Origin of the sequence: Paraburkholderia translucens (assembly GCF_020881035.1) — a bacterium.
Classification (GTDB): Bacteria; Pseudomonadota; Gammaproteobacteria; order Burkholderiales; family Burkholderiaceae; genus Paraburkholderia; species Paraburkholderia translucens.
In genome coordinates this window covers 57,672-112,882 of sequence record NZ_JAJITC010000007.1, presented here as the reverse complement: position 1 = coordinate 112,882, position 55,211 = coordinate 57,672, and the positions used below count along the sequence as shown (strand labels likewise).

The 55,211-nt window shown below is 63.3% G+C and carries 55 protein-coding genes and 1 pseudogene (2 of these 56 cut by a window edge); 30 read left to right on the top strand and 26 right to left on the bottom strand.

Annotated features, from left to right (window positions below):
* On the bottom strand, positions 1–1,937 hold the 5' portion of the coding sequence (locus LJ655_RS14920; protein WP_230562021.1) for a sigma-54-dependent Fis family transcriptional regulator. The gene continues 118 nt to the left of window position 1, outside the view; only the first 1,937 of its 2,055 coding nucleotides appear in the window; the start codon lies at positions 1,935–1,937; the stop codon falls past the left edge of the window.
* 376 nt (positions 1,938–2,313) lie between these two features.
* On the opposite strand from LJ655_RS14920, the gene LJ655_RS14915 reads away from it, so the two are divergent.
* Complete coding sequence (locus LJ655_RS14915; RefSeq protein WP_230562020.1) at positions 2,314–2,820, top strand: dihydroneopterin aldolase; 507 nt, start codon at positions 2,314–2,316, stop codon at positions 2,818–2,820.
* 74 nt (positions 2,821–2,894) lie between these two features.
* On the opposite strand, the gene LJ655_RS14910 is transcribed toward LJ655_RS14915, so the two are convergent.
* From LJ655_RS14910 to LJ655_RS14870, 9 genes are all read right to left on the bottom strand, one after another.
* Positions 2,895–3,272, bottom strand: a complete 378-nt coding sequence (locus LJ655_RS14910) for a hypothetical protein (protein WP_230562019.1) — start codon at positions 3,270–3,272, stop codon at positions 2,895–2,897.
* 167 nt (positions 3,273–3,439) lie between these two features.
* Positions 3,440–3,949 (bottom strand): formaldehyde-activating enzyme, encoded by a 510-nt coding sequence (gene fae, locus LJ655_RS14905; RefSeq protein WP_230562018.1) that lies wholly within the window; start codon positions 3,947–3,949, stop codon positions 3,440–3,442.
* Between the two features lie 180 nt (positions 3,950–4,129).
* Positions 4,130–5,020 carry a triphosphoribosyl-dephospho-CoA synthase gene (locus LJ655_RS14900; RefSeq protein WP_230562017.1) on the bottom strand — a complete coding sequence of 297 codons (891 nt, stop codon included), beginning with the start codon at positions 5,018–5,020 and terminating at the stop codon, positions 4,130–4,132.
* A gap of 5 nt (positions 5,021–5,025) precedes the next feature.
* Complete coding sequence (locus tag LJ655_RS14895) at positions 5,026–6,045, bottom strand: ATP-grasp domain-containing protein (RefSeq protein WP_230562016.1); 1,020 nt, start codon at positions 6,043–6,045, stop codon at positions 5,026–5,028.
* The gene (gene mch / locus LJ655_RS14890; RefSeq protein WP_230562015.1) at positions 6,042–7,082 is read right to left on the bottom strand and encodes a methenyltetrahydromethanopterin cyclohydrolase; all 1,041 of its coding nucleotides are present in this window, start codon (positions 7,080–7,082) and stop codon (positions 6,042–6,044) included. Before mch ends, LJ655_RS14895 begins: the two co-directional genes overlap by 4 nt.
* A complete protein-coding gene (locus tag LJ655_RS14885) occupies positions 7,045–8,271 on the bottom strand; it encodes an ATP-grasp domain-containing protein (RefSeq protein ID WP_230562014.1) in 1,227 nt (408 codons plus the stop codon). The genes mch and LJ655_RS14885 overlap by 38 nt, the downstream gene beginning before the upstream one ends.
* An 8-nt stretch (positions 8,272–8,279) precedes the next feature.
* Entirely contained in the window at positions 8,280–9,206 is a 927-nt protein-coding gene (locus LJ655_RS14880; protein WP_230562013.1) for an NAD(P)-dependent methylenetetrahydromethanopterin dehydrogenase, read from the bottom strand.
* Between the two features lie 81 nt (positions 9,207–9,287).
* Positions 9,288–10,313: a beta-ribofuranosylaminobenzene 5'-phosphate synthase family protein gene (locus tag LJ655_RS14875; RefSeq protein WP_230562012.1), complete on the bottom strand. Its 1,026-nt coding sequence runs from the start codon at positions 10,311–10,313 to the stop codon at positions 9,288–9,290.
* Positions 10,314–10,585: 272 nt separating this feature from the next.
* Positions 10,586–10,984, bottom strand: coding sequence for a 4a-hydroxytetrahydrobiopterin dehydratase (locus LJ655_RS14870; RefSeq protein ID WP_230562011.1), 399 nt, complete (start codon positions 10,982–10,984; stop codon positions 10,586–10,588).
* Positions 10,985–11,401: 417 nt separating this feature from the next.
* Between LJ655_RS14870 and LJ655_RS14865 the strand changes: the two genes are divergently transcribed.
* The 5 genes from LJ655_RS14865 to LJ655_RS14845 all read left to right on the top strand — a co-directional run bounded on the left by LJ655_RS14865 (position 11,402) and on the right by LJ655_RS14845 (position 16,523).
* Positions 11,402–13,219 carry a methanol/ethanol family PQQ-dependent dehydrogenase gene (locus LJ655_RS14865; RefSeq protein WP_230562010.1) on the top strand — a complete coding sequence of 606 codons (1,818 nt, stop codon included), beginning with the start codon at positions 11,402–11,404 and terminating at the stop codon, positions 13,217–13,219.
* 167 nt (positions 13,220–13,386) lie between these two features.
* Positions 13,387–13,806 carry a c-type cytochrome gene (locus tag LJ655_RS14860; protein ID WP_230562009.1) on the top strand — a complete coding sequence of 140 codons (420 nt, stop codon included), beginning with the start codon at positions 13,387–13,389 and terminating at the stop codon, positions 13,804–13,806.
* Positions 13,807–13,838: 32 nt separating this feature from the next.
* Entirely contained in the window at positions 13,839–14,747 is a 909-nt protein-coding gene (locus LJ655_RS14855; RefSeq protein ID WP_230562008.1) for a substrate-binding domain-containing protein, read from the top strand.
* 26 nt (positions 14,748–14,773) lie between these two features.
* On the top strand, positions 14,774–15,505 hold the full coding sequence (locus LJ655_RS14850) for a hypothetical protein (protein ID WP_230562007.1): 732 nt from the start codon (positions 14,774–14,776) through the stop codon (positions 15,503–15,505).
* Between the two features lie 13 nt (positions 15,506–15,518).
* Positions 15,519–16,523, top strand: a complete 1,005-nt coding sequence (locus tag LJ655_RS14845) for a LysR family transcriptional regulator (protein WP_230562006.1) — start codon at positions 15,519–15,521, stop codon at positions 16,521–16,523.
* A 71-nt stretch (positions 16,524–16,594) separates the two neighbouring features.
* Here LJ655_RS14845 and LJ655_RS14840 read toward each other — a convergent pair whose 3' ends face one another.
* A complete protein-coding gene (locus tag LJ655_RS14840) occupies positions 16,595–17,578 on the bottom strand; it encodes a hypothetical protein (protein WP_230562005.1) in 984 nt (327 codons plus the stop codon).
* Positions 17,579–18,029: 451 nt separating this feature from the next.
* Between LJ655_RS14840 and LJ655_RS14835 the strand changes: the two genes are divergently transcribed.
* The gene (locus tag LJ655_RS14835) at positions 18,030–18,296 is read left to right on the top strand and encodes a hypothetical protein (RefSeq protein ID WP_230562004.1); all 267 of its coding nucleotides are present in this window, start codon (positions 18,030–18,032) and stop codon (positions 18,294–18,296) included.
* Positions 18,297–18,470: 174 nt separating this feature from the next.
* Here LJ655_RS14835 and LJ655_RS14830 read toward each other — a convergent pair whose 3' ends face one another.
* Both LJ655_RS14830 and LJ655_RS14825 read right to left on the bottom strand, forming a co-directional pair.
* Positions 18,471–19,817 (bottom strand): hypothetical protein, encoded by a 1,347-nt coding sequence (locus tag LJ655_RS14830; RefSeq protein WP_230562003.1) that lies wholly within the window; start codon positions 19,815–19,817, stop codon positions 18,471–18,473.
* 190 nt (positions 19,818–20,007) lie between these two features.
* Positions 20,008–20,739, bottom strand: a complete 732-nt coding sequence (locus LJ655_RS14825) for an alpha/beta fold hydrolase (RefSeq protein WP_230562002.1) — start codon at positions 20,737–20,739, stop codon at positions 20,008–20,010.
* Positions 20,740–21,321: 582 nt separating this feature from the next.
* Between LJ655_RS14825 and LJ655_RS14820 the strand changes: the two genes are divergently transcribed.
* The 4 genes and pseudogenes from LJ655_RS14820 (at position 21,322) to LJ655_RS14805 (ending at position 25,768) form a co-directional block, all read left to right on the top strand.
* On the top strand, positions 21,322–21,654 hold the full coding sequence (locus LJ655_RS14820; protein ID WP_230562001.1) for an HdeA/HdeB family chaperone: 333 nt from the start codon (positions 21,322–21,324) through the stop codon (positions 21,652–21,654).
* Positions 21,655–22,292: 638 nt separating this feature from the next.
* Positions 22,293–23,636 (top strand): annotated as a pseudogene (locus LJ655_RS14815) (AfsR/SARP family transcriptional regulator); the annotation flags it as partial.
* Positions 23,637–24,419: 783 nt separating this feature from the next.
* Positions 24,420–25,478 (top strand): hypothetical protein, encoded by a 1,059-nt coding sequence (locus LJ655_RS14810; protein WP_230562248.1) that lies wholly within the window; start codon positions 24,420–24,422, stop codon positions 25,476–25,478.
* A gap of 38 nt (positions 25,479–25,516) precedes the next feature.
* Positions 25,517–25,768 carry a nickel-binding protein gene (locus LJ655_RS14805; RefSeq protein WP_230562000.1) on the top strand — a complete coding sequence of 84 codons (252 nt, stop codon included), beginning with the start codon at positions 25,517–25,519 and terminating at the stop codon, positions 25,766–25,768.
* 349 nt (positions 25,769–26,117) lie between these two features.
* On the opposite strand, the gene rpsU is transcribed toward LJ655_RS14805, so the two are convergent.
* The 6 genes from rpsU to LJ655_RS14775 form a co-directional block, all read right to left on the bottom strand.
* Positions 26,118–26,330 carry a 30S ribosomal protein S21 gene (gene rpsU, locus LJ655_RS14800; RefSeq protein WP_230561999.1) on the bottom strand — a complete coding sequence of 71 codons (213 nt, stop codon included), beginning with the start codon at positions 26,328–26,330 and terminating at the stop codon, positions 26,118–26,120.
* Between the two features lie 186 nt (positions 26,331–26,516).
* Complete coding sequence (locus tag LJ655_RS14795; RefSeq protein WP_230561998.1) at positions 26,517–26,732, bottom strand: hypothetical protein; 216 nt, start codon at positions 26,730–26,732, stop codon at positions 26,517–26,519.
* Positions 26,733–26,803: 71 nt separating this feature from the next.
* Positions 26,804–27,043: a hypothetical protein gene (locus LJ655_RS14790; protein ID WP_230561997.1), complete on the bottom strand. Its 240-nt coding sequence runs from the start codon at positions 27,041–27,043 to the stop codon at positions 26,804–26,806.
* A 76-nt stretch (positions 27,044–27,119) separates the two neighbouring features.
* Entirely contained in the window at positions 27,120–27,410 is a 291-nt protein-coding gene (locus tag LJ655_RS14785) for a hypothetical protein (protein ID WP_230561996.1), read from the bottom strand.
* Between the two features lie 511 nt (positions 27,411–27,921).
* A complete protein-coding gene (locus LJ655_RS14780; RefSeq protein WP_230561995.1) occupies positions 27,922–28,146 on the bottom strand; it encodes a hypothetical protein in 225 nt (74 codons plus the stop codon).
* A gap of 278 nt (positions 28,147–28,424) precedes the next feature.
* A complete protein-coding gene (locus LJ655_RS14775; protein WP_102649347.1) occupies positions 28,425–28,628 on the bottom strand; it encodes a cold-shock protein in 204 nt (67 codons plus the stop codon).
* A gap of 547 nt (positions 28,629–29,175) precedes the next feature.
* Here LJ655_RS14775 and LJ655_RS14770 point away from each other — a divergent pair.
* The gene (locus LJ655_RS14770; RefSeq protein ID WP_230561994.1) at positions 29,176–29,454 is read left to right on the top strand and encodes a hypothetical protein; all 279 of its coding nucleotides are present in this window, start codon (positions 29,176–29,178) and stop codon (positions 29,452–29,454) included.
* 823 nt (positions 29,455–30,277) lie between these two features.
* Positions 30,278–32,500 carry a tetratricopeptide repeat protein gene (locus tag LJ655_RS14765; RefSeq protein WP_230561993.1) on the top strand — a complete coding sequence of 741 codons (2,223 nt, stop codon included), beginning with the start codon at positions 30,278–30,280 and terminating at the stop codon, positions 32,498–32,500.
* A 945-nt stretch (positions 32,501–33,445) separates the two neighbouring features.
* Here LJ655_RS14765 and LJ655_RS14760 read toward each other — a convergent pair.
* Both LJ655_RS14760 and LJ655_RS30105 read right to left on the bottom strand, forming a co-directional pair.
* Complete coding sequence (locus LJ655_RS14760) at positions 33,446–33,727, bottom strand: amidohydrolase family protein (protein WP_230561992.1); 282 nt, start codon at positions 33,725–33,727, stop codon at positions 33,446–33,448.
* A 115-nt stretch (positions 33,728–33,842) separates the two neighbouring features.
* Positions 33,843–33,977 carry a hypothetical protein gene (locus tag LJ655_RS30105; RefSeq protein WP_268991495.1) on the bottom strand — a complete coding sequence of 45 codons (135 nt, stop codon included), beginning with the start codon at positions 33,975–33,977 and terminating at the stop codon, positions 33,843–33,845.
* A 454-nt stretch (positions 33,978–34,431) separates the two neighbouring features.
* On the opposite strand from LJ655_RS30105, the gene LJ655_RS14755 reads away from it, so the two are divergent.
* The 5 genes from LJ655_RS14755 (at position 34,432) to LJ655_RS14735 (ending at position 39,437) form a co-directional block, all read left to right on the top strand.
* Positions 34,432–35,316, top strand: coding sequence for a LysR substrate-binding domain-containing protein (locus LJ655_RS14755; RefSeq protein ID WP_230561991.1), 885 nt, complete (start codon positions 34,432–34,434; stop codon positions 35,314–35,316).
* A gap of 93 nt (positions 35,317–35,409) precedes the next feature.
* A complete protein-coding gene (locus LJ655_RS14750) occupies positions 35,410–36,159 on the top strand; it encodes an SDR family NAD(P)-dependent oxidoreductase (protein ID WP_230561990.1) in 750 nt (249 codons plus the stop codon).
* Positions 36,160–36,230: 71 nt separating this feature from the next.
* On the top strand, positions 36,231–37,559 hold the full coding sequence (locus LJ655_RS14745) for an MFS transporter (protein ID WP_230561989.1): 1,329 nt from the start codon (positions 36,231–36,233) through the stop codon (positions 37,557–37,559).
* Between the two features lie 37 nt (positions 37,560–37,596).
* Entirely contained in the window at positions 37,597–38,442 is an 846-nt protein-coding gene (locus LJ655_RS14740; protein ID WP_230561988.1) for a transketolase, read from the top strand.
* Complete coding sequence (locus LJ655_RS14735) at positions 38,439–39,437, top strand: transketolase family protein (protein WP_230561987.1); 999 nt, start codon at positions 38,439–38,441, stop codon at positions 39,435–39,437. The genes LJ655_RS14740 and LJ655_RS14735 overlap by 4 nt, the downstream gene beginning before the upstream one ends.
* Positions 39,438–39,592: 155 nt before the next feature.
* Here LJ655_RS14735 and LJ655_RS14730 read toward each other — a convergent pair whose 3' ends face one another.
* Entirely contained in the window at positions 39,593–40,369 is a 777-nt protein-coding gene (locus LJ655_RS14730; protein ID WP_230562236.1) for an SDR family NAD(P)-dependent oxidoreductase, read from the bottom strand.
* A gap of 287 nt (positions 40,370–40,656) precedes the next feature.
* Here LJ655_RS14730 and LJ655_RS14725 point away from each other — a divergent pair, with 287 nt between their 5' ends.
* Positions 40,657–41,406 carry an AraC family transcriptional regulator gene (locus LJ655_RS14725; protein WP_230561986.1) on the top strand — a complete coding sequence of 250 codons (750 nt, stop codon included), beginning with the start codon at positions 40,657–40,659 and terminating at the stop codon, positions 41,404–41,406.
* A 100-nt stretch (positions 41,407–41,506) separates the two neighbouring features.
* On the opposite strand, the gene LJ655_RS14720 is transcribed toward LJ655_RS14725, so the two are convergent.
* Positions 41,507–42,448, bottom strand: coding sequence for a LysR family transcriptional regulator (locus LJ655_RS14720; protein ID WP_230561985.1), 942 nt, complete (start codon positions 42,446–42,448; stop codon positions 41,507–41,509).
* Positions 42,449–42,564: 116 nt separating this feature from the next.
* Here LJ655_RS14720 and LJ655_RS14715 point away from each other — a divergent pair, with 116 nt between their 5' ends.
* From LJ655_RS14715 to LJ655_RS14680, 8 genes are all read left to right on the top strand, one after another.
* Complete coding sequence (locus tag LJ655_RS14715) at positions 42,565–43,362, top strand: alpha/beta fold hydrolase (protein ID WP_230561984.1); 798 nt, start codon at positions 42,565–42,567, stop codon at positions 43,360–43,362.
* Positions 43,363–43,605: 243 nt separating this feature from the next.
* Positions 43,606–44,628: an AAA family ATPase gene (locus tag LJ655_RS14710; RefSeq protein ID WP_230561983.1), complete on the top strand. Its 1,023-nt coding sequence runs from the start codon at positions 43,606–43,608 to the stop codon at positions 44,626–44,628.
* A gap of 17 nt (positions 44,629–44,645) precedes the next feature.
* On the top strand, positions 44,646–45,569 hold the full coding sequence (locus tag LJ655_RS14705; protein WP_230561982.1) for a DUF58 domain-containing protein: 924 nt from the start codon (positions 44,646–44,648) through the stop codon (positions 45,567–45,569).
* Positions 45,566–46,537, top strand: a complete 972-nt coding sequence (locus LJ655_RS14700; RefSeq protein ID WP_230561981.1) for a calcium incorporation protein MxaA — start codon at positions 45,566–45,568, stop codon at positions 46,535–46,537. The genes LJ655_RS14705 and LJ655_RS14700 overlap by 4 nt, the downstream gene beginning before the upstream one ends.
* A complete protein-coding gene (locus tag LJ655_RS14695) occupies positions 46,534–47,520 on the top strand; it encodes a vWA domain-containing protein (protein WP_230561980.1) in 987 nt (328 codons plus the stop codon). Before LJ655_RS14700 ends, LJ655_RS14695 begins: the two co-directional genes overlap by 4 nt.
* The gene (locus LJ655_RS14690; RefSeq protein WP_230561979.1) at positions 47,517–48,071 is read left to right on the top strand and encodes a tetratricopeptide repeat protein; all 555 of its coding nucleotides are present in this window, start codon (positions 47,517–47,519) and stop codon (positions 48,069–48,071) included. Before LJ655_RS14695 ends, LJ655_RS14690 begins: the two co-directional genes overlap by 4 nt.
* Entirely contained in the window at positions 48,068–49,063 is a 996-nt protein-coding gene (locus LJ655_RS14685) for a vWA domain-containing protein (protein WP_230561978.1), read from the top strand. Before LJ655_RS14690 ends, LJ655_RS14685 begins: the two co-directional genes overlap by 4 nt.
* 289 nt (positions 49,064–49,352) lie before the next feature.
* A complete protein-coding gene (locus tag LJ655_RS14680) occupies positions 49,353–49,916 on the top strand; it encodes a hypothetical protein (RefSeq protein ID WP_230561977.1) in 564 nt (187 codons plus the stop codon).
* 41 nt (positions 49,917–49,957) lie between these two features.
* Here the strand turns inward: LJ655_RS14680 and LJ655_RS14675 are convergent, their stop codons facing one another.
* Complete coding sequence (locus LJ655_RS14675; protein WP_230561976.1) at positions 49,958–50,932, bottom strand: GlxA family transcriptional regulator; 975 nt, start codon at positions 50,930–50,932, stop codon at positions 49,958–49,960.
* A 150-nt stretch (positions 50,933–51,082) separates the two neighbouring features.
* Here LJ655_RS14675 and LJ655_RS14670 point away from each other — a divergent pair, with 150 nt between their 5' ends.
* The 3 genes from LJ655_RS14670 to LJ655_RS14660 all read left to right on the top strand — a co-directional run bounded on the left by LJ655_RS14670 (position 51,083) and on the right by LJ655_RS14660 (position 53,875).
* The gene (locus tag LJ655_RS14670) at positions 51,083–51,766 is read left to right on the top strand and encodes a DJ-1/PfpI family protein (RefSeq protein WP_230561975.1); all 684 of its coding nucleotides are present in this window, start codon (positions 51,083–51,085) and stop codon (positions 51,764–51,766) included.
* Between the two features lie 114 nt (positions 51,767–51,880).
* Positions 51,881–52,321: a zinc-finger-containing protein gene (locus LJ655_RS14665; RefSeq protein WP_230561974.1), complete on the top strand. Its 441-nt coding sequence runs from the start codon at positions 51,881–51,883 to the stop codon at positions 52,319–52,321.
* Positions 52,322–52,603: 282 nt separating this feature from the next.
* Positions 52,604–53,875: a phytanoyl-CoA dioxygenase family protein gene (locus LJ655_RS14660; protein ID WP_230561973.1), complete on the top strand. Its 1,272-nt coding sequence runs from the start codon at positions 52,604–52,606 to the stop codon at positions 53,873–53,875.
* 107 nt (positions 53,876–53,982) lie between these two features.
* Here the strand turns inward: LJ655_RS14660 and LJ655_RS14655 are convergent, their stop codons facing one another.
* Positions 53,983–54,720 carry an ABC transporter ATP-binding protein gene (locus tag LJ655_RS14655; RefSeq protein ID WP_230561972.1) on the bottom strand — a complete coding sequence of 246 codons (738 nt, stop codon included), beginning with the start codon at positions 54,718–54,720 and terminating at the stop codon, positions 53,983–53,985.
* A protein-coding gene (locus LJ655_RS14650; RefSeq protein ID WP_230562235.1) for an ABC transporter permease crosses the window boundary here: on the bottom strand, positions 54,717–55,211 show its 3' portion. It continues 369 nt past the right edge of the window; 495 of the gene's 864 nt are visible here — the last part of the coding sequence; its start codon lies off the right edge, out of view — the gene reads right to left on this strand; its stop codon occupies positions 54,717–54,719. The genes LJ655_RS14655 and LJ655_RS14650 overlap by 4 nt, the downstream gene beginning before the upstream one ends.

Sequence of the window (55,211 nt, the reverse complement as noted above, 5' to 3'; positions counted from 1 at the left end):
ACGTTGCTGACGTTCCAGCGATGCTCGTCGAGCAGCGACAGCACCGTTTCGCGCTCGTTGAGCTGGATCGCGTTCAGCGAAGAAACGTCCGCCTCGTCGGCGAGATGCGCGTCCATGTCGGCGTTGGCGAGGCGCAAGGCGGCGGGCATGTCGGCCGCCGACGTGCGTTGCGTGACTTCGGGCGGCAGATGCTCGCAACGGATCGGCTCACCGTCGGACAGCGCGATCGCCATCTGCAAGACGTGCAGCAACTGACGGATGTTGCCGGGCCACGCGTAGGTCAGGAGCGCGTGTTCGGCTTCCGGCGTCAGCTCCGGCGGATCGTCGGTCTCGTTGGCGAGCAGATGATGGATCAGCGGCAGCTTGTCGACCCGCTCGCGCAGCGTCGGCAGATTCAGCTCGACACCTTTCAACCGGTAATACAGGTCCTCGCGGAACTCGCCGCTTTGCACGAGTTCGAGCAGATTGCGGTGGCTCGCGCTGATCAACTGGAAGTTGACCTTGACGGTCGTCTCGGCGCCAAGCGGCGTGACCTCGTGCTCCTCGATCACGCGCAGCAGGCGCGCCTGCAGCACGAGCGGCATGTCGCCGATCTCGTCGAGAAACAGCGTGCCGCCGTTGGCCTGCACGATCTTGCCGCGCCGTCCTTCGCGCTGCGCCCCGGTAAATGCGCCCGCGCGATAGCCGAACAGTTCGCTTTCGATCAGGTTTTCCGGCAGCGACGCGCAATTGACCGGCACGAACGGGCCGTTGGCATGCGGGCTGATGCTATGCAGCGCCTGCGCGAAGACTTCCTTGCCGGTGCCGGTCTGGCCGCGCAGCACGATCGGAATCTTGCGCTGGATCACGCGTGCGGCCAACTGGATCTGCGAGGCCATGCGCGGGTCGCCGAATTCGAGGTGCGCGATTTCGTCGAGCTTCTGCGACGGCACGTGCTTTTCGTGTTTTTCGGGTGCGCTGGTGCGCACGGCGGGGTTGCTGACGAACACGCTCGTCACCCGTCCGGTGGCGTTCGGCGGCGTCTGCGCGACGAGGAAAAAGCGGTTCGTCGCATTCGCGCTGTAGACGGTGACCGGATGGAACGAGCCGCGAATGCTGCGCGCGATCATGTCTTCGAGCGAGGCGTTGAAGGCTTCCTCGATGCGCCGGCCGCGCAGCTCGCTGAGCGAGCGGAAGCCGAGCTGGAACAGCGCGCTGCGATTCGCGGCGAGCACGGTGCTGTCGTCGCCGACGGCGAGCTTGCCGCCGTGCAGCGTGCCGACGAATTCCGGTCGGCTGTGGAAATGGATCATGTTCGCGTGCCGGTAGCGCGAATCGAGCAGACGATTTTCGATCATCTGCCGCGACATGCCGACCAGCACCAGCGAGTGCTGCTGCAGCAGCTTCGAGCGGCTCGTAACGTCGAGCACGCCGGCGATTTCGCCGCTGTCGTCGAAGATCGGCGCGGCCGAGCAGGTGAGCGATGTATAGCGCGGATAGAAATGCTCGTGCTGACAGACTGCGATGCAGTCGCGCTCCGCGAGACAGGTGCCCATGCCGTTGGTGCCGGCTTCGCGTTCGCTCCACAGCGCGCCGACGCGAAAACCGTCGCCGGCGACCGCCTCCGCGAACGGCACGGACGACACCTGATGCACGATGATGCCGCCCGAATCGACGAGCACGACCGCGAGTTCGGGGTCGGCCAGTTGCTGGTAAAGGGTCGTCATTTCGAGCTTCGAACAGGCGATCAGGTCGCCGAGCGCCTCACGGCGGGCTCTGAGTTCGTAGTCGGTCAGCACCGGTGGTGGGACGAAACGCGCGGGGTCCAGCTGGAATTCGTTGATGCAGCGCGTCCACGATTGAGCGACGGATTCGCTTGTCGGCCGCGTGGTCAACTGATGGTTGACGACGTTCAGAACTTCCCGGACGTGCGAATTGCTGTCAGCGAGCAACGACATGGGATTTGTCTCCGATGCGCCATTTCGGAAGCGTGAGCGCTTCGCACGCCGCGAATGCCGCTTTATCAAGCCTGCCTGCCCTTGGTGTGGCGCCATCTCGGTCCGCCCGCACCCTCGCGACCGGCCCTGCTACCAGGCGGGTGTTTAAAACTCTACGCCCGATGCAAGATCGGTTCAACAGAAAGTGACACTGGGTTTACCACACCGTGCCCGAAATTTGCTTTTCTGGATCGGGGCGCGCCAAACGGTTTGCATCTTGTGTGCCTGTCGCGGCTTCGGCACACAGTGTGCCGCGCGGCGTTCTACCGTTCTACTGAATGTTTCGCTCGCCATTACAGGCTGTTCAATTCTGGGCCGCGCCGCGGCGGAGGACATCATGGATCGTATCGATACTGTTCGCCTTGCCGCATTTTCCAGCCTCGGCGCGAATGCCGGCGCGCATGCCGGTGCGTTGCCCGAGCGCCTCGACATCGTCTTCATCGAGAACTTTATCAGCCAGACGGTCATCGGTATCGACAGCAGCGAGCAGCATGTGGCACAACCGGTACGCGTGAATCTCGCCATCGGCGTGCCCGCGATCCGCGCGTGCACGACGGACCGGATCGAAGATACGGTCAATTACGCAGCCGTGCGCGAAGCGCTGCTCGCGCTGTTCGCGTCGCATCACGTGCGGCTTCTGGAGGCGCTTGCCGAGACGATCGCGCAACTGCTGATCGCCGACTTCGGCGCGCACTGGGTTCGCGTGTCGCTCGCGAAACCGGCCAAATTTGCCGACCTCGCCGCCGTCGGGGTGCAGATCGAGCGGCGCCGCGGCGATGGATCCGCGGCGGGCGTGGGGGTTGCGCGTTACGCGTCGCTGGGCGAGGGTCTGGTGCCGAATTGATGGGGTGCCCATGCGCGGGGCGCTCGTGCGCGGGGCGCCCATACGCCGGGCGCCTCGGGCATTTCACCCAGCGGTCATTTCGCCGCCGTCGGTGTTTTGTCCGGGCCGAGTCCGCACGCCTGATACGCGGTGGCTTGCAGCGCGCGGAACTTCTTCGTTTGCGCCTTCGCCTGGTCCACGCGGAATTCCGCGCCGCCTTCCCCGCCGAGCGTCGCGTACTTCGAGAAGGTCGCCTGGTCGACGAATTCGTCATACGGCAACGAGGCGGCCATCTTGTCGATCACGCATGAGCACTTGTAGACGTTCGCGAAATCGTGGCCGTTATCGTCCATGCAACTGAGCACGTATTCGACGCGGCCCTCGGTCGGATAGTTGTAGCCGTCCGCCCACGCGAGCGGGGCGGCGAGCGGGAGCGAGAGAAGGGCGAGAAGCGCGCGACATCTGATAGTCATTGAATGCCTCTGCGGAGAGCATGGTGCCTGCTTCGCGAACCGCTGTGCGATGGCGGTCCCGTGCGGCCGCGAGGCAGTGGGATGGGCGAGGAGGCGGGGCCGGCAACGCCGCCGCCAACGGCGACGACACCGCTCACGGCGCCGGCCTCCCACGCTTGCCGGCGCCGTCAGTTCGGCGCGAACGGATGCGCGACGGTGCCCTTCTTCGCCACCACTTCGGACGCGCTCGGTTCGCCGCCGACCGCGCGCTTGATGGCCTCGCGCGTCGCCTGATAGTTGAACTGCTGGATCTTCTTGTCGTCCTCGGCCTGCCAGTGGATGAAGACACCGACGCAGAGGAACAGATCGTCGGCCTCGTCCTGCGGGATCGTGCCGTCTTCGACGCTGTCGGCCACCGCGAGCGCGACAGCATGCTGCGCCGGACCGAACATCTGCACGGCCTGCTTGGCGCCCTTGATCGTCACCTTGTTGAACAGGATCGTGTTGGGCTTCGTGATGAGATTGGGGGCAACGACGGCGAGCAGCGAAGTGAAGCCGTCCTTGTTGTTGGTGAGGGCGTTGCAGAACGCAGTCTCCGCAGCCGAACCTCGCGGTCCGATCAGCAAGTCGATGTGCGCGACCTCGTTGCCGTCGCCGACGAGCGACTCACCGATCATGACGCGGTTGATCTTGGCCATTCTGTTCCTCCAATGAGTAGGTATGGACCTGCTGACGAGGCGCCGCCTGCGACAGTCCAGAACAGCATCGCGAGAGCGGAGCGGGAATGCACGGCGGTACTAACTAACAGGTTCCGTGCCAGGCGGGGACGCGTTCTTGCTGGCGGAAAACGGCAAAGGTCCGGCCAGGCCGATCCAGGTCTAGCGGTGCGCTTCGATGCAACGCGCGACGAACAGCGTGGCGACCGCGAGGTCCGCGCTGGTGCCGGGATTGATCGCGTGCGCCTTCAGTTCGGCATCCCAGGCATCGAGCTGCGGATCGCTCGCCGAGCAGCGCGCGGCGGCCGGCGTTTGGCGCCAGCGCGCGTGCTGTTGGCGTGCCATCAGCGTGACACTCTGCGCCAGCGCGACGCCGTGCTTGCGCACAATGTGAGAGTCGGGCCAGCGGCCGAGGAACGCGAGAAACACGTTGAGCATCGCGATTTCGTCAGCCGTTTCGGGCGTCCGCGCGGGGGCTTCGCGGTACGCGGCGAGACCCGTGTCGAACAGGTCCGCGAAGCCGTTGGCGTATTGCCGCGCGATGCTGTCGCGCTCGCTGGCGAGCCGCATCGCGTCGCGCAGGCCGATCGTCGGCGGCGCGTGGACCGATTGCTCCGGCGCGTCGCCGAGACCGCCGGGATTGGCGAGCGCGATCGCGCGGTAAGCGAGCCGTGCGTCTTCGACGTCGAGGCGGCTCAGCACGTCGCCGACCGCCGCGCGCCACGCTTGCGCCGCTACCGGCGGTTCGCCGGTTGCTTCGAGGGCCGCGGCGAGCGGCGCGACGAGCAGCACGATCCCGAGGTTCGTATTGCAGCCGACGGCCGCGCGCGTGCGCGTCACCGCGTCCAGAATGCGCTGTCCCACCCGGGCGCTCCGGGCGAATAGCGCGTCGAGCGAGGCGTCCGCGCTGGCGAGGAACTGTGCGGCGTGCATGCCGTGGCCGGCGCTTTGTGTGCTGACATTGCCGGGTTTCGGCGTGGTGACATCGAGCGCGCAGGCTTCGAGGAAGGCCGCGCGCGCGTGCTCGAAGGGGATGGCGCGGGTGTCGGGCATGACGCTCACGCCCGGCGCTGCGGAGACCGCTCAGGCAATCCGGCATCCGCTTCCTGGGCCTGCTGGTTCACGCGCTGCTGCGCCGCGAGCTTGCGATCGAGCAGATCGTCGACGAGCGCGTCCGCGATATCGAGCGGCACGACCGACTGCAAGCCGCGCCACGCCGCCACGCCGTTGACTTCGAGGACAAGCGGCAGCGCGTCGTCGCCGGGGTCCGGGATCAGGTCCACGCCGGCGTAGTCGAGCCCGAGCGCGGCGGTTGCGCGCACGGCGGTCTGCGCGAGCGCGAGTGTCAGTTCGGCGGGCTCGCAGCGCGCGCCTTGCGCGACGTTGTGAATCCAGCCCTTGCCGCCGCTGCGCCGCATCGCCGCGACCGCCTTGCCGCCGATCACCAGCACGCGCCAGTCGAAGCCTGGCCGGCATCCGGCGACGAAGCGCTGCAGATACGCGACCTGCCGGTAACGCGCGAGCGAGGGCAACGGCGCGAGCAGCCCGCCACGCGCGCCGAGCCGTTTGAGGCCGTGGCCTTGCGAGCCGAACAGCGGCTTGAGCACGACCTGGCGGCCGGCGGCCGCTTCGCGCATCAGCACGCGCTGCGCGAACGCCGCGGATTCGCCGGCCCAGGTGGCTGGCGTCGGCACGCCCGCGCGATGCAGCAGGAAGCTCGTCATCGACTTGTCGACGCTGCGCTCGATCGCGCGCGCATCGTTATAGACCGGCACGCCCGACTCGCGCAGCGCGTGCAGGATGCCGAGCCGGAGTGTCACCTGCTCGAAGCTGCCGCCGGCGATGCCGCGCACGAACACGGCGTCCGGCAACGTGCGGCCGAAGCCCGGCACGGCGAGCCCGTGCGGCAAGGTCGTGTCGATCCGGCAATCCGCGAGATCGACGCAACGCGCTTCGGCGCCGCGCGTGCGGAACGCTTTTTTCAGCCGGCCGGTGTGCCAGCCGGTTTCGTCCGTCATGATCGCGATGCGCAGGCCCGTGTGCGTCGCGCCGGTCGGCGTGAATGGCGTGAGCATCATCGCGCGGCGGACTGGCCGCCCCACTGTTTTTGCAGCAGCCCGGCGTCGAGCCGGCCGCCATGATAGGTCGCGCCGCTTTCGAGGCTGCTGACCCACACCTCGGCGGGCGCGAACAGCGCGGGATCGATCTGGTAGAAGTCGAACTTGACGGCCGTGAAAACGTCGGCGAACGGCCGGCCGTAGTCGCGCGAATGGACGGAGGGCAGGCTGTCGGCGAGACGCTGGGCGATCGCGTCGTGCTTCACGGTCAGATGCACGCGGCCGCCGTACAGGATCGCGTCGTTGGTGCGGCCCATCGCCTGAATGCCGTCGGGCGCGGGCGGCGGCAGCGGCGCCGAGCCCGTGCCCGCAACGACCTCATCGAGCGGCACGCCGAGCACGTGCACCTTGTGCAGCGCAACTTCGACGACGCGGGCGACGACCTGTACCGTACCCGCGACAGAGTGTGTCGGCGTGACGATCAGCGTCAGGTGTTCGGGCGCGAGGCCGCAGTCGTGCAGCACCTTGTCGATGACGACCTGCGGCGGCAAACGGTCCACTTCGAGCACGAGCGCGCCGCGTTCGTGGCGGTCGCGATAGCCGAGCTCGTCGAATAGCGGCTCCTTGACCGCGAGCGCGCGCGCGGGCCCCGAGCCGAGCGAGAAGAACTTCTTGCCGCCGGTCTGCTCCTTGGTTGCCGACAGGCTCCAACCGGCGTATTGGCTGCCGAGACACGCGAGCACCGGCAACGACGTGCTGACTTCGAGCATGGTCGGCCACAGCGGCGCGGCCTCGAAGTTCGCGCGTACCGCGACGCGGCCGAGTCCACCCATGCAGATGCGCGCGATCAGCAGACCGGCGTCGAGGCTGCCGCGCGCGTCGACGCCGGCGTCGGCGATCACGGTGCCGCCGGCTGTGCGGGTGAGGGCGACACCGAGGTGCGCCGCATGCTCGACGAGCCGCGCGACGAGGTGCTCGGACAGCGCGTTCACGCTCGGCGGCGCGGCCGGCGCGCAAGGGTCAGCTATGGTCGTGGAGGCAGGCATGGTCGGATTCATCGCAGGTTTCGATTCGTTGGACGACGCGTTCGTGCTGCGCATCGAGCGCGGCGCGCACCGCGTCCACCGACGCCGCGCGCACGTGCAGCGTGCAGACCGGTTGCCCTGCCTCGATGCGAGTACCGGGCATCGGCACGTCGCGGCATTGCGGGTCGTGCAGGCAGGCGTCGGAGAAGGCTGGCGAGACGGTAAAAGGCCGCTGCGCGAACAGCACCCGCTGGCCGGCGCGCCAGCGCGGCTCACGGGACAGCGCGAGACTCGCGGCCGATGGCGGGCGGCCGTGGCGGCACGCGTCGAGATGACACGCGAGCAGGCCGGCTGGCCATGCATCGGGCGACGCGGTCTCGTAGAGCGCCATCGTCGACGACGGGCGCGCGTTGATTTCGAGCACGTCGAACGTGGTGCCGTCCGAGAGAAAGTCGCAGCTGTTGATGCCGACGAGACCGGTGCGCGCGCACAGCGCGTCGAGCGCTTCCTGGATGCGTGCGCCGAGCGCGGGCGGCAGTTCGATCGGACCGATCGAGCCCGCATGCACGAAGCCCCGATCGCCAATCGCGCAGGTGAGCTGCGCGGCGAAGCCGAGCACATGCGCACGGCCCTGCGCGCCAATGAAAAGCGCCGACAGCGAGCGGCCCTCGCCGACCCGCTGGAAGTAGCCGCATGTGGAACCGGTGCCTGCGCCGAACGCCGTGGCGGGTTGGATATGCGTGCCGCCACAGCCGTCCGCGCGTTTGAACAGCCAGCCGTCAGCCGTCTTGGGCCGCTCGAACGCCACGGCAGGATGCGCGATCCGCAACGCGTCGAGCAGCGCGAAGAAACGCCGCGGCTCACGCACGGCCGCCATCGCCTCGGCATCGTTGCCGAGATAGCGCGGCAAGCCGCGTTCGCGGCTCAACCGCGGCATCAACGGTTCGAGCCCGCTTGCGCCGACCCAGCCAAGCAAATCGGGCAGACGCGCGAGACGGGTAAGCGCGTCGACGAGCCGCCCCCGATCGATCGCGAGCGCGCTGCCCTCCGCGCCGATGTCGAACCACAGCTCGGCGGCCTCGCGCGTGTCGCGGTCGCCGAAGATATCGAGCGCGGCGACGTGCAGCCCGGCGCGCTTCGCCGACTGCGCGAGCCAACGCGCGGACAAGCCGGCAACCGCGATGAACGGCGCCTGCGTGGGCGGGCGGTGCGGCTTCGTCATGGCCGCTCTCAGCCGAGACCGGCCGCGACCGAGCGGGCCTCGTCGTACGCTTCCCGAAAGCCGAGGTAGACCGGCTTGCCGCCCGTGCGCATGCGCATGAACAGGCGATGCTCGACCTGATACTTGACGTTGCCAATCGCCAGCGCGCCGATGCCGACTGCGCCCGCGTTCGGCACGCCGTCGATCGGCTTGCCGTCGTTCATCACGTTCACGCCGGCGATGCCTTCCGGTGGCACCGCATTGACATCGGCGGCGACGAGCAGGCGTTTCGCATGCGCGAGGTCGTCGCTGCTGACCGCCTGCACGCCCGCAAGCGCGGTAGCGAGCACGATTTCCGCGTCGGCGAGCGCGCCGCGCAGTTCGTCCGTCGTCGCGGCGCCGATGCCGTTGGTGACGACGCCGAAACGCTTGTTGAGATCGGTCGAGGCACCGACCGCGCGATCGCGGTCGTGGTGGCTCGCGATCGTCACGTCGGCGCCGCGCGACGCGGCAATCGCTGCCGCGATGCGCCCGACCGCGCCGGTTCCGCCGAGAATCAGCACGCGCTTGCCGCCCAGCTCCATGCCGTGCTGTTTGCCCAGATGCCGCTCGACCAGCGCGACGAGCGCGGCCGCGGTCGTGTACGAGCCGCTCGGATCGGCGAACACGGAGACCTCGAACGGCGGGACCATGGCCTTGCGTGCAAGGTCGAGCATGTCGGCGGCCTGCATCACGTCGCGTCCGCCGATGAAGATGCCGGTGCGCGACACCCCTTTCGGACCGCGCGAGAAGATCGCGTCCTGCGTCAGGTTCGCGACCATCCCGGCCTCGACGTTGCAATACGGCACGATGACCTGATAGCCGGCATCGGCGGCCATGTTGACGTCGAACGGACTCATCTGCGGCGTGGCCGTGAACATGTGCAGGATGTAGGGCCTTTCAATGGTTTCTGACATGGCAGGGGCTCGTTTCAGTGGCAATCTCAGGGACGGCGCACGGCAAAGCCGCGCCGCGCGTGGCGCGATTCGCGCCGCGCGTCATGCGGCGTCGATGTGCGGCGCGCGCGCCTCGGCGCCGCGGATCGTCGCACCGCTATTGCGGCCCGCGACGACACTGCATTCGATATGCGGCAACGCGCTCGCCACGGCGCGCGCGGTTGCGAGCGCGCCGTTGGCCTCGCGTTCGCTCGCGAGCACCGCGAAGCCCGTCGGGCCCCACGAGGTCTGGCCGATGCCGGCGGTGCGCTCGGCGGCGACCGCGCGCAGCACGCGCTCGACGTCGGGACTCGCGAACACGCCGCCTTGCGCGCTCGCGAAGTATTCGCCAATGGTCTGCTGCATCTCGGTAAGGCCGTGCGCGAACGGCGCGAAATTCTGCTCGGCCGCACCAGGCAGGATCTGCAGCAGCACCAGATGGCACAGATGCGCGGCGAGCCGCTGCGGAAACGGCGCGAGCGCCGCGAGCGCGCTGCGTTCCTCGGCACCGTGCAGACCCTCGCGGCTGTTGTCGCTGACGAGCAGCACGCGCCACTGCTGTGGAAACGGCTGGCGCGCCAGCAGCGGCGGCGCGCTCTGGCGCAGATCGCCGGGCGGGCCGCCGTCGAGCAGCAGGCCGCCGCACTCGAAGCCGAGAATGCCGATACCGGAGCGCGCGCCGCGTCCGAGCAGACGGGCGAGTTCGGCGCTCGTCGCCGGCTGGCCCGCGAGCCGCGTGAACGCGGCGCCAACGGCCAGCGCCAGCTGCGTGCCGGAGCCGAGGCCGGTGTGTGCGCGCGGCGCCTCCTGCACGTCGATTGCGAGCGTCGCGGGTCCATAGGCAGCCCGCAGCCGCGCGAGACACAGTGCGATTCGCTCGCGCTCGGCCTCGTTCACGGCGCCGCCAATCTGCTCGCGCTCCGCGTGCCGTGCCTCGATGCGCGTGCCGTGCGTATCGATGACGAGACCCAGGCTGCCGAACGCGCGTCCGAGCGATGCGTTCGGATCAAGAAAGCCCAGATGCAGCCGCGCGGGCGCATCGATCGTGATGGGGCCTCGGGGCGGGAGACGGCGAAGCTGAAGCGGCATCTCGGGTTTCCTCAGGTGTCCTTGCGGGTGTACGAGACCGGGTTCGGCCGCGAGCGGCGGGCGGCGCGTCGCCGGTCCCGGCGGCCGTGCGCCCGGCGACCTCAAGCGAAAGCCGTACCAGGCGCCGAAAACGGCTTGAGCGCAGGCCCGGCCTGCTGGAACCCTAAGGCGCACTTGCCGCGCGCCGCGCTGTTTCGCCGTTGCATGGACGCTGTGTGACGCCGAAGGCGCACTGTGTCACGCGCTGTTGCATGCGGTGACGCTCGCGCGCGTCAACCGCCTTGCTCGGATTTCGGCGCGTCGTACTTGATATAGCGGAAGCGCTGATCGTCGGAGGGCGTGCCTTCGAGCGGGCCGTCCTCGAGGCCGGGCTGCCAGTGGACCACCGATTCGATCTTCGTCGCGAGCGCGAAGTCCTTGTCCGTGATGCCCTTGGCGCTATGCGTTTTCAGCTTCACGGTCACGAATGCGTACGAGACCGTCAGATCCGGGTGGTGCCACGCGGCTTCCGCGAGATGGCCCACTGTGTTGACGACCATCAGCGTTCCCTTCCATCCCTCGGTGCGGTATTTGCGCCGCAGCCAGCCATCTTCCAGATACCAGTGTTGCAGAGGACCGACGAGGCGCTGCTGGATCTCTTCGTCGGAATAGACGTGCTCGGTTTTTGCCATGGCGGTTGCTCCTCGAATGCGCGAATCGTTCGCCGAACGAAGCATCGTTGCAGGTGACAGGACCGTGCTGCGGCGCATGATTCGCAAAGGACACGATTCGTCTCACGCAGGTGACACAGAATGTGCCGCATTGCGTGACGCAACCCCCTCAGCTTACCGCCGTGCAAGCATTCGCGCGCGACACGCGAGCACCGCCACCCGTGGCGCCTGTGCAGTCGCGGGCCCCGGCGGGCAAAAGCGGCAAACAACGTCGTTATTCCGGCATGGAATATGCATTTGCCTTTCATGCGCCGCAAAGCCCGACATCGAATCGGGATGGCGCGTTAATCGTTACCTGCAATCGAGAAGGCGCGCACGATGCGAAGAGGTAGCGTGGGTCATTCGTGAGTTGAACCGCTGGACAATTCTGGAGGAGACATGAACTTACGCACTGTAGTTCTTGGGCTCGCGATCCTCGCATCCGCAGCCTTTGGTTCTCTGGCTGCGCAGGCCGATTCGCAGCTCGACGGACTGATGAAAAACCCATCCAACTGGGCGGCCCAGGCGGGCGATTATGCGAATCACCGCTACAGCCCGCTCAAGCAGATCAACGAGAACAACGTCGGCAAGCTGCAGGTGGCGTGGACCATGTCGACCGGTGTGCTGCGCGGCCATGAAGGCGCGCCGCTCGTGATCGGCGACACGATGTATATCCACTCTCCGTTTCCAAACAAGGTCATTGCGGTCAACCTGAAGGACCAGACCTTCCTCTGGCAGTATCTGCCGAAGCAGGACGAGCAGGTCGTCTCCGTGATGTGCTGCGATACCGTCAATCGCGGCCTCGCTTACGGCGACGGCAAAATCTTCCTGCAACAGGCCGATACCAAGCTCGTCGCGCTCAACGCGAAGACGGGCGAGGTGGTGTGGACCGCGCAGAACGGCAATCCGAAAGCCGGCGAAACCAACACCAACGCGCCGCACGTGTTCGGCGACAAGGTGCTGACCGGGATTTCGGGCGGCGAGTTCGGCGTGCGCGGGCGTCTGGTCGCGTACGACATCAAGACCGGCAAGCCGGTCTGGACCGCGTACAGCACGGGCCCCGACAATGAAATGCTGCTCGACCCGCAAAAGACGATGACGTACTCGAACGGCCAGATGGTGCCGGTGGGGGCGGATTCGTCGCTGAAGTCGTGGAAGGGCGATCAGTGGAAGCTGGGCGGCGGCACCACGTGGGGCTGGTATGCGTGGGATCCGAAACTCAACCTTGTCTACTACGGTACTGGCAATCCGGGCACATGGAACCCGACGCAACGTCCGGGCGACAACAAATGGTCGATGTCGATCTTCGCGCGCGACCTGAATACCGGCACGGCCAGGTGGGTCTACCAGATGACGCCGCACGACGAATGGGACTACGACGGTGTCAATGAAATGATCCTGTCCGACCTGACGATCAACGGCAAGAAGGTGCCCGCGATCGTGCACTTCGACCGTAACGGCTTCGGCTACACGCTCAATCGTGAAACCGGACAGTTGCTGGTCGCGCAGAAGTACGACCCGGCGGTGAACTGGGCCGATCGCGTCGATCTGCAAAGCGGCTTGCCGATTCGCAACGTGACGTACTCGACGCAGGCGGCCGGGGCCGATCACAACGTCAAGGGCATCTGCCCGGCGGCGCTCGGTTCGAAGGACCAGCAACCGGCGGCGTTCGATCCCAACTCGAGCCTGTTCCTCGTGCCGACCAACCACGTCTGTATGGACTACGAGCCGTTCGAGGTCGACTACGTGTCGGGGCAGCCGTACGTGGGCGCGACGCTGTCGATGTATCCGGGACCGAACGAAGGCAACTCGATGGGCAACTTCATCGCGTGGGATGCGAGCAAGGGCAAGATCGTCTACTCGAAGCCTGAGCGCTTCTCGGTGTGGTCGGGTGTGCTGGCGACCGCGGGTGGCATCGCGTTCTACGGCACCCTGGAAGGCTACCTGAAGGCGGTGCGCATCAAGGACGGCAAGGAACTGTGGCGCTTCAAGACGCCGTCGGGAATCATCGGCAACGTCTTCACGTATGAGTATCAGGGCAAGCAGTACGTCGGCGTGTACTCGGGCATCGGCGGCTGGGCCGGCATCGGCATGGCGGCAGGTCTCGAAAAGCCGACCGAAGGTCTCGGCGCGGTCGGCGGCTACAAGGATCTCGCGAAGTACACGGCGCTCGGCGGCACGCTGTTCGTGTTCGCGATTCCTGGCGAAAAGAGCTGAACCAGCGGCTCGAATGAACGGCTGAACGAGCGGGGCGGCCTGAACAGGCACGGTCGCCCCGTCAGCCTCGCACAATCAGTGAATCACCCCCCCCAACCGCGCCCGCATGGTGGATGCGTCGATGAAGCGCATCCGGGCGCGGCTTATTTCCCGATGGAGACATGTGCATGAAAGGCCGATCTATCCTGTTGCTCACCGTGTTGCCCGCAGCGCTCGTCATGTTGTCCGTCGGTTACGCGCAGAACAATCCTTCGATTGCGCAGGTCGCGTATAAAGTGGTCGACGGCACCAAGGTCGACAGCAATACGCTGCAGGGGTGGAAGACGTGGCGCGCGCTCGCCTGTGAACGCTGCCACGGCGCGCAGCAGCAGGGTCTCGTCGGACCGTCGCTGATCGACGCATTCAAGACGCTCGACAAGGACGAGTTTCATCGCACGGTGTTCGGCGGCCGGGTGGCCAAGGGCATGCCCGATTTCAGCACGAGCCAGATGATGCAGAAGAACTGGGAAAACCTCTACGCGTATCTGAAAGGGCGCTCCGATGGACAGATCAAGCCGGGCGATCTGCAAGCCCTCGACGCTAAATAAACGCCGCGCCGTCACTCTTACGGAGGTTCACGATGCGTGATAAGAGAAGCATGTTGGTGCATGTCGGCGTGATCGCCGCCGCGCTGTGCGGCGCGGCGCTCGCGAGCGCCGCGGTGCGGGCGGACGGCGCGCTGCCGAACAACGACGGCGCGGACGGCGTGCTCAGGGTGTGCGCGGACCCGAACAACATGCCCTTGTCCAACAACAAGGGCGAGGGCTACGAGAACCGCATCGCGGCCCAGATGGCGAGCGACTTCGGCTACAAGCTCGAATACACGTACTTTCCGCAGCGCATGGGCTTCGTGCGCCACACGTTGCGCGAGAAGGACGAGGGCAGCGGCCGCTATCGCTGCGACCTGATCATCGGCGTGCCGAAAGGCTATGACATGACCTCGACGACGCAGCCTTATTTGCGGTCCACTTACGCGATGGTGCTGCCGAACCGCCCCGAGTTCGCCAGCATCAAGACGCCCGACGACCTGCTCAAGCTGCCGCCCGAGCAACTGCACAAGCTGCGCCTGGGCATCTTTTCGCAAACGCCCGCGGTGGACTGGCTGCTCAGCCACAACCTGATCGACCAGGCAGTGTCGTATCAGGTGCAAAGCGGTGATCCGGCCGTGTACCCCGGACAGATGATCGAACATGACCTGCGCGCCGGCAACGTCGACGTGGTGTTCCTGTGGGGGCCGATTGCCGGATACTTCGCGAAGCGTGCCGGTGACTCGGTGAGGCTCGTGCCGTTCCCGCCGCAACCCGGCATCCGCTTCGACTACACGATTTCGATGGGCGTGCGCTACGGCGAAAAGGAATGGAAGGACAAGGTGGATCAATGGATCGGCGCGAATCACGACAAGATCGACAGCATCCTCGCCACCTACCAGGTGCCGATGCTCAAACCGGTCGAAGCGCCGGCGGCGAAGCCTGGCGATGCCTCGCAATGACGCGCGCGTGCGGCGCGGGACCAGCCATGGCGCGCGCCGCGCTGATGTGGATGCTGTGCGCGCTGTGCCTCGCGCCGGCCGCCGCGCTCGCGGCGAACGCGGCGCCAGGCAGCGGCGAGATTACGCCGGCCGAGCGGCTGATTTTTCTGACCGATCATCTGCACGGCGTCGCCGCGCAGACCGAGCTCGACTACGCATTGACCGATTCCGGTCAGCCGACGCACGGCACCGAGCTCGTCAAGGTGCTGGTGATGAGCCCGGACAACGCGAAAGGCGACGCGCGGGTGTCCGACCACAGCGGCAACGTGAACCTGCCGATCGGCGGACTGCAATGCAATCCGGCGATCATCTATTTTCTCGAACGCGACATCGCCGAGATGCAGGGTCTCACCGGCGGGCAGCGCCGATATTTCCAGCAGCGGCTGCGTCTCGCGCTCGCCGCGGGGCCGCAGATCGAGAGCGTACCGAGCGAGGTCGGCGGTAAGCCGGTCAGCGCGCGGCGCATCGTCGTGCAGCCTTATCTGAACGATCCGAACGGGGAGCGCTTCACGCAATACCTGGGCAAGCGCTACACGTTTCTGCTCGCCGAAGGCGTGCCGGGCCAGGTGGTGCAGATTCGCACCGACGTGCCGGGCCCCAACAACGATTTCGCGCATCCGGCGCACACGGAGTCGTTGAGCTTTCAGTCCGCACTGAGCAAGTTGCCGGCGCCGGGCAAGGCGGTGAAGCCGTCGAATGCGCCGCGGGCCAGTCGCTGAGGCAATGGTTCCAATGCAGAAGGCGAGTTTCGCGACGCACCGGGTCAACCTGAATTTCGTTCGTACGCTGACCCTGCGGCAGTTGCAGATCTTCGTGGTCGCGAGCCGCTATACCAGTTTCGCGCGCGCGGCCGACGAGTTGCATCTGACGCAGCCGGCGGTATCGATGCAGATTCATCAACTGGAAGAAGCGGTCGGCCTGCCGCTGTTCGAGCGCGTCGCGCGCAAGCTCACGCTGACCGAAGCGGGCGAGGTGCTGACCCATCACGCGAGCCGCATTCTCGGCGAAATCAAGGACACCGAAGACGCAATGATGTCGCTGAAGTCGGCGGACAGCGGCTCGATCAACGTGGGCATCGTGAGTTCGGCGACTTACTTCGCGCCGAAACTGCTGGCGATGTACTCGCATCTGTATCCGAAGGTCGACGTGCACTTCTCGGTCGGCAATCGCGACGCGTTGCTGCGCATGTTGCAGGACAACGCGATCGATCTCGCGATCATGGGCCGTCCGCCGCCCGAACTCGACACGACGGCCGAACCGCTCGCGAAGCATCCGCAGGTCGTGATCGCGCCGTTGAGTCATCCGCTGTGCGGCGCGCGCCGCTTCGATCTGCAGGAATTGCGGCGCGACGTCTTCCTGTTGCGGGAACCCGGCTCGGGCACCCGGATGGCCGCCGAGGCGATGTTTCGCCAGCATCTGTTCACGCCCGCCAAAACCGTCACGCTCGGCAGCAACGAAACGATCAAGCAGGCGGTGATGGCGGGCATGGGGGTGAGTCTGATCTCGCTGCATACGTTGCAGCTGGAATTGCGCACGGGCGAGATCGCGCTGCTCGACGTGAACGGCACGCCGCTCGAACGCACCTGGCAGATCGTGCATCTGCGCTCGAAGCTGCTTTCGCCTACCAGCGTGATGTTCCGGCAGTTTCTGCTGGAGCACGCAGCGGTGCATCTGGAACAGGAATATGCGGCGTTTGCGGGGGTGTTTGTGAAGCCGCCGGTCGGCGCCAGGCGGTAGGGCGCCGGGGTCGTGGAATTCCCAGAGCGCCCGCAAGGGTGCCACACCAAATGGCAGCCAAAAACGAGTCCTTAAGGATGCGCCAACGTTGCGACGTGCATCGTGAGGGGCATTTCGGAATTCGTACTATGCCACGTCGGGACCGCGTGTTCCGGGCGGTTACCGGCGGAGCCCAGCAGTCCCAACGCGTCGATGATGCCGAGATATTGCTCATATTCGCCGACAGCGGGCTGCTCACGGATGCTGCATGCAAAGGTCAGTATCTTGAGACGCCTCAGCGTTTCCTCCTTCTGCTCCGCGATAGCGTTCTCGATGACGAGCGCTCCTTTACTGTGTCCGACCAGGGTCCTGATGTGGTCGGTGTGTTTAAGAATGTAGTGCAGTACGTCGGAAGAGCCGCTGCCATGCTGGAATACTGGAGCCTCGGTCGCGGCCGTCTTCGTTCCTGGAACGGTCGCGACCAGACTCCTTCCCACCGATGCGGCTCCCGGCACCAACACCGCCAGGGTGTTCTGAAGAGGCTGCTTCATCCAGTACGTAAAAAGTCCGAACCCAAAGAATCCTCCCAGCGCCTGCTGGACGACGTCAGCTAACCCGTAGCCAGGAACAATGCCTGCCACGGGCTTTCCCATTGCGCGGGAGACATTCCACGCCAAGGCCGCCGATCCGAGCGCGGAGCTTCCCACGCCACTTACCGAGATCGAGTCAATACGGCTCACGCCGTCTTTGGCGCCGAGGAACTCGGAGACATCGAAAAAGCACTGGATGTGAGGAGTCGCGCTGGCATCAACGATAACGATGGCACCCTCTGGGTTTGCTAACGCGCCCAGGTCCACCTCTTGAAGCGCGCGAGCAAACTGCGCGCACGAGTCACGGGGTGCGTGGATAGTCACGTCCAAACCGTCGATTTTCATCGCGCGATGAAAAGCATTGACGTCGTAGAAGATCGTATCGATGAGCACATTTGCGAACCGAAGGGAACTGACAAGCGGCTTGATCTGCGCGCGCTGCACCTCGAAATCTGCCAGATTGAAGGGCTCGTAGACAGTAAACATGGGAATGCACACAGAATGCGCGACCATACGCGTTTGTGCCGTCACGTATCGCACTTCCAATGATCCGCAGGGCTGGGAAAACTGCGCAGGTACGTGAAGCGTTCCTTCGGCAAGAGAAGGCCGACTCGCATAAACGTAGTTGGCCCTGAGCCATTGCGGCGGCCAATCTACGTGCCAGGGCCGCCATACTTTGTGCGATCGCCACACTGGGATCCGGGAGGTTCCAGAGTAGCAGCCCGGCCGCTCCAATGACAGGCGCGGTCTGCCATAGCTCGGCCGCGACGCGCAGCACTCGACCCCGAGCGGACTTTCGGCGCAACCAAGACGGAACGACCGAAGCCAAGCCGTCATCGCCCTTATCGAACGTCCTACCTGGACGCGGCGCGGACGCTCAACTAACCTTGCCGCACCATCAGGCTCTAACCGTGTTCCAAATCAGGAAGTTACAGCTATGGACCAGACCCAGATGAACCTATCAGCCCCACTCCTGTCGGCTGACTTGACCCGATTGTTTTCGGCCTACGGCTTTGGATGGGGTTACTGCGCCTTCGCCCTCCCCGCTGAAACGGTTTGTGCAAAACTCGGCGCTGCGGACGAAACCCCGAAACAACTGATGCTCGCCTTCCAGCTTGGTCAACGCCGGGTTTTGCAGGCCGTGGAACAGAAAGCGCTGCCAAGCACGGGCGAACGGATAATGCTGTCGGCCGCTGATCTCTGACGATAGATCAAAGCGCGGGCAAATCTGTCCGACTTGTTGTCGAATACAGCGAAGTGGCCGCGCTCGACTGTGACGGATTCCAGCCGCAGCAGCTGGTCGAACTCGATTCGCCTTCGTCAAACATCACGACGATAGGGTTTGCCTCGGCAAACCCTCTGCGAGTCAGGTTCGCGGTTAGTTCAGCGTGACTTGCTGCCGCGACCACGAGAACGGACCATAGGCATCGACGCCATTCGGTGCGTTCTTGGTCGGATCGAACGTGAACTTCGTCCATTCCATCGGCGTGGTCTGGCCGTGGACGATAATGCGGTGGAAGTTCGGCACGTTGTAATTCGTGCCCACCGGGTTCATCACGTATGGGTCGAACGAGCAGGGGGTAGCCGCAGTGAACGGGGTCGATGCGTCATAGACTTGAGTGGCGGGCTTGGCGTTTTCGTGTACGCACGCTTGATTCGGCATCAGCGGATTGTCGGACTGGTACAGGTGGGTGTCCCCGTTGATGACCAGGACGGGCTTGCCGAATTCAGCAGTACGGCGAGCAATGATGTCCACGTACTGTGCATATTCCGACAGACGGGAATTGTTGCCCAGGCTTTCCGCACTCCACATGTCGGCCTGCACGGCGATTACCAGTGCAGTTGCCTTCTGCGCTTCAGCTTGGTCGAAAGCGTTGTTGAGCCAATCCTTGGTAGCCTGCGTACGGTTCGCGACTTCCGTAGCCTGTTGCGCAGTCATATTCGCCGTGTCCGGAGTTTGCGGTTTCTTACCCGAAAACCACACGTCGGTACCATTGTTCGAACCGCCTGGAATGTTGGCGGTAGCGAATACCACGCCTTGGTTCGCCCACCAGACGTTTTCGACAAACTGCTTGTCCGTAGCGTTTGTCCCTTCCTGAGCCTGACTGTGAACCTGGAGGGCACCAGAACCCAGTGTCGAGCCTGCAGCAGGGAAGAACAGTTGGCGAACCAGGTTCAGGTTATCCACGGGATCGCCAGGCTTATTGGAGCCCGTGCTATAGCTCGGCTGGGGAATTCCAGCGACGTTGCCCAGCAGCGGGTCCGTATCAGAGTAGAAGCCAGCGATCTGCTTCGGTACCTGGCAGTCTTCCCATTCGTTGTCACCCGGTGTGTAGACCAAGGGCAGCGTGAACTGCGAGAAGAAGCTTTGAATAGCCCGGTCGTAGACTTCCGTGCAGTTTTCCGAGCCCGAGTGCAAGTCACCGACGTGGAAGGCAACGCTCACATCTTTATCGCTCGCGATAGCCGACAGGTACTGCGGCAGGTGCTTGAATTCGTACAGATCGTCACCGGGAGCAGCGCCTGCGGTCGGATTGGGATTGCCGTACGGCACATCGCCGAACAGCGCAAGCGAGAATGTCTTAGCAGTGGGGGGCTGAGACTGGCTTGCGCCAGTGGCGGGGCTGTTGCCATTGTTGTGGGAGCCACCGCAAGCGCTGATAGTCAGATTAGCAAGTAGTGCAGCGCTGAAAGCGATGGAGCGAATCTTGGGGAACGTTTTCATTTTAATGGGAATGTAAGTTTGCCTGCAAAATCATGCGAAGTCTTACATTCGTGGATGACACAACTATTACGAACCGGCCTCGATTTGCCAGTTCAAGTCTGGGCCTGTGTGTCCGGTACTTGGGGCGGGTCCGACTTTCAAACGTCCGCAGTTGGCCGCCCGTCGCCCCACGTAATCCGCAGCAACCGACCTATTCGGCCAAGAATCGCTTGATCGCTGCTGAAAAGGCGACCTCGTTGTCGAGCATCATCAGATGGCCGCTGTTGGCTAGTGTGTGATCTCCAGCGCATTTTTCCAGTGCCCAGTCGGGTACGTTCCAGCCTTTGCGTGAATGTTCACCGGAAAGCAGATACACCGGATGCCGGTCGAAGACCTGTTCTAGTATCGCAGCGTAGTTATCGTCGCCTGTTGTCGTGACAACCGACTGCCCCATGGCGCGAAGCGTGGAAGCTGGCTGGTGAGCAAGCCAGCGGATAGCGACTTCACGCAGGTGTGGCGCAGGTGCGGTAACGGAACCACTGATCCAGGCTAACGGGTCAGAGCGGAATCTGTTCATCATGGCGTCGGCCTCGTTCGGACTCATCCGTCCGACCGACGCTGACCAGAACGCATCGTCCAATGTGAAGTTCCCTTCGACATTCACGATTCGGCGGACGTACTCGGGGTACGTATGGGCGAACAGCATGGCGATCGCACCGCCAACGGAATGACCAACTATGTCGACGGGCCCGCTCCCAAAGCGGGCGCCAACAAACGCCCGCAGATGTTCGACTTGGCCGGGTAGCGATATGGCGTCCGGAGGCGCGGATTGGTGCTGGCCGTAGCCGAGTAGATCAGGGGCCGCGTGCGGAGAGTCGTAGCCGGCGACATCCAGTGTGCCGATGAAGCCATGAATGAAAACGACTGGCAAGGTATTGCTCATGCTTGTTAGATGGGAGCTCAATATGTCGTTAGGCTGGTATCCGCGACCGGACATGAGGTGGGACCGTTGTCGAAATTGTCACCAATCTTGGCCGCTGTGTCGACCGTCCGTTCCTGGCCGGGCGCTGCCGGACGCGGTTTACAAACGGGGGCGAACAGCAGCGCTAGCTGTGATCCGCTGGACCCGAACCTGAGCCGCCCTTCGGTCCAGGACCGCCGCAATGGCCGCTTCGGAAGCACACTCGATACTCGCCCGTTAACTCAATCGCGACCGTTGCGGGGCATGTCACCGGGGCGATTCCCGCCAGATGGGTGCGCCTAACCCACACCGAACCCACGGGCGTTCGCGCCGGCTCCCGCTCCCGCGTGATAGGATCAAGGTCCGATTGTTGGCCTGCGGCATTACCAAGAAGATCCGTTAGATGCCTGAACACAAGCGTGGCCTGACGCGCCACGCCTGGAAGGTTTTGCGCCAGCCGATCTCTGTACGGCAGCGACTGCTTCTGGGAGCATCGATGGCCTTGACACGCAAAACCGGCGGTCCAGGCACCTCCGTAACCTCTTTCCAATGAAGGAGTGCAACATGAAACAAGCCGCAGCCGCAGCCTCATCCGTCCTGTTCGCACTTCTGCTCGCTCAACCGACTCTCGGGCAGACGAGTAAGCCGATGAGTCCCGCGAAGATGACCTGCGAGGACTTCGTTGCCGTGGACGACGTCTATCGTCCGACGCTTGTCTATTGGGTCGCCGGCGTCGATAAGCTCGGCATCCGCGAGACCGATACGATGGTCGCCGATACGGCCACGCCGATTGGCGTCATCGTCGATGCGTGCAAGAAAACGCCGAAGGTGGCGTTCAAAACCAAGGTCCGCGAACTGTACAAGAGCGGCCAGATCAACCTCTTCGACCATCACTGACGCCGGGCTCCGGAGCGGGGCTCCGCACGCGCGGCAGGCGCCCCGCAGCACCCGCATTGAAGCTCGGCGACCTTTATGGGAGTCCGAGCCATGCAACGGATCACCCCTCTGTCGACCGGCGTCGATCAATGCACGCGGCGCGTGACCTTCCAATACCGTTCCTGACCACTCAACGAGCGATTGGCCCCATGCTGCGCCGCGTCCGCAACGCGTTGCTAAGGAAACAGAGCCCGCGCTCACGATCAAGTGTCAGCGCCTGCTGTTCGGTCATCCAGTATTGCTGACGTGCCGCGTCGTACTGGAGATGACCTCTCCTCACCTGGATCCCCAGCCACTTGGCGACTGCGCACGGGTGCGTACCCGTCGTCTTTGCAAGTTCACCTGGGGTGAGGGGATGTTCAACCAGCGCTTCATACAGTCGTAGCGTGTCCGTTCTGGGTGGCGCTGCAGCGGCTGTTAATGCAACGCGACGATGGACGAGTGTGCGGATGTACCCGTTCAACCTGCCTTGATGGTTCGCCACGTCAACCTCCCCTCGGTTTGAAGTAGCAGAGCCTTGCGCTCTGGTAGTAATCTGCGTGAAAGAGACATTCGATGAATGCCGTTCGACGATATGAGCCTCCCCCTGAAGCGTTGTAATGACGGTTGGAGCCAGCGTGCAAAACGCGAATACGCCTGACGTCGTGGCGCGGCCTTTGAGCATTCGCCTGTTCGGCGAACTCGAAGTTCGGCGCGATGGCGTGAACGTGCCATTACCGGCTTCCCGGCGTACTCGCGCCCTGCTCGGATATCTCGCGGTGTCGAAGAGCGCATTGCCCAGGTCGATGCTGTGCGATCTGCTGTGGGACGGCCCTGACGATCCGCGCGCCGCGCTCCGCTGGAGCCTCTCCAAGCTCCGTCCCCTAGTCGACGACACCTCGCTGCAGCGCATCGTCGCCGACCGGACACACATTGCATTCAATGCCGCCGGCGCGTTCGTCGATAGCAGCAGGGTCCAGGCGCTACTCGCATCGGGAACCGACCGCCTGGCTGTTGCCGCGCTCGAAGAAGCCGCACAACTACTGCGCGGCGAATTTCTGGGCGGCCTCGAACTGCCGGGCTGCTACCGTTTTCACAACTGGTGCGTCGGACAGCGCGAATGCTTCGGGCGCATGCGCAAAACCGTCCTGCGCGCGCTCATCGCGGGACTGGCATATGACGTGCCGCTTGCTTTGCAATACGGCCGCGAACTCGTCGACACGGACCCGCTCGATGAAGCCGCTCACGCGACATTAGTCGGTTTGCTCGATGCGGCTGGGCGTCGTCCCGATGCGGACAGCCACCACCGTTATGCACGCGAGCTCCTTCAGCGCGAGATCGGCGCTCGTGCCTGTACGATGCTCGACGATGCGGTCCGGCGCATGCGGCACGCAGCGTCGCTGGGCAGTGCCAGTTACTGCGTCGATCCGGCAGCACTTGACGGCAAGCGTCCTTCGAACGGCGACAATGGTGCGGCGGCGCAGAACGGGCGAGCGTCGTCGCATGAACAACAAGCGATGTCCCAATTGCCTCTCGTCGGGCGCTTCGCGGAGCGCGCGAAGCTTGATGTGCTGTTGACATCCAGGGAGCCGCACGGCCTCACTTTGCTGACGGGCGAGCCGGGCATCGGCAAAACCCGACTGCTCAATCATTTCAGTCGATGCGCGACGAGCGCGTCCTACCGCGTGCTGCGCGGCCGCTGCTATGAAGCGGAGGCTATCCGGCCATACGGCATCTGGATGGACGCGTTGCGCGAGCTCGGCATCGATGCGTCAGCGCCCGCCGACCGACTTCTCGCGCCGCTCATTCTCCCGCGCGCGCCCGGCACGCTCGGATTCCAGGCCGACGAGCGAGGCCGCGAACGCTTCTATGAAGCAGTCGTTGCGTTGCTCGGCCGGTTGTGCGTCGAACATCGCCTGGCGTTCGTGTTCGACGATCTGCAGTGGCTTGACGAATCGTCGGCGGCATTGCTCCACTTCGTACTGCGGCGAGCGGGCGATGCACTGCCTGTCATATTCGTCGCGGCTGCACGTCCCGCCGAGACGGAGGACAACCGGTCCGCGCGGATACTGTTGCAGTCGCTGGCGCACGACGGCAGGCTCACCCGCCTCCCGCTGCCACCGCTTACTGCTACCGAAGTCGGCGCACTTGTCGAAGCATCGGGAAGCGGGCTGCGCGCTGACGAGGCGCTGAAAGACAGCGGCGGCAATCCGCTTTATGTGATCGAACTCGCGCGTGCAAAACGAATGGATGGCGAAGTGTCGACGTGCACTGTGGATACTTTGATCGCCGATCGGCTCGCGCCACTGGACTCGCCCACGCGCGATCTCCTGTCGTTCGCGGCTTCGACAGGTCGTGCGTTTGCTCCCGAGCAGCTTGCGCAGCTGCTCGACCGTCCGCTGGCTGACATTCTGTCGTGCGTGTCCGAACTGCAGCGTCGCGGAATCTTTGCCGAGGCGACCGACACGGAGTTCGACTTTGCACATGATCTCGTTCGGCAGGCCGTCTACCGAACGCTTTCCCAGCCGCACAGGCGCGCGATTCATCATCAGATTGCGCGGCACCTGCTTGCGAACAGCACCCATGACCCGCGGCTGTATGGCGAAGTCGTTCATCACGCGACGCTGGGCGGCGACTCGCGAATGACGGCGCGAGCATGCGTCGAGGCCAGTCATCACTGTCTTCGCGTTTTTGCGGCCACGGAGGCACGTACGGTCGCGGAACGCGGGCTCGCTCACGCACGTTCGTTGCCCAGCGGCAGCGAACGCGTTCACCTCGAAATCCAGTTGCTGACTGCGCGGCTGGTTGCCATCGCCAGTTCAGGCCACGCCTGCGCCGCGTCGATGGAGCATGAATTCGAGCGCGCCATCGATGAGGCGGAAGCCCTGTCGCTTCATGCCGACATCGTTCAGGGGCTCCATAGCCTATCCTGGCTGACACTGCAGGCGAACGACATTGATCGCACACGCGAAGTGACGATCCGCGCCGAAACGGCCGCGCGAAAAGCCGATGCGGCGACGCGCTGCAGGCAACTCGCCAACACGGGCCGATGTCTGCTCGAACTGGAGCGCGATCTGCCTCGCGCACGCCACGTTCTTCAGGAGGCGGGCGCGCTCGCAACGCGTCTCGATCTGCGCGTCGTCGAACTGGCGTGGGGCGAGGCACTGCTCGCACGGACCGGCGGCGACCTGGAAACCGGCTGTTTGAAGCTTGACGAAGCCGTGCGGCAAGCGCGTGCGACGGGCGATCACTGGCGCGAGTTCCAGTGTCTCGTCTGGTTCGCGACGATGATCTTCGAACGCGGCGCGTATCAGGAGGTTGTCCAGGTGGCAGGGGAGATCATCGAGGCCGCCCACAAAATGGGCGACTCCGGTGCGCCATATGCCGAGGTCATCAGCCAGATTGCAGAACTGCGGCTGGCGGACGACGACACGCGCTCGTTCGTGCCAGAAGGTCTCGACGTGCTTCGTCAAGCTGACGACAAACGGCATCTTTCCTATGCACTCAACGAAGTAGTGCGTGCGTCTCTCGACCGCCGATGTAGCGCCGACGTGTTCGCTCTCGGGCGTGAGGCTCTGCATGCTGCCGAGGCGCTCGCTTCACCTACCGAAAGGATCGTTGCAACAGCCTTGCTTATCGAAGCAGCTCGCTCCGTCGAAGCGACAGAGCTGTACGACGGTCATCTTTATTCTTTGCGCGAATTGCTGGCCGACAAGCCGCTTTCTCCGCGCGGTAAGGCGGCACTGCAACGGCTTTATGATCACTGTCCAGGCATTGCAACGGTGATTCAAACGCAGCTGCATTAACTTTGGCGTGCCAACTGCGCCGCTATCGGAGGAGTGCCATGTCGCACGTTGTGGTCGAAAGGAGCTTTCCGACGCCGCAGTCGGACGAAGACCTGTCCGTTGTGGAAGACCGTCTCGCGCCGTGCAGCGAAGTACAGGGCGTCGTCTGGATACGCAGCGTAGTATCCGTCGATCGCCGGCACATGATCTGTGAGTATGAAGCGCCCGACGCCGAGACCGTCCGCAATGTGCAGCGGGAAGCCGGGGCTGCCTTCGACCACATCTGGTCAGGCGAGGTCATCCAGAGCTGAGCCGACTCGGGCGTTGGCAAAAGCCGCCGCAGCGTCCAACAGGCGCTATACGAGTCCAGGAAATCGTGCCCCCTATGATTCGACGGCGCACGCAGTCGACGCCGATTGCCTGCGTCAACGGAATGACTGCAGGTGAGTGTCCATCCGCCATTCCCGGGAGCTAACCAGGTAGCGTTGAAAGGCCGTTCATGGCCGGGCGCTGCCGGACGCGGTTTGCAAACGGGGGCGAACGGCAGCGCTAGCTGTGGTCGGCTGGACCCGAACCATTGCTGTCATCCAGACCGCAGAGCCAACAACGACTGCTCCGGGAGGACAGCCGCCGCTCGCTTACCCGCATCACAACTTCGGCTCAGTACAGCTTCCTCGGTGGCAACGACCGTTTGATCTGTTTTTCGAGTCGGGCCACAGCGGCAGCCTTTTTTCGTTTGCGTTTCGCAGTCGGTGTTTCATAAGCTGTTCTGGCCCGCAGTTCCTTTATCAAACCGGTGCTCTCGATCGAACGTCGGAAGCGGCGCAACGCGACCTCCACCGGTTCGTTCAGCTTGGGAGTTACAGTAGTCAATTTTCTTCCTGGATGTGAGTTTGCGCGGTGACTCGTCTGGACGTCCGCGACGGGGTTCGCTGCTCGGTTTCGTTGCGGTGAATGTCATCTGATGAAGGGGTAGAGACACGATCGGTGCTCCTTGTGGCCCGACGCCTTTGCTCCGGTGGTGCGTACGATAACCCCCCTGTCGATGCGAGACTCCCTTCAGCCAAAGCGCACGTCCAGCCACTCCTGCGCCCATTTTTTCGCATGGGCAATGGCGTCTTCGCGCACGTCGAAGCCCGCGAGATCACCACTTAGATGAACGGCGTACTGGCTCCCATCCGCACGGCTGCTACTGATGCGGGCATGAGCCATGTATTCGCCGTCAGCCCTGCGTGGCGTTGGGTCGATGATGAATCGCGTCGAATTGAAGCGCATTGTCGTTCCTTGTTCGGTTGCCGCGCCGCGATCACCGTTGCGCCAGCGTCGCGTGACTGGGATGGGCTGCGTCACGCATTCAGCAGTGCCATGATCCGGCCGGCCTCGCGATCCGAATCGCAGCCCGCCATGCCATCCTTCCGCAGCAGTGCGCGAACTGACACAAACATCAGATAAGCATCCGCGTCGACCTCGTGGCGACCGTCGAGGATCACCTTTTCGAGCTCGGCGCGGGCCCCTGACGGCAGAAACCGGTCGACAAGTCCAGAGCCGTCGCGTCGAATCCACTTCAAGAGATCAGCTCTTTCCATGTCAAATCTCCGATGTTGCCTGCGTGTCCCGCCACGGACGTGTGGCGATGGGTTCCGGTGTGCAGCGAGGTGCGAATCACAACACCAGATTGAGGATGTTCGTGTCTTGGGAACACCTGTCGATGAGGCGTTCCGCATAGGCAGTCGACGCACGCCGCGCGTCGCCGGCGCTCTGGAAGGGCCTTGTCACCGCAAGCCGGAATACGCGGCTGCGGGGCGCTTCCCCTGAGCTTGCCGGCTCCTCGATACGCACGGCGGCGTCGAACCCTTCGTCGTAGTTGTGTCCGCGTCCGGGCTCGGTGGCACGATGTGGATACACCAGTGGACAAACTTCCAGTCCACGGTAGTGACGGAAACCGGTTGTCATGAAATTCCTTTGAGGCCGCGTCAACACGCGACGAAACGGGAAAAGAGTGTGAGCGACTGAGTTCAGTCTTCACATGATCGGCCGTGTTGTTCGGCCTGTGATGAAAGTGAGCGGCCCGATTCCGTTGGAAAAGGCAACTGGGGAGGCGCAGAGAAGGGCTGTGGGTCAATCAACTCTTTCATGCTACACCCATTGCCCTATTTGTACAGCGAATGTTTTGTTGTCTCTGCTTCTTTCACGAAGTCGGAAAAACGCATCACTGCGAGCATGCGCGTGGCGTGGCGTGGCGTCAGCGGCGGCGAAATGCGGCCCGTTGCGTTGTGCCGCTACTTTTTACCTGAAAAGCTCATGTTGAATAGGTCCTCTGCCGAGGACGTCAGGTCAACATGAATCTCGAAACCCCGATCTGGGATCATTCGGTACATGAGGCGCTCCGTCTATTGACGAACCAAGTGCGTCGTCGACCTGGTATCTCACATGTGTTGGTTGTATCGAACCGGTGCGTCGCCTGTTAACCGCGCGTGTCGACCCAGTTGCGTGCCCAGTGTGTCGAGTGCTGCAGCGCCTGCTCTTCACTCGTGAAGTAATCGAGCGAATAGAACTGGTAGCGGCCTTCGGCGCGCGCGCTATCGGTGCGTTCGAGCCGCAGGTTGGATGAAAAACTGCCGTCGGGCAAACGATGCACCGAGGCTTGGACGGCATAGCCGTTGTATTGTTGAATTTGTTTGTTGTGCATTTTAATTCTAATGATGTTCGGGTGCGGGCGTGCCGTGCGAAAGGTGCACGGGTACACCGATTCAAAGCTCTTGCGAGCAGAATCTGACGCAGCCGGAAAGCGAAAAGAGGCGTTGAGGCCGGAGGGGAGAATGAAGCGTAACGAGGTGTGTGGCGCCCGGTAAGCTGCTGAACAAACAGGTGCAGCTAAGAGCGATCGCGCCAACTTCAGCGGACGAAGCTCCGCGCGGGTGTCGCTGCAACCCGGCCTCCATCGCGGGAGACCGGGCCCTTCAAACTTTACAGCGGCTTGATGTTAGCCGCTTGCAGACCCTTCGGGCCTCGCTTCGTTTCAAAGCTGACCTTCTGATTCTCAGCCAGCGTCTTGAAACCGTCGCCGCTGATTTCGGAGAAGTGCGCGAATAGATCGTCTCCGCCATTGTCTGGGGTGATGAAGCCAAAGCCTTTGCTGTCGTTGAACCACTTGACGATACCGGTATCCATGAAGATTCCTTGAGAAAAAATAGAGAAATTTGCTCTGTTAAGGAGCGCGTGAAGCATCAAGGAGGGAGAGGACAACGAATACCGCTGAGGAGCGAGCAATTGATGAACAGCAATCGAACTTCTTGAACTTCAGACGACACGGTACCCGCCGGGTGCTACCAGCGTCAATAACTATCTTGTAACTGTTTCACCAGATGGCCCGTTCTGCAGACGAAGTGACTGGACCTGCCTGGGATGGCGCGCAGGTTAGACAGGCAGTGGCCGGCAGGCGCAAGCTTGGGTCGGCACCGCACCTTCTGCGGAGGGATCGAACAGACGGAACCGCGCACCGCCCCCCCTGAATTTGCATCAGATCAGTGCACTGACTGGCCGTTTCCAAAGCGCAGCCGACGCCGGAATGACTGCGCGAGTTCAAAGTGAAGGGCGGCTCATGGCCGGGCGCTGCCGGACGCGGTTTGCAAACGGGGGCGAACAGCAGCGCTAGCTGTGATCGGCTGGACCCGACCCTGAGCGGTCTTTCGACAGTCGTTAGGCCGGACGTCTCTTGATGAGTGAAATAGCCGACGCTCTCCGGTCAACGCCGTGCTGCCGAAGTGCGCCGCCGCTTTCCGGCTATTCGCAGTGGGAAATGGTCGCACGCTTCGGCGCGATTAGCCTGGCAAAGCAGCAGGTCGGCATGGCTGACGGTATCTTGCGTCGCTCGTCGTGGCGGGAGCGCGCTAGCCGGGCAGGGTGTAACTACGATCCGGTCGTTGCGTTTGCAATGTCGCTGGAAAAGCCGCTCCCTCCTGTCAAGCACAGCAAGGAAGAGTTGCTGGCCAGATAAAAAGCGCAAGCCGCGACGGAGCGCGGGTGGACGCGCAGTGATGTGCGTGGACGCCGACAATCACTGGATGTGCCATATCGCCAATGGGCACCGGATGTTGCGCGGCGTCAGCTCATGCGGCACGGCCTGAAGCATAGCCGGCTGTTGTCGCACTGCTTGCAGAAAACGAAGCCGGGCTACAGTTCGCCTAGGAGGAAAGGCTGGGGCAAGGGATCGCAGATAGAGCTCTTTGCGGCATAACCTCGTTCGGCGTTACCCGCCACGGAGAGTCTTCCGTGGCGTTTTCTATCTGGCGTCTGGCTCGATCTGGGTGGCCTCGTGCATACCTCGCTGGAAGAGCCAGACTTGCGTCACCGCATACATCAGTACAACGATTTATTCATGCCGATTGTCGGCATTGAATGGATCACTCACATTACCGGTCTCGTAGAACGTGGCTGGTTTATAACTGGGTCGATCGCGTTCGTTTTACCTATAATGATTTCGTCCATCTCTGCAAGGAGTTTTCCATGCGGCGAGTACAACAGGACAACGGAAAGCCCGTCGACGAACACCGGCCACGTTCACATGAAGCGTGGGCTTGGTTGAGACAGGATGGAAACCAGAAGACGTTGCGCTTCGTGGGCGCAGCGATTGCGGCGGCCGTCGCATTGCTTGTCAGCACGGGCGTCCTTCACAGGCCATCACCTGAGCCGGTCGCACAAACGGCGACCGTTAGCCCCTCTCAACTGTCGGCGCCAGCACCAGTTCAAAGCGCTAGTGCCTCGGGTGGCAACGCGATCAATGTGCAAGGGATTGGGAATCACGTCCATACGGAAAAGCAATGAAAGCCCTCTACGCATCTTTAGTGGTCGCGATGCTGATGGCCGGCGCGGTATCCGCCGAATCGCCTGCACAGTCTGCGCGTAGTCCGCAGCCCGCTCCGCCACCGGTCGCGGTGGGCCAGGTCGCGACCGCACAGAATGGCCATGCTATTAACGTCTCTGGTACCAACAACTTCGTCAAGGTCAGCGGCGAACTCGACGAGAAAACCCGTGCCCAACTCGAGGCCGCGGTCCGCAACGGGCAGCAGACCCAACGGATGCTGGCGGACGTGCGCGTCGAATACAAAAAGGCGCTCGCCACGATTCAGAGGCTCGCGGATCAGATGAATGCCGCGCCTCGCGCTAAGGAGGCAGCTCAAGCGCTTGCCGCAGGAAATTCGGCGCCATCCGAGGCCCTTCTCCATGACGAGGAGCAGGGCGTGATAAACAGTGCCGAAGGACAGACCGCTCCCACTGAGCAACGACACAAGGAAGCCGCGGAACTCGCCCGACAGCGCGGTGCGCTGGCCTTCTGGACCGACAAGACGGCTGCTTTGGACGCGTACCTGACGGCTGTGAGCTACGATCCGGCTGATGTGAAGACGCGGATATTCACAGGCGACCTTCAGAACCTGCTCGGCGATACGAGTGCCGCGAGAGAAACCTTCGCCAAAGCGCTGTCGGTCGCGGAGGCGAACCTGAGGAAATACCCGGACAACGCCCGTGCAACTCGCGAGTTGGCGCTCAGCATGGACAGGGTCGGTGAGTCGATTAAACAGCAGGGCGATCTGCAGGGGGCAATCGCGCGGTATCAGCAGGCGCTCGCCCTGCTAGCGCCCCTCGCTAAGGCCGCGCCTGATGACGTGCCGTTGCAACTCGATTTTGCAGAATCCCATGCGTCTCTCGGTAGCGCGTTGCGAGCTCGAGGCGACTCCAACGCGCTTGCGCAATTCCAAGCCGCCATCGCAATCACGGAGCCCTTGCTCCGGCGCTACCCCGACGACATAGAGGTACAGCTCACAACAGCGGCCAATCATTTCCGGGCTGGCCGAATCCTTGAAAGTGCCGGGAACCTGTCGGGTGCACTGAACGAATACCGACAGGCGAGGACAATTGCGGAGTCGCAATCAACCCGACAAAAGACGCAGGCAGCGAAAGGCGACGACGTGACGATCGGACATCACAACGCCGATGTGATCAGGCTTGCTGCCAATGACGCATGTGGGGTTGTGCTGTTGATGCAAGGAGACCGGGCCGGCGCGCTCGACGCGTTCGAAGAAGGATTGAGAATCTCACAAGAGCTTGCGCAACAGGACCCCGGAAATGACGACTGGCAACTCTGCGCCGCGGGAGACCTGACACAAATTGGCACCTTGCACATGCTGCAGGGGCGGCCACAGGTTGCGCTCACCGAGCTCAAAAAGGCGGGCAACATCTACTCCGCGATGGCGCAAAAAGATCCAACCAACGTCGAACGGCAGGTCGGCGCGGCGTTGACGCACTTCGGGTCAACAGCGCCACTGTTGATGACCGGTGATCGGGCCGGGGCTGCTGCCGAAGCAAAGCTAGCGGTGTCCGAGCTTGAAACGTTAACCCAGCGTTCTCCGGACGACACGCAGTGGCGTGCCATGTTGGCGCAGGCTTACATCTTCGAGGTCAGTGCACGCAATCCCGCCGACCCGCCTGATCCTGCCAGGCAGCAGTTGGACAAAGCGGCCGCTATCCTGAGAGCGCTACTGGCCCACGACCCAGCGAACACCGACTGGCGCGCCGCGTTAGCCGAGTGTCGTACGATAGAGGCGCAATTGCTGCTGCAATCTGGAGACGCAGCAGGCGCGGTCTCCGCCTCAAAGGAGGGGATAGGTATCTACGAGCAACTGGTGAAAGAAGATCCGACCGCGGTGCTCGACATGCTGATGCTCGCCGAGTCATCCTTCACATTGTCGATGGCCATGCAAGCGAAGGGCGAGCGTGACGCGGCCAAAGACATGCTGGCTCGTGCAATGGACGGCTTCCAGAAGGTACTGAAAACCGATCCCGACAACTCCATGGCAGCGGTTCTGCTGGCGATCGGTTACTTGACTCTGGGTCGTCAATCCAGTCAGCCTGAACAGCAGCGAGCTTATTTTCTGCAGGGGTCGTCGATTGTGAAATCGCTGAAGGAACGTGGAGAACTGGCCGACGGTTTCTCTGATCTAATTCCAACATTCGATGGGGAACTGGCTGCGCTCGCGGCGCGGTGAAGCTGCGACGGCCGCAACTATCGGGGGAACGGAGAGCAACAATATCGACCTGTACGTCGGGATCAGCGTGACAGACAAGCGACGTTCGCGTTGGGTGGTGGATACATTCCGAAATGGATCAAATGAGCAATTACTCATGGCATGTGCCCCCACCCGCAGTCTTTCCCGATTATCTTGAAGCATGAGGTGCGCGCTTCACGGAAGACTCGGCGGAAGTTTCCTTCGGGTCCGGGCGAGTTTCCTCGCAATGGACCTTGTCCCCTCCACGCGTTTCGAGCAGAGCGAGCGCCCTCTCGAGCACCTGCTGCCCGCAGACACCTGCTACAGATTCATGCACCGTGCCAAAGGCAATATGCTGTGCGAGGTTGGCACAGACCCGGTCTCGACCGCCTTCCAGTCCGCACTCGACGCATGTGTGCCAGCGTTCCCACTTGTCGGGCTTAGTTAGAGTCAAGGAGGACGGACGGTCTGCCGAGACGATTGGCGCTGTGCACCGGAGCGCGGGAGTTCGAGGCGATCGCAATTAGGGAAGATGTGCAGAACCCGATTTGGGCGCGAGAATTTTCCGGGTCCGTCGCGGCCTTGCCGTTGATAACGTTTTTAAAGTGACGATCACCCATGATTAATACCTGTCCGCTCTACGTCGGTGAAACGTGTGACCACACGGGGCCCGATTTCAGGATTTTCGCAAGGCCCTGCGTGTCATCCACAAATTGCTCACCAGGCAAGCGTGCGCAAGCGCCGACCTGGGTACTGGCCATAAGGCAGCCATAAGAGTGGACGAGCCGCTCGAACGGTAGCTTAGGCTTTGGACGAACGTCCGCTCGTGGCCGCACTGCGTCCCCGGCCAGGCCCCGACGCCGGCTTGGGGTTGTATCTCACAAAACCGGCATAAGCCGATGTTCGTGTCGGCCTTGCTCAGGCATATTGCAGGTTTGATCAGTTTCAGAGTCGATATATCCGCTCCGCATCGTCGTGGATTAGCGCACGCCGTTTCTGCGGCGGGAAGTCTTTCGTGATGGCCTTGAATGCGTTGAACACCTCGCCGTAACTGCTGAAAAGCCTGTCGACTGGAAAATTGCTTGCGAACACGGAGCGCTCCGCCCCGAACGCGTCGATTGCGGCCAGTACGAACGGGCGGATGCTGCCGACGGTCCATTTCCAGTCGGCCATACCGAACCCCGAAATCTTGCATGAAACGTTTGGCGCCGACGCCAACAGCTTCATGGCCTTCTTCCAGCTTCGGGTTCTGCCAGGGTCCGGTCGACTGGCATGCCCGTGTGTGGTTCAGCACCTCAGGCGTATCCGGGAAGTCACGCGCAAGAGCTACGGTTTCCTCCATCTATGTGCAATAAATCTGCAGACCGAGCGACAGGTGATAGCGCTTGAGCAGCGCATATCCGCTGTGCCGCTCGCCGTCGCTCATCAGATGCGGAGTGTCAATAAACGTCTTCACCGGGTCGCGATAAAAATTCATGCGCTGCGGCGGAAGCGCCGATCTCCTTGCCGCCGAATTCGAGCATGCCGATAAAACATACGGCTGTTGAGCCATGTCGAATCTCCAGTCGCGATACGCGGTCGACGCCCGCCAGCAATCCCGTGAGACCGATGCAACGTGCTCAACGAGTGGACCGATATTCGCCCACCGCAGGCTCAGTGAATGTGGGACTCTGGGGCCGAGACTTGCTCGTCAGGTGACGAAAAGCGATCGCGCGTCTTGAGGGAAAGCCGGATAATGCATGTCTGTCTGCTGCGCAGTTTTGCACCGCGCCAAGTTGGTATGGGGTTGGAAGCTGAGACTCTCAACCTGCCGTACCGCGGTTGCCGTCGTATCGGCTGTGTGCACGCTGTGCGGGTTGTCGACAGAACGGCAGTGCTGATGTCGCGCGAATAAGCCGGTTTCATTCAACCGCAACTCAAAAAATTTCACGATGCGTATTCCTCCGCTCAAGTCCATCATTGCGTTCGAGAGTGTCGCCAGAACCAAAAGCGTGAATCGCGCAGCGGAAGAACTGGGTCTGACGGCGTCGGCCGTGAGCCATCAGCTCAGCAATCTCGAATCGATCGTCGGGCAGCCGTTGTTCCAGCGGTCCGGGCGTGGTCTCGTGTTGACGCCCACTGGCGAGCGCTACCTTTCCGACGTGACCGGATCACTTGCGGATCTGAGCCGCGCGACCGAGCGCGCGTCGAGCCGCACGGAGGTTGACATCTTGCGGGTGCATTCGAGTCCGAGCTTTGGACTCATGTGGCTACTTCCCCGGTTATCGTCATTTCAGAAAGCTAATGGCGATATTCAGCTCAATCTGGCCTGTTCATACGAGAACGTCTCTTTTTCGAACGGCTACTACGACATCGACATCAGGCACGGCTACGGCAACTGGGACAATCTGGAAGTGAAAACGGTGCGCGGCGAATTCATTGCGCCGATTGCTTCGCCGGCCTATCTCGAGCGTCATCCCGTCGAAACCCCGGAAGACCTGCTGGCGCATCGTCTGATCTATTCAGAGACGCCACTCGTCCAATGGAAGCAATGGTTCGGCAGAACAGGCGTATCCGCGAAGCAGAAGACGTTCGATTTTTCGTTCGACCGCTCCTACATGTCGATCGAAACGGCGGCACTCGGCCTCGGCATCGCACTCGAGAGCCTTACGCTCGCATCGGTGAAAATCAGGGACGGTCTGCTGGTGCCTGTTTTCGACGAGACGTATTCCGTTGAAGTAGGCGCACATCATCTGGTTTACCCGATGCAAAACGCCGAATTGCCGCGCGTCGAACGCTTTATCGCATGGATCGAGCAGGAGGCGGCGTCCACCTGAATTTTTCTCAGCCATTGTTGAACGTTTCTGCGTTGATGCCGTTGCCCTGTCCGTCGACACTACAGGCACCAATCAACACTCAGGAGACAAGCAATGCTGCTCGAGAACAAGATTGTCGTAGTGACGGGCGCGGCATCGCCCCGTGGCATCGGCAAAGCGACCGCAAAGGCGCTGGCCGCAGAGGGCGCGCGTGTCGTGATCCTCGACCTGCGCAAGGAAGACGCGCAAGCTGCCGCGGCCGATCTCGGCCCTGAACATCTCGGCCTCGCCTGCGATGTCACCGACAAAGACGCTTGTGTAGCCGCTGCGCATGCGACGCTCGAACGGTACGGCCGCATCGACGGACTCATCAACAATGCGGGCATCACGCAGCCGGTCCGCACGCTCGAAATCGGCGGCAAAGATTTCGACGCAATCGTCGACGTCAATCTGCGCGGCTCCCTCTATATGTCGCAGGCGGTGATTCCCGCAATGAAGGCGCAAAACGGCGGCAGCATCGTTTGCATGTCGTCCGTTTCCGCGCAACGCGGCGGCGGCATCTTCGGCGGGCCGCACTACAGCGCCGCCAAAGCGGGTGTGCTCGGGCTCGCAAAAGCCATGGCGCGCGAGTTCGGCGCGGATCGCATCCGTGTCAACTCCATCACGCCTGGACTCATTCAGACGGACATTACGGGCGACAAACTGACGCCCGACATGCGCGCCGACATTATCAAGGGCATCCCCCTGGGGCGGCTCGGTGACGCCGCTGATGTCGCGAACGCCTGCCTCTTTCTGGTCAGTGATCTTTCGACCTACCTGACGGGCATCACACTCGACGTGAACGGCGGCATGCTGATTCACTAACGACAGCGCCGCGCGTGCGCGGCATCCCGATGCGCCCGGGACCAACCGGGGCCGTGGCAGGAGACAGACACATGAAATCCAGATACAGCGCACCGGCCGTTGCGGCCGATGCGATCCCGCGCGTCGACTCGCCGACATTCGAGGCCAAAACCTACGCGAAAGTCAGCCGCCGCTTGATTCCGTTTCTTATGCTGTGCTACCTGGGCGCGTATCTCGATCGCGTCAACGTGGGCTTTGCGAAACTGCAGATGCTCAGCGATCTGCGCTTCAGCGAGACCGTCTACGGCGTGGGCGCAGGCATCTTCTTTCTCGGCTACTTTCTGTTCGAAGTGCCAAGCAATCTCATTCTTCACAGGGTCGGAGCACGCAAGTGGCTTGCGCGGATCATGCTTACGTGGGCGGCTATCTCCGCGAGCTTCGTGTTCGTCAAATCGCCCACCGTCTTTTACATGCTGCGGTTTTTGCTCGGGGTGGCCGAAGCGGGATTTGCGCCGGGCGTGATCCTGTACCTGACCTACTGGTTTCCCTCGGCGCGCCGCGCAAAAGCGTTGTCTCTGTTCTTCATGGCGATTCCGCTGGCAGGCATCATTGGCGGCCCTCTGTCGGGTGCGATCATGCATTCGCTCCAAGGCGCAATGTCGATGGCGGGATGGAAGTGGCTGTTCCTGCTCGAAGCCGTGCCATCCCTCGTGCTTGGCATCGCGATCCTGCTGTACCTCGATGACAGCATCGTCAAGGCAAAGTGGCTCACCGACTCCGAAAAGGCACTCCTCGCCCGCAATGTCGCTGGAGACAATGCGCACAAGACGGCTCACGTCTCGATCAGGGCGTTCATCGGCGACCGCCGCCTTTGGCTGATGGCCGCGATCTACTTCTGCGTCGTGCTCGGCCAGTATGGTCTGACCTTCTGGCTGCCCACTATCGTGCGCAAAGCAGGTGTATCGGACCCATTGTGGGTCGGCATTTTCACCGCGATTCCATACCTGTGCGCGCTCATCGCGCTGCCGCTGATCGGCATGAGCGCAGACCGCCGACGTGAACGCCGCTTCCACCTCGCAATTCCGATGCTGATTGCAGCAGCGGGATTCGCGGCCTTGCCTGCGCTGGGCAGCGTCCCGGCATCGATTACCTGCCTGAGTGTTGCTGCCGCAGGCATCCTCGCATCGTCTTCGCAGTTCTGGTCGTTGCCGACTTCACTGCTTGGCGGAATATCGGCCGCTGCGGGCATCGCCGCTGTGAACTGTTTCGCCAATCTGGCTGGATTTTTCTCGCCCGCCATCGTCGGCTGGCTAAACGATCTGACTGGCAAATCGACTGCGGGCCTCATCTTTATCTCCGCGGCGGTGACGCTGGGTGCCGCGCTCGTGTTCCTCGTCCCGGCCAGGTCCGTCAACCGCTGACGGTTTCAGGATTCTCTCGATATTAAAGGAGCAGTACATGGACACCGAAATCATTACCGAGGACGTCTCGCTCGCTGAGCGCGCGTACCGGATCAGGAGAAACGCGCTGCTGATGGGCGAAGTACAGGGCCAGGGCTATATTGGCCAGGCGCTCGACATCGCGGACGTACTTGCCGTGGCGTACTTTGGCGCAATGCGTTACCGCCCGCACGATCCCGAATGGGAAGATCGCGACCGCTTCCTGCTGTCCAATGGTCACTATGCGATTGCGCTTTATGCCGCGCTGTTCGAAGCCGGCATCCTGCCCGCAGAAGAACTTGAAACCTACGGCAGCGATGACAGCCGTCTGCCCATGTCCGGCATGGCAAGCTATACACCGGGGATGGAGATGTCGGGTGGCTCCCTCGGCCACGGCCTGACGATTGCCGTGGGCCGCTGCCTCGGGCTCAAGCGCAGAGGGTCGAGCGCGTTCGTCTATACGCTCTTCTCCGATGGGGAACTCGACGAAGGCGCGATCTGGGAAGGCCTGATGTCCGCTGCGCACTGGAAGCTCGACAACCTGATCGCGATGGTCGATGTAAACAACCAGCAGGCCGACGGTCCGTCCACGCAAATCATGGCGTTCGAGCCGCTCGTCGAGAAACTCGAGGCATTCGGCTCGTATACGCAGCGTGTGAACGGCAACGACATCGATGCCGTGAAGGTGGCTTTCGATAACGCCCGCAATCACGACAAACCGCAACCGCGCATCATCGTATGCGATACGAAGATGGGCTGCGGCGTGCCGTTCCTCGAACACCGCGAAAAGAACCACTTTATCCGCGTCGATGCGCACGAGTGGCAACTCGCGCTCGAAGCACTTGAAGCAGGGAGAACAGCATGAACACAGTTGAGAAAAAGCCGCGCCTGAAAACATCGGCGATGATCGCGTCGATCGCCGGAGAGGGCCAGATTACACGTTCCGCGCCGTTCGGCCACGCGCTTGCCGAACTCGCACGCACAAAGACCGGCGTGATCGGTATGACAGCAGACCTCGGCAAATACACCGATCTGCACATCTTCGCGAAGGAATTCCCCGAGCGCTATTACCAGATGGGCATGGCCGAACAGTTGCTGATGGGCGCCGCGGCAGGCTTCGCGCATGAAGGCGCACAGCCGTTCGTGACAACCTATGCGGTGTTCGCCACGCGCCGCGCCTATGACTTTATCCATCAGGCAATCGCTGAGGACAACCTCGACGTGAAAATTGTGGCAGCACTGCCAGGTCTCACGACAGGCTATGGCCCGAGCCACCAGGCTGCCGAAGACCTCGCGCTGATGCGCGCGATGCCGAACATGACGGTGATCGATCCGTGCGACGCGCTCGACATCGAGCAGATGGTGCCGGCCATCGCCGCACACCAAGGCCCCGTCTACGCGCGCCTGTTACGCGGCAACGTGCCCGCCGTTCTCGACGAATACGACTACAAGTTCGAACTCGGGAAGGCGAAGCTGCTGCGCGACGGCAACGACGTGCTGCTAATCTCATCCGGGATCATGACGATGCGCTCCCTGGAAGTCGCGAGAGCGCTGGAGGCGGACAACGTCGGCGTAGGTGTACTGCACGTGCCGACCATCAAACCGCTCGATACCGCCACGATCCTGCACGAAGCGAAGCGCAACGGCCGCATGGTGATCGCCGCGGAAAACCATACGGTTATAGGTGGACTCGGCGAAGCCGTGGCACGCACGCTGCTCGGCGCGGGCGTGACGCCGCCGTTCCGGCAGATCGCACTGCCTGACGAGTTTCTCGACGCGGGCGCGTTGCCAACGCTGCACGACCGCTACGGGATTTCGACGGGGAAGATGGCCGCGTCTATCAAAACATGGCTCGTCTGACCGTTCAGATGACTGGCTGAATCCTAACGATCTACCTAACGTGACAGCTGCTGCCAAGAACGGCCGCATCACGGCGCGAGGCGGCCGTTCGCTTCGGATGCCGATGGTGCTGTCGCCTACCCGATGCTTGGGATTGGACGTAACGACGCCGCGCATCAAATGTGGATACCCCCTGCGACCTCGATGCGCTGCGCATTGACCCATCCGAACTCATCCGAAAGCAGCCCGGCAATGACGGGACCGACGTCCTGAGGAAGGCCGGCACGGCCGAGCGCCGTGTGGTCGGCGACCGTCTTGTTGACCTGCGGATTGTCGCGGACGATACCGCCGCTGAAATCAGTGGCGATCGCACCGGGTGCGACAACATTGACTGCGATGCGGCGCGGTCCCAACTCGAGCGCCATGTAACGCGTGAGTGCTTCGACGGCGGCCTTCATCGGACCGTAGACCGCTCTGTTAGGGAAGGCGAATCGGGCAAGCCCGGACGAGACGTTCACAATCCGTCCACCGTCGCGGATGAGCGGAAGCAGCTTCTGCGACAGCAGAAAGACCCCCTTGAAATGCACGGCGAATTGAGCGTCGAGCTCGTCTTCCGTACCCTCGGTGAAGCTGGCGGTGGACGAGATGCCGGCGTTGTTGACCAGAAAGTCGAAGCGTTCGGCGCCCATCGTGCCGAGTGCTTCGCGTACGCGCGCAACGAAGCCGTCGAATGAACTGGCTACGCCAGTGTCGAGTTCAAGCGCGATGCCGGGCGCACCCGCCTCGGTCGTCAAGGCAACAACCGACTCCGCTTCTGCCCGGTTCGACTTGAATGTGAAAATCGTGCGCACGCCTCGCGCCGCAAGTCGCAACACGGTATCGCGACCAATACCGCGGCTTCCGCCGGTGACGATCGCTACCTTGTTGGCAACGTCCTGGGTGGTTCGTGACATGTTTTCCTCTCGCAACATGGTGGGTATGAACCGATTGTATGGAGGTGAGGGCGACATGTTGAATGCCGGAACCGGGCTGGTTTTTGCCTAATCGTGCTCCGGCGGAGTATGCTCGACCGAGTTCATTGGAAAGTGCCGAACCTATGTCCGATCCGTTGGCCGAAGCGATTCTGCGTTATACCTTGCGTCAGCCGGGCCCGAGTCCATACGCGACGGCAATCGACGGCGTCCACATCCTGCGTTCTGACAATCCCAAGCCACCGTCCTAGCGACTCGCGAGCCCGTCCATGTGTATCGTCGTTCAAGGCGCAAAGTGGGCGACATTCGGTGGAAGTCGACTTGAATACAGGGCGGGCCAGGCCCTCGTCGTCGGTGTGGAGGCGCCTTCGCTCGGGCGCGTCTTCGAAGCGCGGCCTGACCGGCCCTGCCTCGTACTGATTGTCGAACTCGATCTGAGCATGATGCGCAGTGTCGTCGAACAGATGGCAAGTCCGCCCCAAGCCGTTGTGGGGAACTGCCGCGGTGTTTTCGTGACCGATTTCGATGGGCCGCTAGCGGACTGCGCCCTGCGACTCGTTCGTCTGCTCGACACGCCAAACGCGATCCCGCCGATCGCGCCTCTGGTAATCCGCGAGATGTGCTACTGGCTTCTCGCTGGTCCTCATGGCGGTGAAATGGCGAGATTCGCCCTCGCAGACAGTCCATCCCAGCGTGTCATGCAAGCAATCCGATCCCTGCGGCAGCGCTATGCCGACCCTGTCCACGTCGACGAACTCGCTTCGGTCGCGCAACTTAGTCGCTCCGCTTTTCACCGCCAGTTCAAGGCACTGACTTCGCTGACACCTGTTCAGTATCAGAAGCAGCTTCGTCTTCTCGAGGCCCGACGGTTGATGTTGTCGCACTCGATAGGGGTCGAAGCGGCCGCATTTGCAGTCGGCTACGAAAGCGCATCGCAATTCAGTCGCGAATATGCGCGCATGTTTGGTGCGCCACCCAAGCGGGATACGAAGCATATAAGGGCGAGGCTCGAGGCGTGATAAACACATGATGCGCATGTCAACGGCTTGGGTTCACCCTTCGCACGGATCGAGACTCGACACTGTGAAACAACCGGGCGCACAGCACCATCGAAGCCTGTCACGTTCCAGCCGTTGCGTGTACGGGTGACATCTCCTTGCGATCCCAAGGCGGTTCATCGCCGAACGTTTCGGCGAGGTAATCGATAAACCGGCGCACTTTGAGCGGTATGCGCCGCGCGCTCGGATAAACCGCCTGAATCGTCAGGTCAGCGGCGCGATAGGCCGGCAGCAGCTCCACAAGTTCGCCGCGCCGGATGTGCGCGCCGAACACGAAGGTCGGGCCGTACACAATGCCCGCTCCGGCAATAGCGGCGGCGAGCAGCATCTGGGTATTGTTGGCCGTCATCCGGCAGGGTCCGTCGATGACGTGCGCGCGGTTCTTGCGGTCGCGGAATGTCCAGTCTCCGGCCGACACGGCCTCGCTGAAAGCCAGTCGTTGCGCGCTCAGCAATTCCTCCGGCTTGCGCGGCGTTCCGTGGCGCTCGAGGTAGGCGGGAGAAGCACACACGACCATTCGGCACGGCGCGAGCTTGCGCGTCACAAGTCCGGGATCCTCCAGCCGTCCGATCCGGATTGCGACGTCAACGCCTGCATCGATGAGATCGACATAGCGGTCTGCGAGCTGCACTTCCACGTTGACCTGCGGATGGTCCTCCATGTAGCGCGCCACGACCTCGCCCAGGTGCATCGCACCGAACGTGACGGGCGCCGCGATGCGCAACACGCCGCGCGCCGTGCCTTGCGAATCGCTCGCTTCCCGCTTCGCTTCGTCGAAGGCTTCCAGAATCCGCTTGCAGCGCTCGTAGTAAGTCTGGCCGGTATCGGTCAGACTCAAACGCCGCGTGGTGCGGTGGAGTAGCCGTGCATTCAGTTCGGCCTCGATGGCACTCACGTGCTTGCCGGCCATCGCTGCCGACAGCCCGAAGCGGCGCGCCGCCGCGGCGAGGCTGCCTTCCTCCACAGCGGCGACGAATACGCCGAGGCTCGTCAGTCGGTCCATGTTGCCCTCCGATTCGATAATCAGATTATCGACTGAACAAACTGGTCCGGCAATTATCAAGCTGGGGAATCGAATCTACTATGCGGGTAATCAGCCAACGGACAAGGAGCGCAAAAATGGTAATCGAGTCGAACGGCACGCGGATTCACGTCACGCAGCGGGGCAATGGCGAGTTGACGCTGGTGTTCCTCCACTACTACGGCGGCTCGGCGCGCACGTGGGACGCGGTAGCCGACCAACTGGCCGACCGGTATCGGATCGTCGCCACCGATCACCGCGGCTGGGGCGACTCCGAGGCGCCCGCCGACGGCTACCGCATTGCCGATCTCGCGGCCGACGCCGAAGGCGTTATCGAAGCACTGGGGCTGCGGCGCTACGTTCTGATCGGTCATTCGATGGGCGGGAAGGTCGCTCAACTAATCGCATCGCGCCGGCCGGACGGCCTCGAAGGTCTTGTGCTCGTCGCGCCGTCGCCGCCGTCGCCGATGCTCCTTTCCGACGCCGAACGTGCGACGTTGACCGGCGCCTATCAAACGCGCGAATCGGTGGAATTCGTCATCGATCACGTATTGACCGCGAGACCGCTCGACGCCGCTCGCCGCGAGCAGGTCATCGAAGACAGTCTGCGGGGCGCGCCGCAGGCCAAGGCGGGCTGGCCTGACGTGGCCATGCGCGAAGACATTACAGCGGCGGCGGCGTCGGTCGACGCGCCGACCATCGTCATCTCCGGCGAGCTCGACCAGGTGGATCGCGTCGCAACACTGCAGGCAGAGCTGTTGCCGCGCATCCCGCATGCGGCGATGCACGTCCTGCCCGCAACGGGACACTTGTCGCCGCTGGAGGCGCCGGCCGAGGTGGCGCGGCTCATCGCGCGATTCGTCGCTACGATCGAAACGAAGCGCGCCGTGTCCTGACGAACCCGGCCGGATGTGGCGGACAGGCCTCGGTGCGCAGGCGGCCGACACTGCCGATGGCACAGTGTGTACCCGGCGATCGTGACAGGCTGACAACTTTTCGCATTCGATTTAACTCGTCCGTCCCGTGAGCACGATCGGCATAAACCGTGCTTGAACGGAAGGCTGGCGAGTCTCGAAGCGCGTCGACATTCGAGCGTCGCGCAATAGCACGCCGGCCACCACGAAAAGGGGATTGCACCGATGATTTCTGGCGAACAGCTTCAGGACTGGCGCTCTCACGCGCAGCAGATCGAAGACGAAGTCGCGAGAGTCGTCGTGGGCGAGCAGCAAACGCTCAGGCTCATCAACATCGCGTTGTTCGCCCGTGGCCATGTACTGCTCGAAGGCGGCGTCGGCGTCGGCAAGACGACCGTGTTGCGTGCGTTCGCGCGCGTGGTCGGCGGCGCTTTCGAGCGCGTCGAGGGCACGATCGATCTGATGCCGGGCGATCTCATCTATCACACCTACGTCGATGCCGACGGCAAGCCGCGCATCGAGCCGGGACCGCTGCTGCGGCACGGCGAGCAACTGACGACCTTCTTCTTCAACGAGATCAATCGCGCGCGTCCGCAGGTGCAATCGCTGCTGCTGCGCGCGATGGCCGAGCGTTCCGTCTGGGCGTTCGGCCGCGAGCACCGCTTTCCGCACATGACCGTGTTCGCCGACCGCAACAAGGTCGAGAAGGAAGAGACCTTCGAGCTTGCGTCGGCGGCGCGCGACCGCTTCCTGTTCGAACTGAACATGCCGACGCCCGCCGACGCCGGCGCGCGGCGCAGCCTCGTGTTCGACACGATGTTCCATGACGTCGACAGTCTGCTCGCGCGGCTGACGCCGTCGATCGTGCCGTGGGAACAGTTGAACCGGATCGGCGCGGCGATCCAGCAGGGCGTGCAGGCGAGCGGGACGATCGAGCGCTACGTGCTCGACATCTGGCACGCGACGGAAACGCCGCTGCAGTTCGGTATCGCGCTCGACGGCGTCGACATGCGGCAGCTGATTCTCGCGGGCGCGAGTCCGCGTGGCATGAGCGCGCTGCTGCGGGCCGCGCGCGTGGTCGCGTGGCTCGCGGGACGCACGCATCTGATACCGGAGGACATTCACGAAGTGCTGCTGCCGGCGCTGGGTCATCGCGTGTTCTTCACGCCGATCTATGAGCTGCGCCGCCAGGAACTGGCCGAAGCGCTGATCGCGCGGATCGTCGCGAACGTCGCCGTGCCTCGCTGAACGCGGCGCGCACCACGATGAACGGCCCCGCGGAATTCCACTACCGTCTGCCGATGCGCGCGGCCGGCGCGCGGCCCGGTTCCCATCCCGGCTCGAGCTTCGGGTCCGGTCAGCAGTTCGCCATGCACGGCCGCCTGTTCGACTATCCGGACCCGCGCCGGCTCGATCTGCGTGCGAGCTTGCGCGCGGCGCGCGGCGAGTGGCTCGTACGGGTGCATTTGCAGCGCGTCGCGGTGCCGGTGCTGGCGATCGTCGACGTGTCGGCGTCGATGCAGTTCGGCACGCAGCAAACGAAGCTGCAGGTCGCCGCCGATTTCGTCGAAGCGCTGGGCCGCAGCGCGTTCCGGGTCGGCGATCGGCTCGGCATGCTGGCCTTCGATCGCGGCGAACGCGACGATCTGTTCATGCCGGCGCGCACGGGACGGGGTACCGGCACGCTGCTCGCGAGCATGCTGCGTGAATGCGCGAGTGATGAGGCCGAACGCCGGGCCGCACCCGGGGCCGACGCCGGGGCCGTTCGTGCGGCCGGGAGTCAGGCCGACGGCGCTGGTGTCGAAGGATTGCGGCGCTGCGCGGTTCGGGTCGCCGGACGCCGCGCGCTCGTGTTCCTCGTGTCCGATTTCCACTGGCCGCTTGCGCAACTGCCACCGGTACTCGACATGCTGGTGCATGCGTGCGTGGTGCCGATGGTCGTGTGGGACGAGGCCGAGATCACGCCGCCGCGCCACGCGTCGCTGCTGGCCGTCAACGATGCGGAGTCCGGCGAGGAGCGCCGGGTGTGGCTTTCCCGCGGCACGCGCGAGCGCTGGCGCGCAGGCGTCGCGCGCCGTCGCGACGAACTCGCCGCGCTGTTCGGCGCGCGCGGCATCCGGCCGTTCTATCTCGAAGGCGGGTTCGATCCGCAAGCGCTGTCGCGCTACTTTCTGGAGATGACGGCATGAGCGCGCGCGGCGGCATCGCGCGGAGGGCGCACGTTTGCCGGGCGCCGCTGCGCCGGGCGACGCATCGCGCGCTGCTCGCGGCGGCGCTATACGGCGCCGCATGCGCGACGGCCAGCGCCGCTGTGGTGAGCGCGCTCGTTCAGGAGCCGCGCGCGTTCGGCTATGTGCTCGGTGACGTGCTGACGCAACGCGTACTGCTGGAGGCCAACGGCCGGGACGTCGGCGCGGTGACGCCGCCTTCGGTCGGACGCACGGGCGTGTGGCTCGAACGCCGGCCCGTGACGCTCGAAACCGATGCCAACGGCCGCAAGTGGATGGTGATCGCCTATCAGGTCGTCAACGCGCCGCAGACGCTCACGCAGATCACGTTGCCCGCGTTGACGTTGACCTCGGCGGCGGGCACGCAGTTGCAGGTCGCCGAATGGCCAGCGAGCATCGGACCGTTGACGCCGCAGAGCGCGTTCGCCACGGGGGATCTGCAGCCGCTGCGGCCCGATCGTCAGGTGCCGGTGTCCGGCACGGCGGGCTTGCGTCAGCAGATCGCATGGGCGCTCGGCCTGCTGCTCGCAACCCTCATCGCGTGGACGAGCTGGTGGTGGGCGCGCAACCGGCGCGAGTCGGCGCGGCTGCCGTTCGCGCGTGCATGGCGGCAGATGCAACGGCTGCCGGAGTCGCCAGCCGCTTCGTCGAGCGAGGCGTGGGTCTGCCTGCATCGCGCGCTCAACGAAACTGCCGGGCAGGTCGTGCATGCGACTTCGCTCCCGGCGTTGCTGGCGCGCGCGCCCTATCTTCAACCGCTGCGCGCGCAGCTCGAACGTTTCTATGAGGTGTCGTCCGAGCGGTTTTTCAGGCCCGCGCCGAATCCGGCCGCGAATGGTGACAAAAGCGCCGATGAGACCTCCGGCGAGTTTCCGCTGCACGCGCTGTGCCGCGCGCTGTATCGAGCCGAGAGGCGCCATCAGCGATGACCATGAACCTCGATTTCGACTTTCCGTGGATGCTGGTGCTGCTGCCGCTCGCCGCGCTGCCGCTGCTGCGGCGACGCAGCGATACGCTGGTGTTTTCGAGCGTCGCGTGGCTGCCCGCCGACGAGCTGGGGCGCGTGATCGGCTGGCTCACACGCGGCGGCGCGGCGCTGGCGATCGCGGCGATCGTCGTCGGGCTGGCGGGGCCGGGGCGCTCGCAGTTGCAGGTGCTGCGCACGGGCAGCGGCGCGCAGATCCTGATCCTGATGGACCGCAGCGCGAGCATGGACGAGCCGATGGGCAGCAAGGGCGTCGAGACGCCGCGCGGCGACTCCAAGAACCAGGTGGCGCGCGCCGCGTTGACGCGCTTCGTCGAGCAGCGGCCCAACGACCGGCTCGCGTTCATGATGTTCGGCACCAACCCCGTGCTGGCGATGCCGTTCACCTACAACCATCGCGTCATCGAGGCCGGAGTTGCGGCCACGGCCATCGGCCGCGGCATGCCGGACACCGAGCTCGATCGCGGCATGCTCGCGGCGATCGCGCAGTTCGACGGAAGCCTGTCGTCGGGGCGGCGCGCGATCGTGCTGGTCTCGGATGGCGGCGCGCTGCTCGACGAAACGATGCGACAGCGCATCCAGACGGGACTGCAGCGCAACCAGATCGCGCTCTACTTCATCTACTTGCGCAGCAGCGTGTACAGCCCCGATCTGAACGCGACGCTGCCCGCCAGCGAATCCTCGGCCGAGGCGCAACTGCATCGTTTCTTTCTGTCGCTCGAGACGCCTTACCGGTTGTTTCAGGCCGAAGACCCGAAGGCAATGATGGCCGCGATCGCCGAAATCAACCGGCAGCAGAATGCATCGACGACCTTCATCGAGCATCTGCCTCGCCAGGACCTGAGCCGGTACTGCTTCGCGCTCGCGTTGTTCTGTGCGGCGCTGCTCGTGCTGCTGTACCTGTTGCAGGTCAGGAGTTGGGCATGAGGCGCGCGCTCATCCACGCCCTGTTCGGAACGGTCGCGATCTGCAGCGCTGCCTGGGCCGCGTATGGCTTCGTACGTTTGCAGCAAACGGAGCGGGTCGAGCAGGCCATTCTCGCGGCGAGCGCGCCCAACGCCGCTGCGCGCGACGCGCATGGCGGCGGCGAGGCGCGCGAGGTTCAACTGGCCCGCGCGATAGCGCTGTCGAAAGCGGGCGCCTATGACGCGGCGGCGCGGCTCTACAACGGCCTGATCCCCGAGGGCGGGCCGCCCGACGAGGTCGGCCGCGCGGCGCTGTTCGATCTCGGCAACCTGTACCTGCGCGAAGGCGCCGGCGCGACCGCGCAGGCGGTCCAGTCTCTCGCGATGATCGGCGAGGCCAAGGCGCGCTACCGCCTCGCGCTGCGCGCGGCGCCCGACGATTGGGATGCGCGCTACAACCTCGAACGCGCGCTGTGGCTCGCGCCGGAAACGCAGTCCGTGCTCGCCGGGCCCGATGTGAAAGAGCAGCACAATGTCAAACTGCGCGACCCGCTGAGCCAGGACCTGCCATGAGCGGCGACTCGCAAGCGCGCGGCTTGTCCCGCTTGCGTCAATGGTTGACGCCGCTCGCGTTCGCCGCGCTGATCGCGGCGGTCGCGATGCCGGAACTCACGCTGCCGCGCAACACGTTCAACTACATCGTGACGTTCGATATCACGCAGAGCATGGACGTCGAGGACGTGGTCCAGGGCGGCGCCCCGGTCAGCCGGCTCAAATTCGCCCAGGCGGCGATGCGCGAGGCGCTCGGACGCTTGCCGTGCGGCTCGAAGGTGGGCTGGAGCGTGTTCACGGGGCAACGGGTGTTGCTGCTGATGTCGCCGGTCGAGGTTTGCGGCAACTACGACGCGCTGCTGGTGTCGCTCGACGGCATCGACGGGCGCATGCGCTGGACCAACTGGAGCCGCATCGCCGAAGGTGGCGTCTATTCGGCCGTGCGCGTTGCGCAGCAGGTGGGCGGGGGCGCGGCCATCGCGTTCGTCACCGATGGGCAAGAGGCGCCGCCGGTGTCGCCAGCGCGCGCGCTGCTGGAAGGCATCAACGCCGCGCGGGTCAGGGGCTGGCTGATCGGCGTGGGCGGCGACCAGCCAGCCGCCATTCCGAAGAGCGACGCGGAAGGCAACCGGATCGGCTACTGGCAAGCCGATGAGGTGATCCAGACGCCGCCGGTGCCGGGTTCCGCCGTCGTGGCGACAATGCACGAGGAATTGTCGGAACTGAGAGGTGAGTATCTGGCGTCGGTGGCGGGGCAGACTGGCCTCGATTATCGGCGCCTGCTGAGCGCGACTTCGTTCGGCGATGCGCTGCTCGATCCGCGCTTCGCTCGCCGCGAACCCGTGCCGACCGATCTGCGCTGGTGTCCGGCGCTGCTCGCCTTGCTGCTGCTCGTCGCGCGCTTCACGCCCGATGCCGTTCTCGCAGGGCTGCGCGGTTGCCGAAAGCGCATTCGGACGATCGTTTCTCTCGTTGCGCGGTCATTCAACGGGCGGCAGACACAGGTGGACTGATTGCCGCGAGTGGCCGGCTTGCCGGGCTTGCGCCGGTCGCTTTTGCCGGATATTCGATCGGTGAGAGCGCATTCAGCAATCATTCCCGCCCATTCCGCATCAACTCGCTTCAACGTTGAGCCGCGAAGATGCACGCGCTCGCGCATCACGCGAGATAGCTCACACATTGACCTACCAGTTCGAAAATGACTGACTACAATGTCTGAATGCAAGCGACGCTACTAGGCGTCCGGTGCGAGTCGGGCGCTGAGTCATGTGACGTTTCAACTCCTTCACGGGAGGCATGCCAATGACGTGCCGAATCGAAAGGATTGTCGGAGCGCTATTCGTCGTGATGAGCAGCTACGCGTATGCGGGCGGCCCTTTCGGCGATGCGCCCGAAAAGATGATGGTCGCCAACATCGTGGCATCACCTGTCGAAGTGGTGCCACCGATTCCCGAGCCGCGGCACTATCTCGAGCAGCAGCAGCGCTATGCCATGGAGTATCGGCGGGACCAGGGCAAGCCGTTCTATGCGCAAATTGAGAATTTTTATAGCGTGGATGTGACGCGCGATGTGCGGCCCGGCACGTCGAAGTCGCTGGCCTCGGCCGGACCGCAGTTCGCACCGGTGTCCGAATCGGATGCACAGGCCGCCGCGCGGGATGCTTCGAATCCTCTGCATCTGGGGCCGTCCACGGGACCGCAATTGTCGCTCGTCCAGATGAACGGCTCAGTGCTGTCGATTGGCCAGTCACCGCAGCGACGCCTGTCGTTGACGGTCAACGACTGGGTGTTCTCCGGTACTGCGCGCGTCGCGATTCTGCATTCACACGATACGGGCGCGACGCTCATCGTCAAACATGGCTTTTGAGTGATGCCGGGCGGGCGCGCCTGGCGCAACAGTCGCGCGCGCTACGTCGAAGAAAAGCGCTCGCGATACACCTGCGGCGCCACGCGCAGTTGGCGCACGAAGCTGCAACGCATCGTTTCCTCGCTGCCGAATCCGCATCGCGCCGCGATCCGCTTGATCGACCAGGATGTTTCGCTCAGCAAACGCTGTGCCGCTTCGACGCGCAACTGCTCGACCGCGCGGGCCGGCGTGCGGCCCGTTTGCGCCTTGTAGTGACGCATGAAGCTGCGCTCGCTCATATGAAGCCGTTGCGCGAGCGCGGGGACCGACAGATCAGATGCGAGATGCGATGACATCCATGCATGCAATTCGCCGAAGCGGTCGTCGGCATCTTGCAACGACAGCATTGCGCTGAACTGCGACTGACCACCCGGCCGCTTCAGAAACACGACAAGCTCGCGCGCGACGTCGAGTGCCAATGCGCGTCCGTGATCTTCTTCGAGCATGGCAAGTGCGAGGTCGATGCCGGCGGTGACGCCCGCCGATGTCCAGATCGCGCCGTCGCGAATGAAGATCGGATCGGCTTCGACGCGCAGTTGCGGATATGCCTGCGCGAGTTCTTCGCAACGCCCCCAATGCGTGGCGACGCGCCGTCCGTCGAGCAATCCCGCCTCGGCGAGCAGGAACGCGCCCGAGCAGACCGAGGCGACGCGTCTGCAACACGGCGCCTGACGCTGTGTCCAGCGGATCAGACGCGGGTCGGCCGAGGCCTCGCGAATGCCCCAGCCGCCCGGAACGATCAGCGTATCGACCGGCCCTTTCGCGGAGCGCAGCGAACCGGCAAGCACCGCGACTCCCGACGAAGAGGTGACAGGCCCCGCTTCGGCCGCCACGACGCGTGGTGCGTAAAGTTTGTCGAGCCCGCGCTGCGCGACGAGTTCATTGGCGGACGCAAAGACCTGGAGCGGACCGCTGACATCGAGCAGTTGCATGTTGGGGAAACCGAGTAGCACGATGGAGCGGAGAGCGGTGGACATGTGGCGGGTCATTGGAGCTGAAGGCGAACCTGGCAGAAACCAAGGGCTGAATGGCAGTCTTGCCAAAGATTACCCGCATAGAATCGATCCGTCCACCTGGAAGAACTGGCAGATTGCGTGTTTCGATTTCTTCTTCGATAAGGTATCCCTATGAACCTGAAAATCGGTTTTCTGGTGTTTCCGCAAGTACAGCAACTCGATCTGACCGGTCCGCATGAGGTGCTCGCCTCGGTGCCGGGCGCCACGACGCATCTGATCTGGAAAACACTGGAGCCCGTGGTATCGAGCAACGGGCTCGTGCTGACGCCGAACACGACGTTCGAAGACTGCCCGCCGCTCGACGTGATCTGTGTGCCGGGCGGAAGCGGCGTGACCGATCTGCTGCAGGACGCGCAAGCAATCGGCTTCGTTCGCCAACAGGCCGCGAGCGCGCGCTACGTGACCTCGGTCTGCACCGGCGCGCTGCTGCTTGGTGCGGCCGGTCTGCTGCGCGGGCGGCGCGCGACGACGCACTGGGCCTTCCACTCGTTGCTGGAACCGCTCGGCGCGATACCGACGCGCGCGCGCGTGGTGCGCGACGGCAATCTGATTACAGGCGGCGGCGTGACAGCGGGCATCGACTTCGGGCTGACGGTGGCGGCCGAACTCGCGGGCATCGAAGAGGCGCAAGCAATCCAGCTCGAACTCGAATACGCCCCCGCGCCGCCGTTCGATGCGGGCGATCCGGAGTCAGCGCCGCAAGCGGTGGTGGAACTGGTCCGGCGACGCTCGGCTGAAGGGTTGGCGACGCGACAGCGGGTGGTGACGGAGATTGCGCAGGCGCAGGCTACGTAATTCTCGCGCCTTGCATGGGGACGCGGGCGATCCATTAAACTATCTGGCTCCGCCCGTTCTCGTTAGCCGGACAGATGCGATGAAGCACGACGAAATTGCCCCGGAGCACTCCCCGTGCGCATAGGCAAGCCCATCAAGGCATTGCCGCAGCCGTCCTGCGACTACTGCGGCAACCGCGCGTTGCTCGCGCACTTCGGAGAGGACGGCTACCCGTATCGCAGCGATCAGGGGCCGCTGTGGATCTGCACTGCATGTCAGGCGTGGATCGGCGTGTATTCGCGCAGCAAGCGCAACGTGCCACTCGGGCGTCTCGCTGACGCGACGTTGCGCGAGGCGAAGAGCAGGCTGCACGACGCGCTCGAACCGCTCGTTGCCGGGAAGGTGCGCCGCGATGGCGTCAACGCGTTCGAAGCCCGCGCGAAAGCGATCCGATGGGTCGCGACCGAGCTTGGCTTCGATCCCATTCCGGCGAGTATTCACGCGTTCACGCCCGAGCAGTGCGAGCAGGCGTTGCGTTATGTCGAGGCTTTCGTCGAGGCTCGGCGGGTGAGATAGCGCGATACTCCGAGGCGATTCGCTTCGCTTCATTACTCATTGATCATGAATGTGCGATGTCGGCCCGGCGACAACAGGCAACGAATTGCTAATTCATCCCATCCTTTACATTTTGCAAGGTGTGTTTCGATCACAGACAGGACGGCGTGAGCAGTATTGGAGTGTTGTCATTGGTGGCCAATTTCTTGGCGGAATCGGTCAGGCGCAACACAGACGTAATTGTTTGGCCTAGGTTGGATGGGCGTGCGAGCGACTATCACCGTCGTTGCAATCGTCGTACAGATGACCGAGGAATATCGCGCCACGGATGCAGAACTTGAACGGCCCCTTGGAAAGGTCGCTTTCATTGACCCGGATCATGAGTTTGGGACATCAGTGGGGAAGAACACGGCGAAGTTGCTGAAGAGGACTACCTTGAATTCATGGCGACAGGTCGATTCACCGCCGAATGGAGCCATGAACAAGTCGAACAAATTTTCTGATGAAGTCCGGGAACGCGCAGTCCGTGGGCAAGCCAACGTATTCCCAACGTTCCCGCCTGCCGCTCTAGCTGGTACTTTGAGGCCCATTATGTACAAAATCCTTAGTCCGATCGGAACCGAAATTGAAATTCCAGAAAATGCGGCTCAAAACTCGACCACGTTCGATTTGACCGATCTCCCAGCCGCAAAGCGATACTACGAAGAAAATGGCTATGTCGTCGTGCGCGGAGTGGTGGATCAGGCTCTGTGCGATTCCATCAGGAGTGCGTTCGAGAAAACCGTTAAGCCCTATCCGGGCTACATATACCGGCAGGCAACAGCGAATCCGGAGAAGAATAGAATTAACGAGTACGGCTTCGTGATGAATTCGCTGCTCAATCTTCAGTCGCTCAATGACGTGGAGTTCGCGCCGCTCAAGAAGCTGGCAATAAAAACGTTTTCGAGTACTCCCGTCAAGGACATTACCCGGGAAATCTTCGCGGAAGACGGAAAGCTAGTACAAAGCATGTACTTTGAAGGGAACTCGGAAACGTGGCCACATCAGGACACGTATTACCTCGACAGCGAAAGGATCGGCACGATGTTAGCGTGCTGGTACGCCCTCGAGGATATTGACGCAGGGGCGGGACGTTTCTTCGTAGTGCCGCGTAGCCATCGCATCGACATGGTGAAGAACGGAAAGAACTTCGACGTTGCGTTCAATCATGGCCAATACAAGGAGTTGGTAAAGAAAATCCTCTCCGAACAACAGCTCGAATTCCGCGCGCCATTCCTGCAAAAGGGCGACGTGCTTATCTGGAATGCGAAGACGATTCACGGCAGCCTGCGCACGACACGGCCGCAATTTTCTCGCAGTTCTCTGACGTCGCATTTCATCCCGGCTTCTCACCGGTTCCTGCAATTCCAGTCGAAGATCAAGCCACTGAATCTGCGCGAGTTCGACGGTATGTTGTTCCATTGCCCGAAGGACATGGAGCGGCTGTCCAGTCGGGTTGTGCTGGGCATCGAAACGACTTTCCCCAAGACGTTCCAGATGGCAAAAAAATTGGCCATCAAGGCCGTCGTGAAATGATGACCTCAAACGGATCATCGACCTGACGCAAGCACGACGCCGACCTACCGGGCAATCTGCCGAAGTGCCCGGTCCGTCCAGCGTTGGGTTCGTGAAGTAGCAGCCCGCTACATCTCCAGCAGCACGTCGCGCAGCGCATTCAACGACGCATCGCGCGGATTCCTCGGCCGCTGCAACGCGATCGGCAGCTCACGCGCGATGCGGCTCGGTCCGCCCGCGCCCGCCGGGGACAACAGGAGCACCCGATCGGACAGACTCAGCGCTTCGTCGAGATCGTGGGTGACGAGCAACACCGTCGTGCCGCGCGCCTGCTTCAACGTGAGCAGCAACTGTTGCAGGCGCGCGCGCGTGATCGCATCGACGGCGCTGAACGGTTCATCGTGCAGCAACAGTTCGGGCTCGTTGAAAAGGCCCCGCGCGAGCGCCACCCGCTGCGCCATGCCGCCGGACAACTGCTTGGGCAGTGCGTCGCGCACGCTCGCGAGACCCACCTCGGCGAGCAGCGCATCGACGCGCGGATCATTTCCCGCGTGCGGCCCGGCGGAAAACGCGATGTTGTCCGCGACGCTAAGCCAGGGTAGCAGGCGCGGCTCCTGGAAGATCATGCCGACGCGCGGCGACGGCGCGAGCAAGGGTGCGCCGTCTATCAACACGGAGCCTGTGACCGCGCGGTCGAGTCCCGCCACCGCGCGCAGCAGCGTGCTCTTGCCGCAGCCGCTAGGACCGACCAGACTGACGATCTCGCCGCGCGCGAGCGCGAACGAGACCTGTCCGAACACGTTGCGCTCGCCAAAGCGCCGAGTGAGTCCACGTACTTCGAGCAAGGGAGCGGGTGCCCGACTCATCGCGCAACCTCCGATCCCTCGTGCGCATCGCGCCACGACAGCGCGCGTAGCTCGATCGCTTTCAGCATGCCGTCGCTCAGTTTGCCGAGCAGCGCGAGCAGCAGGATCGCGCCGAACACCAGATCCGGGCGGCCGGTTTCGCGACCATCGCTGAGCAGATAGCCGAGCCCGCGCGTCGCCGCGATCAACTCGGCGGCCACCATGAACATCCACGCGAGGCTCAGTCCGGTGCGCAGTCCCGTGAAGATCTGCGGCATCGACGCGGGCAGCAGAATGCGTGTGAACAGCGCGCGTCGGCTCAGCCGGTTCAACTGGCCGAACTCGATCAGCTTGCGATCGACGCCGCGAATGCCGGCCACGACGCTCAGCTGCACCGGAAAAAATGCGCCGATCGCGATCAGCGTGATCTTCGGCGCTTCGTCGATGCCCATCCACAGCAGCAGGATCGGCACCCACGCCAGCGAGGGAATCGCGCGCAAGGCCTGGAACGC

What these genes read in the sequence shown, in the direction of transcription:
- LJ655_RS14915 (WP_230562020.1), top strand. Translation starts at nt 2,314, where the DNA reads ATGGATCGTATCGATACTGTTCGCCTTGCCGCATTTTCCAGCCTCGGC.
- LJ655_RS14910 (WP_230562019.1), bottom strand. Translation starts at nt 3,272, where the DNA reads ATGACTATCAGATGTCGCGCGCTTCTCGCCCTTCTCTCGCTCCCGCTC.
- fae (WP_230562018.1), bottom strand. Translation starts at nt 3,949, where the DNA reads ATGGCCAAGATCAACCGCGTCATGATCGGTGAGTCGCTCGTCGGCGAC.
- LJ655_RS14900 (WP_230562017.1), bottom strand. Translation starts at nt 5,020, where the DNA reads ATGCCCGACACCCGCGCCATCCCCTTCGAGCACGCGCGCGCGGCCTTC.
- LJ655_RS14895 (WP_230562016.1), bottom strand. Translation starts at nt 6,045, where the DNA reads ATGATGCTCACGCCATTCACGCCGACCGGCGCGACGCACACGGGCCTG.
- mch (WP_230562015.1), bottom strand. Translation starts at nt 7,082, where the DNA reads ATGAATCCGACCATGCCTGCCTCCACGACCATAGCTGACCCTTGCGCG.
- LJ655_RS14885 (WP_230562014.1), bottom strand. Translation starts at nt 8,271, where the DNA reads ATGACGAAGCCGCACCGCCCGCCCACGCAGGCGCCGTTCATCGCGGTT.
- LJ655_RS14880 (WP_230562013.1), bottom strand. Translation starts at nt 9,206, where the DNA reads ATGTCAGAAACCATTGAAAGGCCCTACATCCTGCACATGTTCACGGCC.
- LJ655_RS14875 (WP_230562012.1), bottom strand. Translation starts at nt 10,313, where the DNA reads ATGCCGCTTCAGCTTCGCCGTCTCCCGCCCCGAGGCCCCATCACGATC.
- LJ655_RS14870 (WP_230562011.1), bottom strand. Translation starts at nt 10,984, where the DNA reads ATGGCAAAAACCGAGCACGTCTATTCCGACGAAGAGATCCAGCAGCGC.
- LJ655_RS14865 (WP_230562010.1), top strand. Translation starts at nt 11,402, where the DNA reads ATGAACTTACGCACTGTAGTTCTTGGGCTCGCGATCCTCGCATCCGCA.
- LJ655_RS14860 (WP_230562009.1), top strand. Translation starts at nt 13,387, where the DNA reads ATGAAAGGCCGATCTATCCTGTTGCTCACCGTGTTGCCCGCAGCGCTC.
- LJ655_RS14855 (WP_230562008.1), top strand. Translation starts at nt 13,839, where the DNA reads ATGCGTGATAAGAGAAGCATGTTGGTGCATGTCGGCGTGATCGCCGCC.
- LJ655_RS14850 (WP_230562007.1), top strand. Translation starts at nt 14,774, where the DNA reads ATGGCGCGCGCCGCGCTGATGTGGATGCTGTGCGCGCTGTGCCTCGCG.
- LJ655_RS14845 (WP_230562006.1), top strand. Translation starts at nt 15,519, where the DNA reads ATGCAGAAGGCGAGTTTCGCGACGCACCGGGTCAACCTGAATTTCGTT.
- LJ655_RS14840 (WP_230562005.1), bottom strand. Translation starts at nt 17,578, where the DNA reads ATGTTTACTGTCTACGAGCCCTTCAATCTGGCAGATTTCGAGGTGCAG.
- LJ655_RS14835 (WP_230562004.1), top strand. Translation starts at nt 18,030, where the DNA reads ATGGACCAGACCCAGATGAACCTATCAGCCCCACTCCTGTCGGCTGAC.
- LJ655_RS14830 (WP_230562003.1), bottom strand. Translation starts at nt 19,817, where the DNA reads ATGAAAACGTTCCCCAAGATTCGCTCCATCGCTTTCAGCGCTGCACTA.
- LJ655_RS14825 (WP_230562002.1), bottom strand. Translation starts at nt 20,739, where the DNA reads ATGAGCAATACCTTGCCAGTCGTTTTCATTCATGGCTTCATCGGCACA.
- LJ655_RS14820 (WP_230562001.1), top strand. Translation starts at nt 21,322, where the DNA reads ATGAAACAAGCCGCAGCCGCAGCCTCATCCGTCCTGTTCGCACTTCTG.
- LJ655_RS14805 (WP_230562000.1), top strand. Translation starts at nt 25,517, where the DNA reads ATGTCGCACGTTGTGGTCGAAAGGAGCTTTCCGACGCCGCAGTCGGAC.
- LJ655_RS14795 (WP_230561998.1), bottom strand. Translation starts at nt 26,732, where the DNA reads ATGCGCTTCAATTCGACGCGATTCATCATCGACCCAACGCCACGCAGG.
- LJ655_RS14790 (WP_230561997.1), bottom strand. Translation starts at nt 27,043, where the DNA reads ATGGAAAGAGCTGATCTCTTGAAGTGGATTCGACGCGACGGCTCTGGA.
- LJ655_RS14785 (WP_230561996.1), bottom strand. Translation starts at nt 27,410, where the DNA reads ATGACAACCGGTTTCCGTCACTACCGTGGACTGGAAGTTTGTCCACTG.
- LJ655_RS14780 (WP_230561995.1), bottom strand. Translation starts at nt 28,146, where the DNA reads ATGCACAACAAACAAATTCAACAATACAACGGCTATGCCGTCCAAGCC.
- LJ655_RS14775 (WP_102649347.1), bottom strand. Translation starts at nt 28,628, where the DNA reads ATGGATACCGGTATCGTCAAGTGGTTCAACGACAGCAAAGGCTTTGGC.
- LJ655_RS14770 (WP_230561994.1), top strand. Translation starts at nt 29,176, where the DNA reads ATGAGTGAAATAGCCGACGCTCTCCGGTCAACGCCGTGCTGCCGAAGT.
- LJ655_RS14765 (WP_230561993.1), top strand. Translation starts at nt 30,278, where the DNA reads ATGAAAGCCCTCTACGCATCTTTAGTGGTCGCGATGCTGATGGCCGGC.
- LJ655_RS14760 (WP_230561992.1), bottom strand. Translation starts at nt 33,727, where the DNA reads ATGAAGCTGTTGGCGTCGGCGCCAAACGTTTCATGCAAGATTTCGGGG.
- LJ655_RS30105 (WP_268991495.1), bottom strand. Translation starts at nt 33,977, where the DNA reads ATGAATTTTTATCGCGACCCGGTGAAGACGTTTATTGACACTCCGCAT.
- LJ655_RS14755 (WP_230561991.1), top strand. Translation starts at nt 34,432, where the DNA reads ATGCGTATTCCTCCGCTCAAGTCCATCATTGCGTTCGAGAGTGTCGCC.
- LJ655_RS14750 (WP_230561990.1), top strand. Translation starts at nt 35,410, where the DNA reads ATGCTGCTCGAGAACAAGATTGTCGTAGTGACGGGCGCGGCATCGCCC.
- LJ655_RS14745 (WP_230561989.1), top strand. Translation starts at nt 36,231, where the DNA reads ATGAAATCCAGATACAGCGCACCGGCCGTTGCGGCCGATGCGATCCCG.
- LJ655_RS14740 (WP_230561988.1), top strand. Translation starts at nt 37,597, where the DNA reads ATGGACACCGAAATCATTACCGAGGACGTCTCGCTCGCTGAGCGCGCG.
- LJ655_RS14735 (WP_230561987.1), top strand. Translation starts at nt 38,439, where the DNA reads ATGAACACAGTTGAGAAAAAGCCGCGCCTGAAAACATCGGCGATGATC.
- LJ655_RS14730 (WP_230562236.1), bottom strand. Translation starts at nt 40,369, where the DNA reads ATGTCACGAACCACCCAGGACGTTGCCAACAAGGTAGCGATCGTCACC.
- LJ655_RS14725 (WP_230561986.1), top strand. Translation starts at nt 40,657, where the DNA reads ATGTGTATCGTCGTTCAAGGCGCAAAGTGGGCGACATTCGGTGGAAGT.
- LJ655_RS14720 (WP_230561985.1), bottom strand. Translation starts at nt 42,448, where the DNA reads ATGGACCGACTGACGAGCCTCGGCGTATTCGTCGCCGCTGTGGAGGAA.
- LJ655_RS14715 (WP_230561984.1), top strand. Translation starts at nt 42,565, where the DNA reads ATGGTAATCGAGTCGAACGGCACGCGGATTCACGTCACGCAGCGGGGC.
- LJ655_RS14710 (WP_230561983.1), top strand. Translation starts at nt 43,606, where the DNA reads ATGATTTCTGGCGAACAGCTTCAGGACTGGCGCTCTCACGCGCAGCAG.
- LJ655_RS14705 (WP_230561982.1), top strand. Translation starts at nt 44,646, where the DNA reads ATGAACGGCCCCGCGGAATTCCACTACCGTCTGCCGATGCGCGCGGCC.
- LJ655_RS14700 (WP_230561981.1), top strand. Translation starts at nt 45,566, where the DNA reads ATGAGCGCGCGCGGCGGCATCGCGCGGAGGGCGCACGTTTGCCGGGCG.
- LJ655_RS14695 (WP_230561980.1), top strand. Translation starts at nt 46,534, where the DNA reads ATGACCATGAACCTCGATTTCGACTTTCCGTGGATGCTGGTGCTGCTG.
- LJ655_RS14690 (WP_230561979.1), top strand. Translation starts at nt 47,517, where the DNA reads ATGAGGCGCGCGCTCATCCACGCCCTGTTCGGAACGGTCGCGATCTGC.
- LJ655_RS14685 (WP_230561978.1), top strand. Translation starts at nt 48,068, where the DNA reads ATGAGCGGCGACTCGCAAGCGCGCGGCTTGTCCCGCTTGCGTCAATGG.
- LJ655_RS14680 (WP_230561977.1), top strand. Translation starts at nt 49,353, where the DNA reads ATGACGTGCCGAATCGAAAGGATTGTCGGAGCGCTATTCGTCGTGATG.
- LJ655_RS14675 (WP_230561976.1), bottom strand. Translation starts at nt 50,932, where the DNA reads ATGTCCACCGCTCTCCGCTCCATCGTGCTACTCGGTTTCCCCAACATG.
- LJ655_RS14670 (WP_230561975.1), top strand. Translation starts at nt 51,083, where the DNA reads ATGAACCTGAAAATCGGTTTTCTGGTGTTTCCGCAAGTACAGCAACTC.
- LJ655_RS14660 (WP_230561973.1), top strand. Translation starts at nt 52,604, where the DNA reads ATGACCGAGGAATATCGCGCCACGGATGCAGAACTTGAACGGCCCCTT.
- LJ655_RS14655 (WP_230561972.1), bottom strand. Translation starts at nt 54,720, where the DNA reads ATGAGTCGGGCACCCGCTCCCTTGCTCGAAGTACGTGGACTCACTCGG.